The sequence below is a fragment of the Roseobacter fucihabitans genome (assembly GCF_014337925.2).
GTDB lineage: Bacteria > Pseudomonadota > Alphaproteobacteria > Rhodobacterales > Rhodobacteraceae > Roseobacter > Roseobacter fucihabitans.
The window spans coordinates 4,159,325-4,215,908 of the sequence record NZ_CP143423.1; the positions used below are offsets into that span (position 1 = coordinate 4,159,325).

Here is a 56,584-nt window from a genome sequence, read left to right on the forward strand (position 1 = left end):
GAAAACGACACAGAGGTCGGCGCCGCCTACCTGACCTGGCAGATGCAGAACGGCATGAGCCTTGGTCAGGCGCTGGAAAGCAGCCTTGACGATCTGGACGGGTTTTTCACCTTTGTGGTCGGCACCAAAGACGGCTTCGGCGTCGTACGTGACCCGATTGCCTGCAAACCTGCCGTGATGGCCGAAACCGATCAATACGTCGCGTTTGGTTCGGAATACCGCGCGCTTGTGGACCTGCCGGGTATTGAAAACGCCCGCGTCTGGGAACCAGAACCGGCAACGGTCTATTTCTGGAGCCACAACGACACCCCAACAACCCACGAAAAGGCCGCCTGAGATGCAGATAATCGACCTTGAATCCATTGGCCTGCGCGAGATGAACAAGACGCTTCATGCGCAAGCCGAAACCACCAATCAAACCGCTTGGGAAATCGTGAACCCCAAAGGCGCACACGCCATTGCCTGCGGGCTGGACGCGCCCATTGAGGTTACCGTCAAGGGCTCCACCGGGTATTATTGCGCGGGCATGAACCAACAGGCGACCGTGAATATTCATGGCTCCGCCGGTCCCGGCACAGCAGAAAACATGATGTCGGGCAAAGTCGTGATCGAAGGCGATGCCTCGCAATATGCGGGTGCAACCGGGCACGGTGGGCTGCTTGTGATCAAGGGCAACGCCTCCTCGCGCTGTGGCATTTCGATGAAGGGCATTAACATCGTGGTGCAGGGCAACATCGGGCATATGTCCGCCTTCATGGCGCAATCGGGCAACCTTGTGGTCTGCGGTGACGCGGGCGATGCTCTGGGCGACAGCTGCTATGAAGCGCGGCTTTTCGTGCGCGGAGAGGTCAAATCTCTCGGCGCAGATTGCGAGAAGAAAGAGATGCGGCCCGAGCATATTGAGATCCTCAAGGACCTCTTGGAACAGGCCGGCATTGATGCGGCCCCCGAGGAGTTCACACGCTACGGCTCCGCCCGTAATCTCTATAATTTCGACGTTGATAACGCTGCGGCGTATTAAGGATATTCGGTATGAACAAGCAAGATCCCAAACGGATCCCAAACACGACACCGCGCCAATCCGCCACCTTTAGCCAGGATGTGAATTCCGACATCCGTCGCGCGGCCGCCACGGGCATCTATGACATCCGCGGGGGCGGTGCGAAACGCAAGGTTCCGTCTTTTGACGACCTGTTGTTCATGGGCGCGTCAATCTCGCGTTACCCGCTCGAAGGGTATCGCGAAAAATGCGAAACCTCCGTGACCATCGGTGGTTTGCATGCGGAAAACCCGATTGAACTGGACATCCCCATCACGATTGCGGGCATGTCTTTTGGCGCGCTCTCCGGTCCGGCAAAAGAGGCATTGGGGCGCGGTGCCTCAGCGGCGGGTACCTCAACCACCACCGGTGACGGCGGCATGACCCCCGAAGAACGTGGCCATTCCAACAAGCTGGTTTATCAATATCTGCCCTCGCGTTACGGCATGAACCCGAACGATCTGCGCAAAGCGGATGCGATTGAAATCGTTGTTGGTCAAGGCGCGAAACCCGGCGGCGGGGGTATGCTTTTGGGTCAGAAAATCAGCGACCGCGTGGCCGAAATGCGCAACCTGCCCAAGGGCATCGACCAACGCTCCGCTTGCCGTCACCCGGATTGGACCGGACCGGATGATCTTGAAATCAAGATCCTGGAGCTGCGCGAAATTACCGGCTGGAAAGTCCCGATCTATGTCAAGGTGGCGGGCGCGCGCCCCTATTATGACACCACGCTTGCCATTAAGGCGGGTGCTGATGCAGTGGTTCTGGACGGGATGCAGGGCGGCACGGCGGCCACGCAGGATGTGTTCATCGAACACGTCGGCCAGCCAACGCTCGCCATTATACGCCCCGCTGTTCAGGCCTTGCAGGATCTTGGCATGCACCGCAAGGTTCAGTTGATCCTGTCGGGTGGTATCCGCTCGGGCGCGGATGTGGCCAAGGCCATGGCGCTTGGTGCGGATGCGGTCGCGATTGGCACCGCGGCGCTCATCGCGCTGGGGGATAATGATCCAAAGTGGGAAGCAGAATACAACGCTTTGGGCACCACTGCCGGAGCCTACGATGACTGGCACGAGGGGCGCGATCCCGCCGGGATCACCACGCAGGACCCGGAGTTGATGAAGCGGTTTGACCCCATCGAGGGCGGACGTCGGCTCAGGAATTACCTCAAGGTGATGACGCTGGAGGCGCAGACCATCGCGCGGGCCTGTGGCAAGAACCACCTGCATAACCTGGAGCCAGAGGACCTTGTGGCCTTGACCATGGAGGCCGCCGCAATGGCCAAGGTTCCGTTGGCGGGCACCGATTGGTATCCTGGCAAACCAGGTACGGGTTTCTAATGCAACGGGCGCGGCCGGACGGTTCGCGCCCTTTTTACGACACATAAAAAGACGACAGGGGACGATAAATGGTCAAAGATCTCGCAAAATTCGCCGAAGAGAACGGCATCAAATATTTCATGATTTCATTCACCGATCTGTTCGGGGGGCAACGTGCCAAATTGGTGCCTGCGCGTGCCATCGCGGACATGCAAGAGGACGGCGCGGGCTTTGCCGGGTTTGCGACATGGCTCGACTTGACGCCAGCGCATCCCGATATGTTGGCCGTGCCGGACCCCGATGCTGTGATCATCCTGCCCTGGAACCGCGAGATTGCCTGGGTACCCGCCAATTGCGTGATGGAAGGCAAGGACGTCGCCCAAGCCCCACGCAATGTGTTGCGCCGCCTGATCGGTGAAGCCGCCGAGAAGGGGATGCACGTCAAGACCGGCGTGGAGGCGGAATTCTTCCTGCTCACCCCCGCGGGCGATCAGATTTCGGATGAATTTGATACGGCGGCCAAACCTTGTTACGACCAGCAGGCCTTTATGCGCCGGCTCGACGTGATCCGCGAGATCAGCGATCACATGCTGGAAATGGGTTGGAATCCCTATCAGAATGACCATGAAGACGCCAACGGCCAGTGGGAGATGAACTGGGATTTCGACGATGCGCTGAAAACCGCAGATAAGCACAGTTTCTTTAAGTTTATGACGAAATGTGTCGCCGAAAAACACGGGTTCCGCGCAACTTTCATGCCCAAACCCATCGAGGGGCTGACTGGCAACGGCTGTCACGTTCACATCTCGGTTTGGGATGCGCCCGGTGCGCAATCAAAGACCAACGTCTTTGCCGGTGAGGGTGAAGGGCAGACAGGTGAATTGGGCCTCTCGGAGCGTGGCAAGCACTTCCTCGGCGGGATCATGAAACATGCCAGCGCGCTGGCGGCAATCACGAACCCAACCGTTAACAGCTACAAGCGTATCAACGCACCGCGCACCACCTCCGGGGCCACTTGGGCGCCCAATACGGTCACCTGGACCGGCAATAACCGCACGCATATGGTGCGCGTGCCTGGTCCGGGACGGTTTGAATTGCGCCTGCCTGACGGTGCCGCGAACCCCTATCTGTTGCAGGCTGTGATCATTGCGGCGGGCCTGTCGGGCATAGGCTCCAAGGCCGACCCCGGTAAACGCCATGATATCGATATGTATGCCGAAGGCCACAAGGTTCGGGGCGCGCCAAAACTGCCTTTGAACATGCTGGACGCTTTGCGCGACTATGACAAGGACAAGGCCTTGAAAGAGGCAATGGGGGCAGAGTTTTCTGCCGCTTATCTGAAGATGAAGCATCAGGAATGGAACGACTTTTGTAACTATTTTTCATCCTGGGAAAAAGCGAACACATTGGACATCTGATGGCTGTGCGCGGCGGATGGCACGTGCCTCGCGCAGCCATCCGCCGCGCTAGGCGCGCGCCCCCAGAGCAGACCAATGGATTTCTCGTTCCCAAGCAAGGTGTCGCGTAAAAACCCCATGCTCATTGCTGCATGTGCAAAATTCGGCAACGCGGTGCTTGGCGCAAATACCGCCGTCGTCCATGTTGCGCGCGTCAGGATCAATAATTGATCGGCCGGGGACATCTGCGCCGCGGCTGATGCGTGGTGTCATTAGGCATCCCCAAACTTCCATAACCGCTCCGGAACGCAACCGTCCAATAGCTGATCTTTCGCTTGCCGTTTTCCATACTGTTTCCCGGATCATGCGTCACCCAACTCTAAGGCAAAACAGGCCTATGAAACAACGAAATATGCGATTCAGTGTTTACCAATAAGAATAATTGTTGACTTGCAGTAAGAAAATCGGATGAACTCGTTACAACCATGAAATTAGAAAAGGACATGTCACATCATGACCAAACGCATCGCCGTCATTGGCGCAGGCCCTTCAGGTCTCGCGCAACTTCGTGCCTTTCAATCCGCCGCAGCCCAAGGCGCGGAAATCCCCGAGATCGTATGTTTCGAGAAACAGGCCAATTGGGGCGGTTTGTGGAATTATACGTGGCGCACGGGCTTGGATGAATACGGCGAGCCGGTGCACGGATCGATGTATCGCTATCTGTGGTCGAACGGTCCCAAGGAGGGCCTGGAGTTTGCCGATTACAGTTTTGAAGAGCATTTCGGCAAGCAGATCGCCTCTTATCCGCCCCGCGCGGTGCTGTTCGATTACATCGAAGGGCGGGTGAAAAAGGCCGGTGTGCGCGACTGGATCCGGTTTGAAACGGCGGTGCGCTGGGTCGCGAAAGAAGGTGATAAGTTCAACGTCACGGTCTGTAACCTGCCCAAGGATCACACCTATACCGAGAGCTTTGATCATGTGATCGTCTGTTCAGGCCATTTCAGCACGCCAAATGTACCCCAATTTGACGGGTTCGAGAGTTTCAAGGGTCGGGTTTTGCATGCGCATGACTTCCGTGATGCGATGGAATTCAAAGACAAGGATATTCTCATCGTCGGCACCAGCTATTCCGCTGAGGACATCGGGTCACAATGCTGGAAATATGGTGCCAAATCGATCACCGTCAGCCACCGCACCGCCGCGATGGGTTTTGACTGGCCCGATAATTGGGCCGAGGTCCCCCTGCTCACCCATGTCGATGGCACCACGGCGCATTTCAAAGACGGCACGTCGCGCGATGTGGACGCGGTGATCCTCTGCACCGGGTACAAGCATCACTTCCCCTTCCTGCCCGACGGGTTGCGGCTGAAAACGGCAAACCGGCTCGCCACGGCGGATCTTTACAAGGGTGTTGCCTATGTCGAGGAACCTGCGCTTTTCTACATCGGGATGCAGGATCAGTGGTTCACCTTCAACATGTTCGACGCGCAGGCCTGGTGGGTGCGCGACGCGATCATGGGGCGCATCGAGATGCCCGACCCCGCCACGATGAAAGCCGATGTGGCCGACCGGGTCGCGCGCGAGGATGCGGGCGCGGATGATTACGACGCAATCTGGTATCAGGGCGATTACATCAAGGAGCTGGTGGCAGAAACGGATTACCCCTCCTTTGACGTCGAAGGGGCCTGCCAGGCGTTCAAGCAATGGAAGGGCCACAAAAAGGCCGGCATCATGACCTTCCGCGACAACGGCTATAGATCGGTCATCACGGGTACGATGGCACCCAAACACCACACGCCCTGGAAGGACGCGCTTGATGATAGCCTCGAGGTCTATCTACAGAATTAAGGGCGGCGCGTCCCCGTTTCTTCCCAATCGGGGACGTCGTTGACCAGGATCTGCGCAACGCGCTGAAACACCGCGCGCAGCTTGTCGATATGGGGGCCATTGTGGCCTTCGTCGTCAAGCGCGCGGTTCATACAAAACAGCCAGTTATCCGCGTCGTCCTGCCGGATCGGCACATGTTCATGCATCAGCTTCACGTCCATATGGCCGTATTTCTCTCTATAATACGGGCGGCCCCCCATGAAACCGGACAGAAAGTTGAATTGTTCCACCCGCGCGTGATCCACACCATGTCCGCGCCCATGCAAACGCCGCAGGTTGGATCCCTCGGGCAGGTTTTCGACCAGATCATAGAACTGTTCCACCAAGGTGCGTAGCCGTGCCTCGCCGCCCAGATCATCCAATGCCGCCATCCGTTCTACTCCCCGATCAGCTGTTCGCCTTCCACCACGGCAAAGGGCGTTGGCGGTGTGGTTTTGCTGACCCAAAACCACTCGCCCGCGTATTCCATCACGAACCACCCCTCCCATTCTGCATCATTTGGCCAACGGCTCTGAAACTCATCGCGATCCACGTCAACGCGCCATGACCCGCGCACCGAACGCGTGTTTTCCTGTGCAAAAATCGTCGTCCCTTCCGGGTCGAAATACTGGCGATAAGGTACGTTGTCCCAGCTGCCCACGGCCGTATTCCCGGACAACAACAAAGAGATTTCATTCGCACTCAGCTTGACGGACTGCGCCGCCGACGCACTCGCCATCAAGCAAAGGGCAAGCGCAAACCGGATCATGACCGGGGGCGCTCTTTCTTTGGGTCAAACGCCGCAAGCGTCGGGGCGATGACGGCGGGCAGGCGTTTTTGATGCCCATCCAGCTTGCCGATCTCAAGCGCGGTTCCGACCTCGCAGTGGGCCACATCCACCCGCGCCAGCGCAATATTCTTGCCCAACATCGCAGAACGCATCGAGGAGGTGATTTCACCGATTTGTGCACGCCCAACATGGACGCAATCGCCATGCGCCACATCCACATTACTGTCGATTTCCAGGCCAACTAGTTTGCGCGCGGGCGTTTCCTTGCGCCGGATCAAAGCATCCCGGCCCATGAAGTCATCCGTTTTTGATTTCAGCGGCACCGTGAATCCGATGCCCGCCTCAAACGGGTCGGTCTGATCGCTGAAATCATAGCCGGCAAAGACCAAGCCTGCCTCAATCCGAACCATATCAAGCGCCTCCAATCCCATCGGTTTCAGACCATACCCCTGTCCCACCTCCCAGATCGCCTCGAAAATCTCAGCGCAGTTCTTGGGGTGGCACATCACCTCATATCCCAATTCGCCCGTGTATCCCGTACGGCTTAAAACAAAGGCCGTCCCGGCTTCATTGCGCAAACGTGCAGGCGTAAAGCGGAACCAATCGAGTTGGTCAAATTCGGGATTATGCGGCGCGGTCCAGACCAGCTCGCGTAACAAATCCCGGCTGTTTGGCCCTTGTACCGCGACATTGTGCAATTGATCCGTAGACGAGCGGATCAGCACTTTCAGTCCCAGTTTTTCCGCCAGTTCACGCAACCATTCACCGCCGTATTCCGTGCCGCCAATCCAGCGGAAGTTATCCCGCGCCAGACGGAACACGGTCCCGTCGTCGATCATCCCGCCATGTTCATAACACATCGCGGTATAGACCACGCCGCCAACCGCCAGCGTTTTCATGTTGCGGGTAAAGGCATATTGGCACAGCGCCTCGGCGTCCGGTCCGGTGATCTCGAATTTGCGCAGCGGCGACAGATCCATGATCACCGCCTTTTGCCGACACGCCCAATATTCCTCGATCGGACCGGCGGCAGCAAAGCAATTGGCCAGCCAATAGCCGTTGTATTCGACAAAATTCCGCGTGTGCTTGGCAAAGCTGTCGTGGAAACCAGTTTTCTTGGTCATTTTCGGCTCCGAATCTGGCGTGGCGCGGGTCGCAATGGACCGTTGAAAAGTTTCTTTACCGCTATAGGTGCGAATGTGAATGTCGGTGGGATTCCAGCCATTGGCCGCCGTGGTATCATCGGGACAGGCCGAACTGACACAGACGATATCCGTCAGCGCGCGCAAGAGCACGTAATCACCGGGACGCGACCAGGGTTCATCGGTATACATCACCCCATGATCGTCGATGGCCGTATTGAAAAAGAAGTTGATTGCCATCCAGCCCGGACGCCCCCCCACCCCGAAATTCGACAGCGCGGTGTTGAAGTTATCCGAACAATTGACATGCCCCGGATAGCCGATGTCATCATAATATTTCGCCGAACAGGCGAGCGCGAAAGCATCATGGCGCCCACAGGTGTCCTGCACGACCTCGACCAATGGCAACATTTCCTGATCGTAATATTTCGCATGCACGCCGGGCATCGGATAGGCATGGCCCATCAGGGTCCGCGTCGTTGTCACATCCAGCGCATGCTCTATGCCGCGGTCCAGCTTGCGGGCAGAAAAGCACTCGAAATCTGTGCATTGGCGCCCGTCCACATCGATGATCTGGATGTAGTCGCCTGCCTTGACGAAATAGGCTTCCGCCGTCTGGGAATGGATGCGCACATCGGCCAGAGGGTCCGCCAGAGGGTCGGGCAATTCAAAGCGGACATGGCTTTTCAATGTGGCCCGTTTGATGACCACGGTAAGCGGTGTCGCGGTGTTTTGGGTTTCCGCATCCATCGCCGCACCGGGGGCCGCAATGATAAGCGCGCCCTCTCGGGCCACGCCAAAATCAGCCTGCGTGCCCGCTGGGGTCGTCTTTTCAAAAAGGTGAACCGCCTGCGCCTGAGCGAGATCGATCTTGCGCGCGTCAAGACCCATCCGAAGCGCGCGCAGGGAATGATCGTCGCTGGCCAATAAGGATTGCAGCCCCGCCGCATGACCCTGCGCCGTCGCGCCGATCATTTCGGCATCAACACGCCCGCGCGCGTCGCATGCCAGAATCTCACAGGGCTGCCCCCCTTCATCGTTGGAAATCGTCATCCTGTCCCCGGCCAAGACAGGAATCAAAACCGCCCCCCGCCCCGGTATGACATACCGCTCCGTGCCGGGTTCCAGCGAGAAGACCCGCGGTTGGATGATCTTGCTGGGTTTTGGTGGACCTGGCCTGACTGTGGGGTAATGATCGAGCATTGCGCGTCTCCAATGCCGGTTGCAGTTGCATGAGCGGAATAATTATTTAATGATAAGAATACATACACAGACCCTCACCGCAAACAAAATCGGACACAAATGACAAATCAAGCTATCTGTTGTAACATGGGAGCTTCAAGTGGGCCTGTGCGAGCCATCTTTGTCCATGAGGGGGCAGATAGGGCAGCGAATCGCGCTGGTGAAGCCGTCACATGAACACTTTGATGCTGGGATTGGTTGCGGCACTGTGCTGGGGGTTTCACGATATATGCGTGCGCTTTCTCAGCCAGAAAACACCCCTCAGCGCCTGTATCTTCACGGTGCTTGCGACCGGTTTGCTGTTTCATGTTACGCTGATGGCCTTGGGAGCAGGTTTCAGCCCAATCCCCCTGCAGGCGGTATGGCTGTCCATCGGCGCAGGCGTGTTTTTCGCTATCGCTACCTTTGGACTCTACTATGCGTTTCAACGCGGTCCGGTCAGGCTGGTGGCCCCCCTGATCGCCAGCTATCCGATCTTGTCGGTCGCTCTGGCATCCGTGCAGGGCGCAAATACAACACCGTTGCAGTGGATCGCCGTCATCGCAATCGTCACCGGGGTTGCCATCGTTGCGGCCCTCTCAGACAGCAGCTCCGATGAGGCCCCCCCCAAAGGTCTTACCATCCTCTATGCTTTGATCGCAGCTGTCGGTTTCGCCGGCACCTTCGCATTGGGTCAACATGCAGCCGACATTAGCAATGAAATGCCATCCACCCTCATTGCGCGCATTGTCACGGTCGCGCTTGTCTGCGTGATCTTCGTGAGCTTCAAAATGCCGTTCTGGCCAGGCAGGCGCGCTTTTCCGATATTGGTCCTGATGGGCGTTGCCGATGGAATCGCCCTGCTCTGTGTCCTGACCGCCGGCACGCTGCCCGATCCACAATACGCAGCCGTCACCTCCTCGATGTTCGGATTGCTGACAATCCTATTGGCCTGGGTCTGGCTCAAGGAGGCAATGTCCCTGCCGCAATGGGGCGGGTGCCTCGTTGCCTTCTGCGGGGTCGGATATCTCGCGCTGTAAATCCATTGAGGCTGCATCTTACAGGCTCAATTCAATGTGGCACCTGTTGCATGCGGGCACAGTGTCAAAACGCGATCAGCCAGCCGATCCGCCTCGCGCATGTCATGCGTCACAAAAAGGCTCGCCGGACGGTGCCGGGCAATCAACGCCTCTGTCAGGCGCAACATCGCATCACCAGTATCGGAATCCAGAGACGCATAGGGTTCATCCATGATCAGCAGCTCGGGCTGCCCCGCAAAGGCGCGCGCCAGAGACAGCCGACGCTGCTGGCCCAGTGACAATTGACCCGGAAAAAGCAACTCTTTTCCAGCAAGCCCCACCTCGGCCATTCTTTCGCGCGCATCCGTTGCGCTCAGACGGGGATGCACCAACAGCAGGTTTTGCAATGCCGAGCGCCAGGGCAAAAGCGTCGGTTCCTGAAACACGAATGCCATCGCATCAGGCCGGATCACCGTTCCTTCAAAATCGTGATCCACGCCTGAAAGGATGCGTAACAAAGTGGATTTACCGATACCCGATGGCCCCACAAGCGCCAGTGTTTCACCTTTCGCAATGGTGAATGAAATATCGCCGAGCACGAGGACATCGCCAAAACGCTTGGATTTGACATCCACCCGGATCACGGCGCACGCCACCGGTTCGCGCGCCGTTCCATCGGTTGCAGGATCAGCCATTCAAAAAGCAGCATCACGCAGATAAACGAAAACGCATAGACCAGCACCATGGCCACATCGAAAAGTTGGAAATAGAGGTGGATCTGAAACCCGACGCCCGAAGAGCGTCCCAGAAATTCGACCACCAGCACGATTTTCCAGATCACCGCCACACCGGAGCGGGCGGCGGCGGCGATGAATGGTGCCAGCTGGGGGAAAATCACGTGACGCATCCGGGTGAGCCAGGACATGCGGTAAACCTTGCTCATGGCATCCAGTTCCGGGTCCAGCGCGCGCGCGCCTTCGCGGATGAGCACGGCGACATTGGGAACCTTGTTGAGGGTCACGGCAGTGATCGCGGCAGCCTCGGTCAATCCGATCCAGAGGTAACAGAGCACGATCAACACCAGCGCTGGCAGGTTCAGGAACACCACCAGCCAGGGGTCGAGCCAGCGGTTCAGCGCCGCAGAGCGTCCCATGGCCAGTCCGAGCGCAACCCCGAGCGACATCGCCAGCGTGAAGGCCCAGATCACCCGCACCAAAGTCGCCCCGAGATGGGTGAACAATTCTCCCGACGCCAGTTCCTGTCGCCACGGCGGGATCAATTGCCATGGGGTGGGCAGTATCTGCGCGTCATCGCTCAGCAGTGCTGCGACCACCCAAAGCAACAAAAGCCCGCCCATTGACAGAACCGGCGTGAGCCGCGCGCTATGCATACCCCCGCCCTATTTCACATCCGCAAACAGACCATCCGGCAGGGATGTCGCCGACCCCACCAACTCCGGCCCGCCCAGATCATCCATCAGCAGTAACATTTTCTCCGCCGCCGCCTTATTTACAGGCCCACGCGCAGGGATACCCGCAATCCAGTCTGATTTAAGCTGTTGGAAATAAGCCTCTGTTCCCGCGTTCATGCGCGGACGGATGGCCTCCCATGCCGCATCTGACGTGAGCAGTAAGGCCTTGGCCGCCCGGCTGGCCTCAAAGAAAGATTGCGCCAGATCAGGGTGGTCGTTCAGAAATGCCTCCTTGAAGTAATACCCCAGCAAAGGCGTGTCCGTATCCAGACCCAGCGCCGCTCCCGCCTGTTCTACCGAGATCAGTTCCCGCATACCCTCGGCCTTGTTGCGCGCGAGAAAATGCCAGAAATTGATCGCGCCGACATAAGCCCCGCCATTGGCCGATTTGAAAATCAACGGCGGCGCGCCGTAAACCTGATCGGTGTCAGCCTTGAGGTCAAACCCATATTGTTGTTGCGCGTAGGCGCGCAGGATCAGCCATGATTTATCCAGCGGCCCCCCTGCAATCCCGATTTTACCGCCCTTGAGGTCTGCAAGAGTGGCTGCGGTGCTGTCATTTGGCACGACCACACCGCCGACGGCTTTGGAATATGGGATGAATACATAGCCCTTTCCGGCAGCGCGCTGACGCGCCACCCAAATCCAATCGGCCACCGCCATATCGGCCTCGCCACCTTCCACGGCAATGCGCGTCGCACCGTTATCGGCATAGGGCTGCACATCGAGGATAAAGCCGTTCTGGCGATCAAACCCATTATCAATGATCGTGGCCAACTCCCAATTGACCGTCCCGATCTTGAGGACGGCCGCCCGGATCACGGGCAAATCTTCGGCCCAGGCCATCCCGGTCCCGCCCAAAACCATCGCACAAATCAATTTGACAAGATGTTTCATCAGGGCCTCCCGGCGTATTCTCCTCATTCAGCGCGGCGGCTCACCTCATTGAACGCCTTGTCTAATTTGATGTCGAACTGGTTGCCACCTTTGCAGATCACATCATCCAGATCATAGCCGTCCTCTTCGACCTCAATGTCATCAGGGTCCATCTGGCACTCGATGGAGGCTAACATCGCCTCGATCTTTTCCACGGTTTCGGCGTCCAAGTGACCCGCCGCAAACGCCGGCGCCCCGATCAAAGTGGCCACCGCCAAGGTCAATAAATGTTTCATGCGTATCTGCCCCCTATTTACTGAATCGAAAGCGTGATGGATTGCGACTCGCCGGTCGATCCGGGAATGCGCAGCGTATGACTGCCCGGCTTGATCGCAACAAAGGATAATTCCGCCACGCCTGCCTTGTCGAACTCGATGCTGTCGATCGCCATGGGCCGGATTTCGATGCTGTTGATGACGATCTCGTTCATCCAGATCGCGCGAAAGAAACTAGACCCCTCCACCGCCAGTTCTGCCGATCCATCCGCCGTGATTTCCATTTTGTAATAGGCACCCGATTGCAATTGCACGTCTTGTCCCAACGGTTGCCCCGAAGCCAGCAAGACCTTGATCGTCTCGCCCCGATTGCATTTCGCCAACAACCCGGCGAACCCCAGATCGTCACAAAGCAGGGCCGCCATGACCGGCCCCCCCATCACCGCAAGCACCGCGGCACCTATCAAATTTCGCATATCGTTCCTCCCTCTTTTGCCTTAGTCGATCACCACAACCCCCCAGGGTTGCTGGCCGACCTGAATGGATTTGATCGCCTTTTCGCGGGCCACATCAATGACCGTAATGTCATTGGAATTCCCATTGGTGGTCAGCAGGAATTTCTCATCCGGTGTGAAATCAAGCTGCCAGACGCGCTGCCCCACGAGGATGTAATCCAGAACCTCAAGGCTTTGCGCATCCACCACCGCGACCCGGTTCGACGGCCCCAGCGCCACAAAGAGCCGCGTGCCATCCGCCGTTACCCGCGCGCCCACGGGTTGCAGCCATTCGGGTTGAATTCCCGCCACCTCAAAGGAGATTTTACCAACGACAGTGGGCGCGCCATCTTCCGCGATGTCCATCACCGTGACGGTCCCACCGATCTCGGAGGTCACAAAAAGGCGCTTCCCATCCGCCGTGTAATGCGCATAACGCGGGCGTTGATCGACGAGGATATTATGTTTGATCTTATAGTCTTCGGTCGAAATGAAATGCGCCATATTGGTCGTCTCGGAGGTATTGACCACCCATTTGGCATCCGGGCTCATGCCCATGCCCTCGGGTTCCACGCCCACCGGCACCTCGGCCAGAATGGTGCGGGTTTGCGTATCGGTCACCGTCACCAGATTGTCATCCTCATTGGCGATATAAAGCCGCTTGCCTGACGGCTCCAGAATGAACAATTCCGGGTCGGGGCCAGACGGCAGGCTGGGCAATTCTTCATAGGTTTCCGCATCAAAGACCCGCACCAGATTATCATCCGAGGCACAGACGTAAATCACGCTACCATCCGGGCTGGCCGTGATTCCGCGCGGGCGGTTACCCGCAAAAAATTCCGTCTCCACCTCCCAGGTTTCGGTATTCACCACGGTGATCGTATTGCCGCGTTCGTTGGAGATGAACGCCTTGCCGGCATCAACCGGCCCCGCCAACAAAGCAGCAATGGGGAGTGCGAGGAAAGCCGATTTCATCTGTAATCTCCGTTCATTCAAATTGCGTGCAACTGGATTCGGGACGATCAAGCCCCATGGTATCCAGCAGAGAGTTTTGGTGCAGGAACCCCTCCTGCGGGCTGACGCTGACGGTGATCATCCCGTCATAAAGCAGGATCGGCTGGCGCAATTGGCCGTTCCAGTCGCGAAACGTCACCTTTTGACCTTTGAAAGCCGCCAGTTCAAACGCATCCGAAACCGCATAGTCGCGCACACCGTCGGGTTCGGCGGTATTGGCGCGCGTCACCGCCTCGCCAATCACGCGCAGGGCCAGCCAGACGTTGTAATCCTCGGGCTTGGCATATCGCCCGGTCAAACCTTCGAAACGGGTCTGGTATTGCGTCGCACCGTAAGCTTCATGCGCACCGTGAAAGGTGGTCGGCACCAGGCCGCCCGACCCCATGACCGGGCGCGGCGTCCACAAATGATAACTCAGGAAGCGCGCGAAATAATCGGTGCCATCGGCGGCAATCACAACGTCATGATCCTCGGCCCCCTGCGTAAAGGTCGGCAATTGGCGCTGCACCAACACATGCCCGGAATCGGTACGGCGCGACCCGCCGGTGTCCTCGAACGCGCGATCCTCGACAATGCGCGCCCCGAACTTGCGCGCGGCCTTGCGGTAAGCCTCGGCCAGCGCCACATCCGCCGGGTTGGAGCCTGAGATCAGGAACCAATCCGTCCATTTCTTCCAAACCGCAAATTGCGCCACCGCATCGGCCATCATCGCATTGGACGGTGCCGTGTGCAGCAGGTTACCCCGGCATGACCCATCGCGCAGCTCAACATCCGGCGCGCGCGCATTGAAGACCAAGGCCCCCGCCGCCGCCGCTTGATCGCTCAGACGTAACAATTCCGCAGCGCGGGCTTGCACGACGATCAAGCGGATCCCATCCTCCAGGATTTGCGCCATCGTGGCTTCTGCCGCTTCCGGCGTGCTTGCCGCGGTCACAGTCTCATAGGTATGGCCCAGAAAACCGCCCGTCGTCCCATTGTCCTCATCCGCCAGCGCCGCCCCGGCGAACCCCAGATCGGCGGGAGGCAAATCATAGCGGCTGATCGGCAGGAGCGTCGGGTAATCCACGCGCAGGACGGCCGCCTTGACATCAATCGCCAAAGCAACACCCGCCGATAGACAAAAAGCCATCGCCAACAGCGATACGCGCAATTGAAACACCTGATCCTCCCTCGCCCACCACCCTGGATGGTCCCACCCTTTACGCCCCGCCAAAGCCATACAGTAAACCGATACTTTTGGCCGGGTTGTCGCAAGGAGCCTAGCAGCACCAAGATAAATCACGATTCTTATTTTTTAAGAACAGGCCTATGCGACTGATCATCCTTGCTTTTCTGGCTGCCAGCGGCGCGCATGCCCAAGAACGTGTGGCGTTTTTTGGCATGACCCTGCTGGACACCTCTCTTCAGACCGGTGCGACCGGTGCAGACCCCGCCGAGACCGCGCGGCTTGCAAAACTGGAGGATATGGTACGCGACCGCTTTAGGACCGAAAACTATGTTCTGGTCGATATTGAACCTGCGCGACGCGAAATCGACAGGGTGGCCAATGTGGCAAAATGCTATGGCTGTGACACCCGCATCGCAACGCAACTTGGCGCGGATTATGCGCTGGTCGGCGAGGTGCAAAAAGTGTCAAATCTGATCATCGCGATGAACCTGCAACTGCGGGATGCAGATACCGGCCAGATGATCCGGGGCGGCGTTGTCGATATTCGCGGCAATACCGATGAAAGCTGGGAACGGGGCATGCGTTACCTTCTGAAAAACCGGATTTTTGTGGCAGAAAAACCATGAGCACAGCAGTCCCCGCACCGGTTGCGCACGCTGAGAACAAAAAACGTCGCCAGATGCATTTTTGTGATATGGTTACACAAATACCTGCGAACCACGACATGATAAGACCGCGCAGTGCAGGAGATCGAAGATGAAACACCTCTCTATAATCGCGTCATTGCTGATGGCGACCGCCCTGCCTCTGGGGGCCAGCACCGAAAGCTGGGACGCGGTCAAAGCACAGCTTTACGGCGAGCGCACTATGCTGAGCGGCGATGGGATTATCGCGATTGATGCGCCCTACCGCACGCCCGATGATACGCGCACGGATCTGGCCGCACAAATTCAGGCACCGCCCGGAGCAGAGATCGTCAAGGTCACGGTTGTGCTGGATGAAAACCCCATGCCCGTCTCGGCGGTCTTCGATCTGGATCGGCCCCAGCCCGGTTTCTATTTCGATCTGACCATGCGGGTGAACGGGCCAACACCCTTGCATGTGATCGCGGAAACCTCTGATGGTCGGTTGTTTGTATCTGAAACCTTCGTGAAGACCTCCGGGACGGGGGCTTGTTCCGCACCTCCGGGGACCAACCCGGAACTGGCACTGGCCAGTCTGGGCCGTATGGACATTGACGTGGTGGGCGCGGTGCCGGGCATTGATGCGGGCAAATTGACCAACCTCGCCTCAAGGCTCAGCCGGATGGACGTGGATATTTCACACCCCTCCCATTCGGGTATGCAGATGGATCAGATTTCTCTGCTGTTCGTCCCGATGCGCTATGTTGAAAGCGTCGAGATTGATCTGGATGGGGCCGGGTTCGTGGATGTCACGGGCTCAATTTCACTCTCGGAAAACCCGCGTCTGGGTCTCGCCGTGCCGCAAAGCACGCGATCGGTTGATGTCACTATGACCGATACCGACGGCACCGTCAGCCACGCGCGCAAGGACCTGCCGGGCTTTTGAGCCGCTATTGCGTTTGGGGTTGACCCTCCATCGGCGTGATCCGTTCCAGCGGATAATCCCATAGCGTCCAGCCATCGGTGCCTTCGGGCATCCAATAAACGTTTGAATATCCCCATTCGATGGCGCGTTTGGCGGCATTCCAGCTCATCCAGCAATCCTCCAGGCAAAAAATCACCACCGGATGCGCCGGATCACCCTGCGTGACCTTTTCCAAACCCGCGCGGAAATACTCCGCTGTCACATCCGCAATTGCACCATAGCCGACATTGGGCAGCCAGATCGCACCGGGGATCGAGTTGCGCGGTTTATCTCGCCAGATCGTACCCTCAGGCAGGTTCGCGGGTTTGGGCGGTTGGGGCAGCACGTCGATGAAGGCGGCATCGCCCGTGCGCCAGAGGTCATAGGCACCTTCGGGGCCGAGCAACGTGGCACCCACCAGGCTTTCGGGGACGGCATCGCGGTAATGATCCATTCGGTAATCGCCAGGTTCGGGAACCGTTTGCGCGCCTCCCGCCAGCGGCAGCGCCAAAAACGCAGCCACCAACAGGAACCGTATCAATTTGAAATCTCCATCACTTCCGTCCCGAGGTCCGTGACCAACGGCACCCCGGCATCGACCAGAAGCGCGTTGATCTCATCCTGATTGCGCCGGATGAGCGAGTTGAGTTCGCGCTGCCAGACCTTCTCTCCCTGCCGTACCCCCATGGTGATGCGGAAGAACAGCCGGGGCGGCAGTTCCTCCTTGATCAAAGGGATCACCTTGAGACCCGGATACCCGGTCTTGACCAGCGGCCCACCAAGCGGCCCCCACAGGATGGCCGCATCAATATCGCCCGCTGCAAGATCGCTCAGCATATCCCCCGCAGGGCTTTCGTGACGCCGATCCACCACCAGGTTGTAGGCCTTGGCCTTGCCGATCAGCCCGTTACGCGCCAGATGCGCCGACGGCGGCGTACCCGCGATGATGCCGATACGACGGCCCTTGAGCGCGGGATCGGAGAGCGATTGAACACCCGCAAGATCCCCGTCCGCGGCCACGATCAGCGTATAAACGGAGGTAAAATAATGGTTGGTATTGAGCACCAGCTCATGCCCCTGCGCATAGCCTATGATCACGTCACAAAGCTTTGCATTCAGCGTATTGCGCACAAAACCCGTGGCCATCGGATACCAGGCATATTGCACCGGCAAGTCCAGCTTGGCACCCACAAGCTCAGCCAGACGGTTTTCGAAACCAGTCTCTTCCCGGTCCGACATTGGAAAATTCGCGGGGTCCGCACAGACACGAAAGGCGTTGTTGGACACAAGATCGGAGGTCTGTGCACCGAGCGACCCCGCGAGGGAGAACCCCATGACCAGGGGTATCAGCAGGTTTCGAATTCTATCAGCCCATGCAGGCATTTTCATCCTCTCGGATAACATCAGATTTCGCCTCTTTATTCGCAGGGCGTCCACGTGGCACAGAATCAGTGCCGCGCGCTTTCAGGTAAACATAGATGTCATCCAGAAAGCACATCACATTCCGGTTTTCACCAAAATGGGGCATCACCGAATTGCCGTTTTGACGGCCATTCACGACCACATCGACAAAGCCGTCATATCCAAGATCGACAGCGGCATTCTTGACCGCGGGCGCATAGGTCGACCCCTCACCATCCGGGCCGTGACAGACATGGCATTCCGCGTGATAGCGGCGAAAGCCGGAAAAGGTCATCCAATCCACGGTGCCGTCTTCGGTGATATTGAACGTCGGGACGTCATCGGCATTATAATACCGGCCATCCTCGCTGTAAGCGACCTCATAGACGCTCGGGTCTGGCTTGTCTTCCGCGCTGGCGCTCATCGGCAGGCTGGCAGCCAGACACATCGCGACGATCCATTGTATGGTTTTCATGTTTCTCACCCATTATATCTGGGGCCGCATAGTGCTGTCGCCCGTTTGTTTGTTGGAGTGGCGCGACCTCTCACAAGGCCGCGCCTCTCATCGTATCAAGCTCTGCGCGATATCAATTCGGCAGGGCGAAGACGGTCAATTGACCCCCAAGTGCTGTATAATCGCTCAAGGCCGCATAGCCACCCACAGCGCCCAGACCATCGTTGGGATTGGTCAGACCAGCCGCAAGACCAATACCGGCCCAACCGCCCACACCGGACAGAATGCCGACATATTGCTTGCCGTCGGAGACATAGGTCATCACGTTGCCGATGATGCCCGATGGTGTCTTGAAGCGGTAAAGCTCCTCACCGGTTTCCGCGCTGACCGCTTTCAGATGGCCTTCAAGTGTGCCGTAGAAAACAACGTCACCCGCTGTTGCCAAAGCACCGGACCAGACCGAGAACTTCTCGGGGATGGACCATTTGATCTCGCCCGAAATATTGTCCCAGGCGATGAAGTTACCCATGCCGCCGTGGCTTTCCGGGGCTGGATACATCGACAGGGTCGCACCTACATAAGGCTGACCAGCCGTGTAGGACACGCGGAAAGGCTCATAATCCATGCAGACGTGGTTTGTCGGCACATAGAACATATCCGTTTTCGGCGAATAGGCAGCTGGCTGTTGGTCTTTGGTGCCTAAAGCCGCAGGACAGATACCGGTGGAGTTCACATCTTCCCCGTTCTGCGCTGTGGAATATTGGGCCACAACTGCCGGACGCCCATAGGTTGGGCTTTCGGGGTCCATGTCCACGCCGGAGGTCCAGTTCACTACCGGGTCGAACTTCTCAGCAACCAGAAGCTCACCTGTCACACGGTCCATTGTATAGGCCAGACCATTGCGATCAAAGCGCGTCAGCAACTTGCGCTCTTCACCGTCCATCATCTGCTCGGACAGGATGTTTTCGTTCACACCATCATAATCCCACTCGTCATGCGGGGTCATCTGATAGAACCATTTCGCCACGCCTGTGTCGATGTCGCGCGCCATGACCGTCATGGTCCAGCGGTTGTCACCTGGACGCTGCGCCGGGTTCCATGTGGAAGGGTTCCCGGTTCCATAATAGAACAGGTTCTCTTCCATATCGGCCGAAAACCAGCCCCATGTCGTCCCGCCACCGATCATCCATTGATCGCCTTCCCAGCTGTCCAGGCTGGAATTCGCGCCAATCGGTGTGCCCAAGTGCGTGGTCTTTTCAGGATCGACCAGCATTTCTTCATCTGGGCCCAGCGAATAGGCCCGCCAGACTTGCTCACCGGTGTTCATGTCATAGGCCGTTGTATGGCCGCGGACACCGAACTCGCCACCCGAGATGCCGACGATGATTTTGTCTTTGACCGGCAAAACCGTTGCCGTGTTGGTCTCACCGATGGTTGGATCCCCGTTCTGGGCTTCCCAGACCACGGCACCTGTTTCAGCGTCAAGCGCCACCAGCTTAGTATCGGCCTGATGCAGGAAAATCTTGCCTTCCGCATAGGCGACACCGCGGTTGACCGTATCACAGCACATCACCGGAATAACGTCCGGATTCTGCTTGGGCTCGTATTTCCACAGGATCTTGCCTTCATTGGCCAGATCTAGCGCATAAACGATGTTAGGGAACGGCGTATGGACATACATCGTGTCGCCGATCACCAGTGGCGAGCCCTCATGGCCGCGCAGAACACCCGTCGAGAATGTCCATGCGACCTGAAGATCGCCCACGTTTTCAGCGTTGATCTGATCGAGTTCGGAATACCGCTGGTTCTTATAGTCGCCGGTCTGGATCGCCCATTGGTTGGCGTTATCCATTTGTTGAATGAGATCGTCGTTTGCATAGGCCATGCTGGCAGCGCAAAGAGCGATCCCGGACGTCAAAAGCTTGAGCTTTCTCATCAAAGTACCTCCCTGGTATGCGGCAGGATTGCCGCGGTAATGACACAGCGCCCGGTACTGGGCCTGGTATCAGGTCTTTTCTGAGCGACCTCTCTCCTCACGGCCGCTCAGAAAATTCGTGCTCCTACGAGCCTTCCGCTGGGAAGGTCGCAAGATATGCGATCACATTCGTGCGATCGTCTTCCTTGCGCAGCCCGGCAAAGGACATCTTGGTGCCCTTCGCATAGCTGCGCGGTTTTTCAAGGAATGCGGCCAGCGTCTCGGGGCTCCACGTCTTGCCCTCCGCGCCCAGAGCCAGCAACGTATCGGAGTATTTGAAGTCGGCTCCCGAGGCGACCGCGCGATCGATGACGCCATTTAATGCCGGACCAACCTTGTTCTCGGCCCCCTCTCCCACGGCATGACAGGCTTTGCATTTGCGGAAAACTTTCTCGCCAGCTGCCGCGTCACCGCTGATGTGGCCATCCGCCGCCGCCATCATGGGCAATGCTGTCAAACAGAGAGCTTTCGTTAAAGTCCTGATCATTTGCACCCTTTCGATCTGTGATCTTGCATTCTCATATCAATTCAACCGAGCCGCGTGCCATCTGACGTGATCACGCGCAAAACTATTCACAAAGAAATACGAATGATCATACCCCTCCTGCATGCGCACCTGTCCGGGCTGGCGACGCCGTGCCATCACATCCGCCAGCGCTTCGGGCTTCAGCAGATCGAGGAATTGATCCCCCGACCCCTGATCCACGAGCAGATCACCCTTCCAGCCGTGCTCCTCCAGCAGGAGCGTGGCATCATGTTCTGCCCAACTGCTTTCATCGTCCCCTAAATATGCACTTAACTGCTTGCGCCCCCAATCCGATTTGGTCGGATTGGCGATCGGCGCGAAGGCCGACAGGGAATCAAACAGGGTCGCATTGCGCACTGCGATTGTAATCGCACCATGCCCGCCCATCGAATGGCCGGTAATCCCGTGTTTGTCCTGCACCGGCAGGTTGTCCATCACGATCGAGCGCAATTCGCTGACGATGTAATCATACATCCGGTAATGGGTTTTCCAAGGGTTGCGTGTGGCGTTGAGGTAAAACCCCGCACCCTGCCCCAGATCATACGCCTCGTCATCCTTGACCCCTGCGCCGCGCGGCGATGTATCGGGAAAGATCACGGCCAACCCGTGCTCGGAGGCATGTTCCTGAAACCCACCCTTGGTCATGGCGTTTTCATGCGTGCAGGTCAGCCCGCTCAGATACCACAGCACCGGCACCGGCCCGCGCTCGGCCTGGGGTGGTAAATAGGCCGCAAATGTCATTTCACAACCACAGGTGTTGGACGGGTGTTTGAAGACCTTCTGGCGCCCTCCAAAACTACGATTGTCCGACACCAGCTCCATCCCTAAAACTCCACCACGGCCCGGATGCTCTCGCCCTTATGCATCAGATCAAACCCGTGGTTGATCTCATCGAGCGTCAGCTTATGCGTGATCATCGGGTCGATCTCGATCTTGCCGTCCATGTACCAATCGACAATCTTGGGCACATCCGTGCGCCCCGATGCCCCGCCAAACGCCGTGCCGCGCCAGCTGCGCCCGGTCACCAGCTGGAAGGGACGCGTCGAAATCTCCGCCCCCGCCGGGGCCACGCCGATGATGATGCTCTCGCCCCAGCCCTTATGCGCGGCCTCCAAAGCCGTGCGCATCACACCCACATTGCCGGTTGCGTCGAACGTATAATCACAGCCCCCGCCCGAGAGTTCGACCAGATGCGCGACCAGATCGCCCTCCACCTTGGACGGGTTCACGAAATCGGTCATGCCGAAATGCGTCGCCATCTCGATCTTGGCATCGTTGAGATCCACGCCGATGATCTGATCCGCGCCCGCCAGCCGCAGACCCTGGATCACGTTCAACCCGATGCCGCCCAGCCCGAAAACAGCCGCCGTTGACCCAATCTCAACCTTTGCCGTGTTAATCACCGCCCCGATGCCCGTGGTCACGCCGCAGCCGATGTAGCAAATCTTGTCAAAAGGCGCGTCCTTGCGCACTTTGGCCAGCGCGATTTCGGGCACAACCGTGTGATTGGCGAAGGTCGAGCAGCCCATGTAATGGTGGATCGGCGTGCCATCCAGCATCGAAAACCGCGTGGAGCCATCGGGCAACAGCCCCTGACCCTGCGTGCTGCGGATCGACTGGCAGAGGTTGGTTTTGGGGTTCAGGCAATAGTCACACTCGCGACATTCCGGCGTATAAAGCGGGATCACGTGATCGCCCACCTCCAGGCTGGTGACGCCTTCGCCGATCTCGATCACCACGCCCGCGCCCTCATGGCCCAGAATGGCCGGGAAAATCCCCTCAGGATCATCGCCCGAACGCGTGAATTCATCCGTATGGCACAGACCCGTGGCCTTGATCTCCACCAGAACCTCGCCCGCACGCGGACCTTCAAGGTTCACCTCCATGATCTCCAATGGCTGGCCAGCAGAAACAGCAACAGCAGCACGGGTCTTCATCATTCTTTATTTCTCCCATGGTCACAAATTTGCGAGGTGACCCTTTTCTTAGAATATAAGAACGCGCCACCGGCCTCAGAACAACTAAGACAATGGTGGGTATTGGGTCCCATGGACAGCTGCGGGATGCTTGCCCATAGTCAACGGCAAAACGGAGGCACCCCATATGATGCTCAGAACCATCGCCGTATCCCTGTCCCTGACGGTGGCCGCGCAGCCCGGCTGGGGGGCTGATTTCTCCGATCCGACCTGGCCCTGCGTGCAACGCAAGGTAGAAAACCTGTCCCTGGGGTTGATGTGGCCCTATCCCGTTGATCCGCAGGCACAGCCCGCCAGTGACGCAGAACGCGCCGACATTGCGCAATTGGCGGGATATCTGTCCCTGCGCCGGGTGGAGATTGAAACGCTCAAACCCCGTGTGGCGCAGTTCGCGCAAACCTACCAAGGCGATGTGGAGGCCCTGGGGCTGGTCTTTGCCAGCGTCTTTGACACGCTTTCCACGCGGCGCGGGCGAATCATCGACGGCATCGGCGATTTCTCTCTCAGCCAGATCGCGCTCGCCGATCAGATCGACAAGGCGCGCGGCGAGATGGACGCAGGCCTCGCCGCCACCGAACCCGATTACGACCGGATCGACAAGTTGGAGGAACAACTGGACTGGGATCAGGTGATCTACACCGACCGGCAACGCAATATCACCTACCTTTGTGAAACGCCCACGCTGCTGGAACGCCGCCTCTTTGGCATCGCGCAGATGTTGCAACAGGTGGCGCAGGAACCCGGCTAGCGCGCTATTCCCACTCCAATTCGGTAAAGGCGACGGTGGCATTGCGCGGGTTATAGGCCTCGAACAATTCCCAATGTGGTGCCTCGCTCTGCGCGATCTCCTCCACCGCGTCCCCCAACCGCTGACCTTGCGCAATCGCGGCGCGCGTATCGCTCTCCAACACTTCCAGATAACGCGCCATCGACGCGCCCCCGAGCGGCCAATCCAGCGACGGGCCGCCATGTCCCGGCACCACGCGCGCGATGTCCATCTGTTGCAAATCCCCCAACACAGCGCGCCAGCCCCGCAAGCGCCCATCCAGCGCCGGGGTATGGCGTTCAAACACCAGATCGCCCGCAAACAGCGTCCCTGTCTGCGCATCCAGCACGGTCAGATCAGACCCGGTATGCGCCGCAGGCCAGGCGCGTAACGTCAATTTGCGCCCCCCCAAATCGATCGCTGCACTCTGCTCAACCGCGATATCCACCGCCACCACGCGCGTGCCGAGCATCGCGCCCTCCCCGACCAGACGCGCGAGGCTCTCCAGATAATTCGCCTGCCGGTCCGAAAGCGCGCGTGACAGATTGGCATGGCCGATCACCTCTGCACCCGCCTCCACAAACGGACCACCGCCCAAAGCGTGATCCAGGTGCATATGGGTGATGATCACATGGGTCACGGGTTTATCCGTACGCTGACGTATGGCGCGCCATAACGCTTCACCCATCCAGCGCGCGGTGCCGGTATCCACCACCGCAACGCTTGTCTTTCCGATGACAAACCCCAGGTTCGTAACATCACCCCGGTTCTGCGCATCCGGCTCCGCAATCGCGCCCCTATGCACAAAAACACCCGGTGCGACCTCGGTGACATCCAAAGCCTCCCCCACCGCATGACAGGACGGCGGGCCTTGTGCGACGAGCCCATTGAAGACCGATAAATCAGGCGCGCGCGCGGAAAGAGACGCGGCACAGGCAGCAAGCGTTTCGCCCTCATATCCCGGCAGCAGATGATCCCGGCACGGCCCCTCCGACAGGTCGATGCATAAGGCGACAATGGCTTCGAACATATCCGCTCCTTTTTGTCGGGACTGTTTCACACGGCAATGTGAGACCCAATCCGCCTTTGGTATATGTGTTCTTTTGGATCAATTTGTGCAATAAGATGCAAATCCGATGCCGAAGGAGACCGACATGACGTTCAAGCTTGTTCACGCAGCCGCCCTTGCGATGCTGATATGTGGTCCCGCAGGGGCAACGGAGACGCTCAAGAATCCGCTCGCCGAAAGCGAAACATGGAACGATCTGCGCGGTGATGTGGTCGGTGACGCCGATATCGCCTCAGCGCAAGGAGTGCTGAGCATCGACGCGCCCTACCGCGCGCATGACGCCGCCACGGTCCCGATTGTGCTGAAGCAAACGGACCCTTCCACGGTGATCACAGCAGCCACCGTTGTGGTGGATGAAAACCCCGCCCCGGTCGCGGCGGTCTTTGCCTTTGGCCCGGCCATGGGCCAGCTTGATTTCGAGCTGCGCGTACGGGTGAACCAATATTCCAACGTGCGCGTCATCGCCGAAACGCCCGACGGGCTGCATATGACCGGGCGCTTCGTCAAGGCGTCGGGGGGCTGTTCGGCACCTGCCTCCAAGGACCCGGAGCTGGCACTGGCCGATATGGGCAAGATGAAGCTGCGCATGTTCGAGAGCACCGCGCAGATGTCCACCCCGCGGGCCGAGGCGCAGATCATGATCCGTCACCCCAACTATTCCGGGCTACAGCGTGATCAGATCACGCAGCTTTTCATCCCCGCGCATTTTATCGACCATATTGAGGTCTGGCAGGGTGCTGAGTTGCTTTTTACCATGGACGGCGGCATTTCGATCTCTGAAAATCCAGTGTTTCGTTTTGGTTATAACGACAATGGCGCGACGGCGCTGACCATCAAGGCGACGGATACCGACGGCAATACCTTCGAAAGCACCCTGCCCAAAGCCGTCAGCGGCTAGGCTCAGAAACAGACAATTTCGGCCTCTGCCTGGGCGCGGCGCAGATCCGCGACGATGTTCTCTGCCATCGCCGAGCTTTGGAAGAACGCCATGCGTTCACCGCCGACCCGGCGCATGGACAGCACCGTTTCCGCCTCCAGATAGTTCTCATAGGGCAGAATCGAGGCGATTTCATCAATCGAGCAGGCACAGCGGTCCAGCATTTCGCGGGTCTGCCCATTGGTGACCATACAGGCGAAAACGTAATCCGCGCGCGCCGCAGTGGGGTAATCGTTCAACTGCTGGGCCACGGATTGCGCCGACAGGCTCGCGGGCAAAGCCATGATCAAAACCGCAATAAACGCCCCTCTCATGGCGTTTCATCCAACCGATCAAAGGCCAGTTCGGATCGGTAAACCGCGCCCCCCGAAGCTTCGGCAACCAGCTTCACATACCAGCCCGGAACCTGCTCGGACATGGTCACGCGCAGTTCAAGATCGCCAAACCCCTGCATCCGGGCCTGGTTGGGATCATCCAGAAACGGGGTCATGACGATGGTCTGTGTTGTGACGGTCTTGCCGGCAACTTCGGCCTCGCCCATTTGCATATCCGAACTTTGAACCAGCGATTCCTTGACGCGGTTGCGGATGTAATACGGGCTGCCCCCCGCGGCCGCGGCCATGTCGCGCACCACGGATTCATAGAAAAACATGATCATCGGATTGCCCACGCTGGCCGGAAATTGCCCCAGCGAGCGATGTTTCCCGTCCTGGCGAAACTCCAACAGGGCCAGCGGCGCGTCACCCTCTTTAAAGCTCAGCGCAATATCTCCGGTGTCGCGCTCTGCCATTTCCGGTTTCAGCGCATTGCTGACGTCGCGGTGATAGACCAGCTCCGCATCGCGGTCTATCTGATCCAGCGTGCCGTTGCGAAACAGCAGATCATAGGTTTCTGCGCCCTCCAGCGAACTCGCCCCCGCACTCCCTGCAAAAAGCGCAATCATCAATCCGATAACAGGTAGTCTGATCATAACTATATCCTCCCGGATCAACTGTGGGGCTGGGGTGGCGCAGTGTCACCGCCGACTTTTGTCTGTACTGCCGCGTGGGCCATCATCCGCCCACCCGGATTTTCCAATCGATCAACGGGCGCAGCCGGGTCAGATCGGCAGGTTTGGTCAGTATCGACATGTCATTGTCCACACCCAGACGGCGCACCATCTCACTGCGATCCGCCGTGATCAGAATGGCGGGAACCTGCGTCCCCGTCGCCGTGCGCACGGCCTGCGTGGCCTCAACACCCGTTTCACCGCCATCCAATTGGTAATCGGCCAGAATGATGTCCGGCGCCATCCCCATATCGGCAATATGCTGCATCGCTTCGCGCGTGGAGCGGGCGGGCAAAACACTGGCCCCCCAAAGCTCGAGCCGTTGCGTCGCCCCATAAAGAACATCCACATCATTTTCGATCACCAGAATGATATACTCCAGCGATCCCGTAAAACGATCCTCCACCGGACCCTGCGGCGCGGGGCTCGCCGTGGTGGCATCAACAACATCCATCTCGATGCTGAACACCGACCCGTGCCCCGGTTTTGAACGCACCTGCAAACGATGATCCAACAACCGACACGCCCGGTCCACCACCGACAACCCAAGGCCGACCCCTGACCCAATCGGCACGTTATCCGCGCGGGTGAATTCATCAAAAATCCGCGACTGGTCCTTGGCCGCGATGCCGATGCCGGTGTCCCAGACCTCCAGCACCACGCGCGCGCCCTTTCGACGGCACCCCAGCAACACGCGACCGCCCGTATCGGTATATTGGATCGCATTGACCACCAGATTCTGGATCGAGCGCCAAAGATACACCGGGTCCGAGCGCACGATCAGCGAACAGGGCACCACATCCAGCGCCACGAATTTCTGTGCCGCCAAAAGGGCTTGATCCGCGCGCACCCCTTCCATCAAAGGCTTCAGGCTCACATCCGTCGCCGTCACCGCATCCGGGTCCGCACTTTCCAGACGCGAGATGTCCAAGAGCGAGTGCAACAGATATTCCGCCGAGGCAAACGCCCCCTCCAGCCGCTTCACGATGGGGCGGAACCGGGTTTCGCGCGTGGTTTCCTCCAGCGATGAAATCAGCAGCTTGGCCGCGTTGATCGGTTGCAACAGATCATGGCTCGCCGCTGCCAGAAACCGCGTCTTGGATGACACGGCGGCCTCAGCGCGCTCCTTGGCGACGCGCAATTCCTCCTCCACGCGGGCCTTTTCGTCATATTGCTCGGTCAGGCTGGCATTGGCGCGGGTCAACTCCGCCGTACGCTCCATCACCCGATTTTCCAGCAATTCGGTGGAACGTGTCTCCAGCGTGACGTCCTTGAGTTCCACCAGAAACCCACCATCGGGCAGGGCGTTGGCCTGCACATCCAGCACCCGGTCCACGCCATGCGACACCCGCGTGGTCAGGGAGCCGTTCTTGCGCAACTCATCGCGCCAGCCGTCCACGCGCAGCCACGCATCATCCGCAATCAGAGCGCGCACGCGCATGAACTCGAGCAGTTCCTTGAGCGAAGTGCCCGGCTGCACCACGGTCAGCGGCACGCCGAGGATTTCGCGGAACCGGCCGTTCTGCATCATGACCTCGCCGCTGGCCGAAAAGGTGCAGACCCCCGCCGTCATGTTCTGAAACACCGCTTGCAAATAATCGGCCTGCCGGTCAATCAGATGCTCTTTTTCGCGCCGGTTATTGCGCACAAGGGCGGTGATTTCCGTCAACAACAGCACGGTGTTTTCGGGCGATGTCTGCTGCGCACTCATCTGATACCAGCGATCGCGCGACACTTCGGCCACCAGCGACACCACCGATCCCGCGGTCCCGCCGTTTTCCAGCGCCCATTGCACATTAGGCAACTGCCGGTCGGTGGAGACCAGATGCGTGCTGTTCTGCATCAGGCTGAAATACTCCGCAAGCTGCAGACCCGGTTTGATCTGCTCTGAAATATCGGGCAGCAACCCTTTGAACAACCCGTTGCAGATGTTCAGGCTGCCGTCCGAAAACAGCGCCAACCCCTCTTCCATCGAGGCCAGAGCCTCCGCCAATGTCCGCCGCGTCCGCTCGCGTTCCAACCGCGCGCTTTCCAGCTCCAAAGTCTGCGCGGCCACCTTCTGTTGCAGGTCAATCGCGGATTGAAATGCGCGGTAGGCTGATGGCCCCACGTCCTTCTGACGGCTGGCGCGACGGATCAGCGCATCAATGATCTTGGCCTGTTTGGCAACCTGAACGGCGGGCGGGTCGTCGGGATCAATCATGTTCAACACATGTTCCTTTGATCCGGTTCGAAAAACGCCACACCCACCAGCGTCTGGTTCATATGCACGCCGCAATGCTGCTCGCCGTAGGTGTTAAACCCAAAGACCCGCGCCGTTTCCAGCACATCCGAGACCGCGCGCCCCAGCTGTTTCTGCTCGATCTCCAGCTTGCGCAGCACGCAATCGAACCCGAGGATGAAATCGGGACTGCGCCCCTTGTCATCGCGAATATCCAGCCCGTTTTCCAGCGTGCGGATGATCTCCTGCCCCTGCCCCAGCGTCATGATCAACCCGTCATCAATTGCGGCCATGAACGACAGCGCCCCGGTTTCATCCGCATCCGAAATCGCGCGCACATAATGGTTGTTCTTATATTCGATCAGCATGGGATTTTCGGCAAAAACCAACGGGGAGAGTTGATCGACCCGGCACCCCACGAGGCGGGCGTATTCCTGCGCGGCGGGCGCGCCGTTGATCTCGAATACCTTGCGTTCTTCGGGGTCGGCATCGGTGATGATGAACTTGCTGCCGGTGGGCAGGAAGTGATCGAACCCGATGCCCTGAAACGGCAAATCCGTTTCCAGCAGCAACAAAACAGCGGCATTTTGATAAGCCTGCCCCTTGTGCAGCACATAGGTGGTTTCAAACCGCAGCCCATCCCCTGCAGAGCCGCCAAAGATCGGCAAATCCGCCAGCACGGTTTCCAGCGTCGAGATCAGGATGTCTTCTTGCTTTGAGAGCCCATCCGCAAAAATCAGCCCCAACCTGTGCCAGCCGGCGGTATGTTGGAATTTCTGCGCATGGCTTTGCGCTTTGGTGGCGATCATCGGTGCCGAGAGCGGCTTGAGCGGGTCGAGCAAAACAGAAGCGCAGCGAAAATGCGCCTTGGGAAAGGCCATCAGCAGCAACGCGTCAGTCTCATAGCCCTGCATCGTGATCTGCCCCGCCGTGGAACAGCCGAATACCGGCAGACCACCCAAAAGCTCATCCAGCGTCTGCGCCACAAGCGCCCCGTCCCAACCACCCGGCACGAAGGCCAGCACAAAACAGGTATCCTCCAGATCAATATCGCGCGCCGCGTTGCGCGCGGCACTGGCTTCCCCCACGGCGCGGGATGCGCTGACGGCCACGCAGGTTGGATTGGAGCGCATATCGCGCATCTTCAATGCTCCAGAAAGGCCCGCGCTTCGGGTTCCGGTCCGCGCACCGCGCCCTCGACCATGACGACCGCCTGGGTGCGGTTGCGCACGCCAAGACGCCTGAGCAATGCGGTGATATGCGCCTTGACCGTGGCCTCTGCGAGCGAGAGCTCATAGGCGATCTGCTTGTTTGGTTTGCCACAACAGATCAGGCGCATGATACGTTGTTGCTGCGGTGTGAGATCCGCCAGCTTGGGATGATCCATCGCCGCGGCCAGCGTATCATTTTCGCATGCATTGGGCTTTTGGAAATCCTTCGGCACATAGGTTCGCCCGGCAATGATCTCGGCCAGCACGCAGCGCAGCGCGCCCGCAGAGGTGTCCTTGGGCAGGAACCCCGACGCCCCTTCGCGCAACAAAGATTGCACCAGATCGAAAGAGGCCAGCGACGAAATCACCAGAATACGCGCTTCCGGCAGATGCTGTCGCAGACTGACGAACCCGGAAATGCCCGTCACATCGGGCAGCTTCAGATCGAACATCACAAGTTCGGGTTCAAATCCGGATGTCGCCGCGTCCAGCGCCTCGCCAAGATTGCACGCCTTGCGGATATCGCAATCGGAAAACACCAGATCCAGAGCGGATTCCAGCGCGTCACTATAGAGCGGATGATCGTCGACAATCAAAATGCGCGATATCGCATCCTGATCGATTGGCCCACGTACGTGTTCCATCACAAAGTCCTCCCAGCCTCTAATGGTACGCGTAAAAATCGAATTATCAACACCTTCTGAACCTGTGCGACAATCAAACAGGACATCACCGACCGGACCCCGAGGCCCGCAAACCCATGCCGACGGGGTCGGGTATCGAGGTTTTGAGGCTTTGCGTCAGGACGCCTTGAGGAATTTTCGGGTGAATTCCCGCAAGGCCGGGAGGCTCTGTTTTCGCCCAAAAACGGCCTCGTCGAAGTGACGCAAAAGCTGGCGGCGCGGCTGTGACGCGCCCTCCCGGTTCAGGATCAACTGAGCCGTGCGGCGTAGCCCGGCAAGATCGCCGACACGCGCCGCGCGCTTCATCTGCCGTGCCAGCGGATCCAGCAGCGTGAACCGATGCGCCGCCTGCACACCCGTCATCCGCCAGCCGCGCAAGCCCAAAACCACGCCCGTCACACAGACCAGCCCGCCCAATACCAAAAACGGCCAGCCCGGCAATTGCGCCTCGACCAGCACCACAGGCATCGCCTCCGCGACCGGCCCTTCCGGCACCACCGTGCCATAAGCCACGCGTTGCGCCGAAATGGTCACGTTCCGGTCCACCCGGTTGACGGTGTCGAAATAGTCCAAACTCAGGGGCTCCACGATGGCTGAGGTGTCATTGCCCGGTCGGATCGTCCAGCGCCAAAAGGCAAAAGACACCGGCCCGCGCGGCGACAGTTCCACAAACCGCTTGTCGGGATGGGCAAAAATCATCGCCGAAGGCGACGTCAAGACCGGCATCGGCGGGATCATCTCGGGTGTCACACCAAGCGCCTCAATGCGCACCACCCGCAACACGCCTTCACCCGGAACAAGCTGGTCAGGCGCATTCGACCATTGATCGGAAATCTTGAGCGAGGTGACCGGGAACCACCAATCGCGCCCTTCCGGTGCCGGATCGACCGTGATCACCAGCGGCTCAGAGAACACGCGATGCTCAAACCACTCATCCCGCTCATCCGTCAGGGTCAGCACATGGGCAAACGCCCCGATCTCGATCTCCCCCGCTTCATTGGGAAACACCGCCATGCGCCGGGTAAACGTCTTGACCTGCGCACCGTCCAGACGCTCATCCCGCCACAGATCATCGCCCAATTGCGTCCAGTTGAACCCTTCCAGGGGGGGCTGCTCCAGCGTTTCGCGCGTGATGTGACGGCGATAAATACCCTTGATCGTGATCAACACCATTTCGCGCGCCAACGGGGTGTGGGCGGTCGGCTCCACCACCACCTCCAAGGATAATTCCGACGGCAAAACGCTGCGCGATTGCGCCGCCAAAAGGCCCGGCCACAGCATCAGAAAAGCGCATAACACCCCCCTCATCTCGGGTCCTCCGGCTCGGGCGGGGACAGGCCCAGCTTCCTGCGCCGCTTGTGCTCCTGCGCGATCCGCGCGGCCATATATTCGCCCGGCACATCCGCCAGCTGTTCCAGCCAGCGCTCATCGGCGCGCATGAATTTATCGTCAAAAATCCGCCGCACGCCCAAGGTTCCCCTACTCTCAAGCTGCGCCAGACCCAGCATGGTATTGGCGTTGGTCACGTCACTTCCGGTCCCCGCGGCGCGCGCATTACCACGGGCCACGAAGCTTTCTTCGCTCGGTCCCTCTTTGCGCTTGGGAAACAGCGCAAGCGCATCCGGATCAATGCCAAGCCCCGCGTAATAAGCTGAAACCACGTCGAAATTCGCCATGGCATCGGGATGCCCCCGCGCATGGGCAAGGTCAAACGCCTCAAGTGCTGCGGCATAATTCCCGCCGTGGGTTTCGGCATTGCCCAGATTGTAAAACGACCCCGCCCGCGTGAATTCCGCCGCCGCCGCCTCGTAGCGTTCTGCCCGAAAAAGCGCGATCCCGCGCCATTCTGCGTCCTTCATCAAGGGGACCGCGAGACCGGGCAGACCGGCGGCCAGCAAGGCGCGCCCGAACGGTGCCGTGCCGCCCAGCAAAAGCGCCAGAACCAGCGCCAATACCGAGAGGGACGCCAGCACCCTCATGTTGCGGGCCTGCGGAACAACAACAGCAGCGGCAAGAGCGCCAGCAGCAGCAAATAGCGCCCGATGTCCTTCCAGAACAGCAGCGGAAAATCCTGCGCCTCGAGCCGGGTGCGCGCGTCCTGTGACAGCCATTCCGACAGGGCCTCGGTCTGATCCAGCGTGAAAACCCGGCCCTGCCCCGCCGCGGCATGGGTCGCGAAAGCCGCATCCGGCGCGTTCAGTGAGATGAGCGACAGGCGGGCACCCTGCGCCGCAATCCGCGCCGCGCTCTGTAAGGAAGCCGGGCCGAAACCCGCCCCATCACTCAACAGGATCACATCGCCCGCAATCACATCGGCCTGTACCAGCATCTCCGCCGCCCGCTCCAAGGCGCGTTCGGGGCGGGATCCCGGATCGGGCACTGTTTCGGCATCAATCAACGACAGAGTCTGGCCCAGTTGCACATGATCCAGCGTCATATCCGAGGCCACATAGGCGTCCCCGCCATAAACCAGCAGCCCGCCCGGACGCGTGCCGAGCGCGGCCAGCGCGAAACGCCCCGTGGCCAGCATTTGCGGCCAGCGGGTGTCTTCGGTTACACTGGCCGAGGCGTCGATCACAAAGAGCACACCGTCGAGATTGCGAAACGACAGCGTATCGCGCCGCTCCACCGCCGGCCCTGACAGCGCGAGTATGATCACAAAAAGCGCGCCCAGCAGAGCCACAAGCGGCGCGCGGGAGGTGGTTTTATCCACCCGGCCCAGCGCCTGCATCGCGCGCATCAGGGCCGGATCGGTCGCCTTTTGCCAATCGCCAAGACCCCCGCCGCGCGTATAAAGCCAGACCCCGAAACCGGCCAAAAGCGGTAAGGCAAGCAGCCAGAGCGGGCGCAGCAAGGTGAGGTCAAACCCGCTCATCCGCGCTCTCTCCATCCGAGCCACAGGCCTAGCAATCCCGCCAGCGTCGCGGGCCAGACCCAATAATCGCGGAACACTTCCGCCGCGAGGCCCTGGCTTTCGATCGCCTCCAACCGGTCGAGCGCGTCGGTGACCGCGACCAGATCATCCGTCGTTTTGACGCGGAAACTTTCCCCACCTGAAATCTGCGAAATCGCGCGCAGGGTGGCCGCATCGACCACGCCGCGTTCGCCTTCTGCCGCGCTATCGAGGTCCTTGGGACCCAGCGCAATCGTATGAACCCTCACGCCCAAATCGGCGGCCATTTCGGCCACCCCGCGCGGGTTTGTGGCCCCGGCATTATTCACGCCGTCCGATAACAGGATCACGACGCGCGTGGTTGCGGCGCTGTTTTGCAGGCGTTTGAGGGCAAGGCCCAGCCCGTCGGATATATTCGTCGCGCGGCCCGAGATTCCGATCTCTGCGCCCTCAATCGCGCGCGCGATGGCCTCGACGTCAAAGGAAAACGGGGCAGCGTAATAGGCTTCTGATCCGAACACAACCAGCGCCACACGGTCACCCCCGCGCCTGCGTGCAAAGGCGGCGCCGACGGTGGTGACGGCCTCGAGCCGGGTGATCTGGCGTCCATCAAGGTCGAAATCATCGCGCACCATTGAGCCCGACAAATCCAGCACAATCGCAAGGTCGCGTCCCGTGACCTTGAGCGCGGAGACCGGGGCCAGATCGCGCGGCCCAGAAGCGGCCAGCAGCACAAGCGCCCAGATCGACCAGAGCAGGACCTGGCGCATTTGCATTTTGCCCCCGCCCGCGCTGTGACGCCCTGCCGCGAGCAACGCGCCGCCAATGCGTTCCGGGACCCGGATCGCACCGCCTGCCATCGCCTGCGGCCCCAGGAGACGCATGCCCAGCAAAGGCAGCGGCAACAGCAGGAGCAGCCAGGGGTCCGCAAGCTCAAACAAACCGCTTCACCTCCCCCTCCAGCGTCGCCAGATCGACGCCGCCGCCGGGGTGATAGATCTCGCCACGCAGCTCCGCGTATCGTATCGGGTCCTGTGCCCGCAACAGGTACAACAGCGCAACCCGGCGCTCGGGCGCGGGCAGCTCGGCGCATTCCGCGATCCGGGTTTTGAGCGACGCCACCGGTGCAGACACACGGCGCTGGCTGAGCAAGCGTAAGCCCGCCGCGATCAGCACCGCCAACAACCCGGCCACCCCGAACGTCACCGCCAGATCCGCGATCATCCCCCCGGCGGCCTCGCTGGGCAGGCGCATGTCGCGCAGGCTGGCCAGCATGGCCTCCTCGCTCATTGCCCTATCGCTCATGCCGCGCGCTCCGCCGGGAAACCCGCCACGATGCGGCGCGCCATATGCTCGACCTCCTCGCCCGCATCCAACAGCAGCGCCACACGCCCCGCGATCCGGGTTTCGGGAGGCGGCGTCTTACCACCAAGGCTGACCCGCATGCGCCGCCCATCCGCCAGCCGGATCGGGTAACGCCCCGATGGCATGCGTAACATCTGCGCATCTGTGATCATCACCAGCCGTGGCACCCGTCGCCGCGCCAGCGCATCGAGGCGATCCGCAAATCCCGGCCCCGGCGCATCAAACCCCGATCCAATGATAAACTCGCCCCCCGCAGGCACCAACCGATCCGCCCTGAGCAGCGCGCTTTCCAAGGCTGGGTCAACGTCCTGCCCCGCAGCCATCGCGCGCAATCCGGCGCGATGCGCCTGCACCATACCACCGATCACATCGAGCATGCCGCGTGTGCGCCCGCGCGGTGGCACGATCACCGGCCCCCCCGCCGAAACGGTCAACAACCCCACACGCCCGCCGCTTTCCACCACGTTCCAGCCGATCAGCGCCAAGGCCTCGGCCACCGCGACGGATCGAAACGCACGCCGCATTCCCCAAAACATGCAGGGACGAAAATCTGCGATCAACAAGGTCACCCGGTCGCGCTCTTCCTGAAACTGGCGCACATGCAGCCGCCCGGTGCGCGCCGTCGTCCCGCGATCCAGATGGCGAATGTCATCGCCCGCCACATATTCACGCATATCGGCGACCTCCAGGCCATGCCCCTTGCGACGCGTCGCAAAGCCGCCGGGCAAGGCCGCCAACACCGGGGGCATCTGCGCGCCAAGCGCCACGGCCCGCAAGGCAATCAACCCCTCCGAGGACAAGCAAACCCCCGGAGCTTCCAGTGCGCCACCGCTCACAAGGGCGGCGTGGCGTTCAACACATCCGCCACCACATCGCGCGCGCACCGCCCTTCTGCCACAGCGCGCCAGCTCAACACCATGCGGTGCGCCAAAGCGTCCCCGGCGATCTCCGCCACATCCTCGGGTATCGCGTAATCGCGCCCGTGCAAATAGGCCCGCGCCCGCGACGCCGCCGCCAATGCCAGCGATCCGCGCGGCGAAACCGCATGTTCGATATCGACCGACAATGGCCCCTCCCGCGTCGCCAAAACCAGCCGCACGATGTAATCGCGCAACTCCGGTGCCAGATGCACCGCCCGTACAGCCGCGCGCGCCTCTGCCAAATCCTGCAAGCTCATCGCCTGCCTTGGCGCGGCACCCCCTGGCACCTCCGCCTCCACCAGATCCAGAATGCGCCGCTCCGTCGCCAGATCCGGCAAGCCCAAAACGACATGCAATAAAAACCGATCCATCTGCGCCTCGGGCAATGGAAAGGTCCCGTCATGTTCAATAGGGTTCTGCGTGGCCACCACCAGAAACGGATCAGGCAGCGGATGCGTGTCATTGCCCGCCGTCACCTGCCGTTCGGCCATCGCCTCCAGCAGCGCGGATTGCACCTTGGGCGGGGCGCGGTTAATCTCATCCACCAGCACCAGATTATGAAATACCGGGCCGGGCACGAATTCAAACGATCCATCCTGCGGGTTGTAAACCGGCGTTCCGGTCACATCGGACGGCATCAAATCGGGCGTACACTGGATGCGGGCGAATGTGCTCTCCACGGCATCCGACAACCACTTGACCGCGCGCGTCTTGGCCAGCCCCGGCGGCCCTTCGACCAGCAAATGACCCCCGCTCAACAGCGCGATCAGCAACCGTTCGATCAATACGTCATGGCCAACAAGCCCATTGGCCAGATAGTTCGAAAGCGCCGATGCGCCCGCGCCTGCGGGGCCTGCTCCACTGTCCATATTTCCTCCCGGCGCGCAAATGCGCGTAGTGCACGCTAACGCCATAAGGCCCCTGCGCGAACCCAACCAAAAGTATTAAAGCGTTTCGGTATGGCCGATCACGACGTCGCACAGGACATGGGCGCGGCAAGGCTCCCCCCGCCGATACCGCGCTCAGGTCGGGGCGGGCAGACATCCCGGCTCAACAATGGGCGCGAAGCGTGCATCCGCCATGGTCCGCGTCGCCTGCGCCAACAGCGCATCATATTCGGCCTCGATGTAGTCGATAAACCCCGGCTCGATGGTTTGATCCGCCGGGGATTGCGCGACGGCATGCATCATAAAAAGATCAAAAGCACAGAGCCCGCCCGGATTGGAGCGCAGGATTCCGCGCATGAAATCACGCGACTCCCATGGCAAACGATACAGGCTGAAGGGGGTTTCCTGCAATTTCGACTGGAATGCCGACCCCCGGTCAAACAGCAAAATATCCATCCCGAAGGTGAAAGACTGGAACAATTCCTCCACCAGAATCGATTTGTAAAACGCCTGCTCCAAAGGGCCAAGCCGGGCCTGCCGGGGTTGTTTCACCATGATATGCGTGCTCTGGCCGCGCCGCCCGAAAAACGTTTGCGCCATGGCGGGCGAGGTCACGGCGTATTGCCGCTTGATGGGCAATCCCAATTCATAGGTCCGGTTCATCCAGCCCAAATCCGCTGATAATGCCCGGTTGGGGGGATGCCCGGAATAAAGCCGCAAAATCACCGTGCGCCCGGTGCCGCAACGCGCCGCATCCCGCCCCGCATAGCGCATGGTCAGCGGCTTGTCGAAAACATGCCCGGCCAGGGCGCGAAACGTATTGAGCGTTTCCAGCGTGGTGGCATGCGGCTTTTCGCCCACAACGCACAGGCTCGCCCCCGCCAGATCACGCCCGTTGATATGCACCGGAATGGACATATCGCGCCCGACCATCGTGGTGCGCAGCTGATAATGCCACCCCTGCCGTGCCAGATCGACATAGGCGCTGCGATCCGCCAGTGCGGGCGTTGCCGGGGCCATGCTCAGAAACGCAAATGCCAGGGTTAAAATCAATCGATGCATGCCACCGTGCCTCCAATGTGTCCAAAGGTAGGGCGACATGGTGTTTTCGTCCATGATTTTGGCAGGCTCGGCGTTGGAAACCCGTTCACCTGATGGCATTGGACGGGGCGTGTAGGGCGGTTCGGTTCGGTCCGGAAAAGCGGTTTTATCTGCTTTGGTTTGAACCTGCGTCAGTGGTTGGTCCGTCTTCCTGCGCGCGGTGGAATTAACTGAACGGCACGCTGCCTTGCCCCCCTAAAGCCCCGACCAATGCGCCTCCCCCAGCAAGCACGCCTTGTCGCCCGCCCGTTTTCTATGCAAGCTGAGCCGCAGGCATGGGCCGGTCGAAAAAGACCATACGGCAACGGGATGAGGGGATGCACGCATGACGAAGGGGTTGACCGTGCGCGGTCTCAGCTTTGAATACGGTGCGAAAAAGGCGCTTGATAACGTCTCGCTGGAGGTCCCTGCGGGTCGGTTTTGCGCGCTGCTCGGGCCGAATGGCGCGGGAAAATCGACGCTGGTCTCCTTGCTGACACGTCTGCTGGTCGCGCCCAAGGGTGAGATCGAAATCGCCGGGCAGGATCTGCGCGCCGCCCCGCGCCGCGCCCTGGCGCAGTTGGGTGTGGTGTTTCAACAACCCACGCTGGATCTGAGCCTGTCCGTGCGTCAGAACCTGATGTATTTCGCCGCCCTGCACGGGATTGCGCGCAGTGAAATACCGGGGCGCATTGATGCCGCTCTTGACCGGCTCGACATGCGCGCGCGCGCCGATGAAAAGGCCGCAGCACTCAATGGCGGGCACCGGCGGCGCATGGAACTGGCGCGCGCTTTGTTGCATGAGCCATCGGTTTTATTACTCGATGAACCCACCGTCGGCCTTGATGCCGCCGCACGCGCCGCCATCACCGCGCATGTACATGACCTCGCGGACCGCGGCCTTTGCGTGCTCTGGACCACCCATCTGACGGATGAGGTGCGCGACGATGACGCGCTTTTGGTGCTGCACCGGGGGCGGATCATCCAATCGGGCGTGACCGGGGCAATCCGGGGCAATCAAACGTTATCGGACTGGTTTCTGGCGCAAACGGGGGCCCCGGCATGAGTGGCTATTGGGGCGTTACCCGCGCCATCATGGGCCGCGAGTTCCTGCGTTTCGTGCATCAACGCGAACGGTTTATCGCCGCCCTCGTGCGCCCGCTGGTATGGCTGTTGATCTTTGCCGCCGGGTTCCGCGCGGCCCTCGGCTTGTCGATCATCCCGCCCTATCAAACCTACATCACCTATGAGACCTATATCGTGCCCGGTCTCTGCGCCATGGTGCTGCTTTTCAACGGCATGCAAAGCTCGCTCAGCCTGGTTTATGACCGCGAAATGGGCTCGATGCGGCTGCTGCTGACAAGCCCCTTTCCGCGCTGGTGGCTGCTGTTTTGTCGCCTCTTTGGCGCCACCGCGATCTCGATTCTCCAGGTCTATGCCTTCCTCGGGATCGCCGCCGCTTTCGGGATCACCATGCCGCCCTTGGGCTACATCATGGTGCTGCCGGGCTTGATCCTCGGCGGGTTGATGCTGGGCGCGCTCGGCCTTGTGCTCTCCAGCTTCATCTCGCAACTGGAAAATTTCGCAGGGGTGATGAACTTCGTGATCTTCCCGATGTTCTTTCTGTCCTCCGCGCTCTATCCCTTGTGGAAAATGGGCGAAAGCTCACCGCTTTTGCGCGACATCTGCGCGCTCAACCCGTTCACCCATGTGGTGGAACTGATCCGCTTCCTGTTTTATTTGCAATTCAACCTCTCCGCGTTCCTCTGGGTCGTGGCCAGCACCATCGCCCTCAGCCTGCTCGCGGTTTGGGGCTATGACCCGGCGCGCGGACTGATGAAACGCAAAGGGTGAACCATGGGATCAGGCATCACGCTCGGCAAAAGACACCGTCTGGCACCGCCAGGACTTGATCTCCTGATTGGGATGGCTTGCGGTCCATTTCGCCAATTCGGGCTGCGCGCCCATCAGGCATTGCATCGGGCTTACATCGGTAAAGATCAGACTGCGTTCCTGGCACTGATCCGGCGCTGTCGCGAGGCACGCGACAAACAAAAGTTCAATCATCTTTCAGGCTTTCCTGTTTTATACTGCTCGTTTTCACGCATAAATCCTACACACAGACCGGTGAATTTTACCTTAATTGACTGGATCACGCGTCAAATCCGTACCCGTCACCAAAAAATCACACCACCTTGCAACGCCGCCGCATGACCCGCACGTTCTCGCTCAAACTGCGCCTTGGCCTCGGGGCCGCGCTGCTCGGTGCCGGCACCTTGATCATCGCGATCGTCCTTTATCTCGGCCTCAATGAGGTGGCGGAACGCCTCGACACCACCCTCGCCTCGGAAAACCGCATGGCGCGCTATGCGAGCCTCTCGACGCAGGCCTCAACCTTCCTGGTGGTGGCCACGGAAACCTTGCAAACCCGCCAAAATGCCCCCTCGCGCATGGATCGCATCAGCCCGGTTGCGACCCAAATGCGCGCCAGCTTTGAACAATTGCACGGTGATGTGGAAACCGCCCTGCGCGCGGCGAATGCCCTCGGGCTTACGGATGAATCCCGCTTTGGCGCGCAATCGCTGGGTCTTGCGCGGATGGAGGCCACACTCGCCGCCACGCTGGACGGTCTCAATACCGACGCGGATGATCCTACCGACCTCAAACCCTATCTCGACAGCTTTGCCTCAAATTTCGACCAACTGCTGTCGCAGTCCGTGAACACCGAAGTGCGGTTCCGCAACAACATCCTGTCGGGCATCACCACCCTGCGCCAGCGGCTGATCGGGGTGGCGCTTTTGATCACGGCGCTGACGCTGGGGGCGGTGGCAGCGTTTTATTTCGGCCTGATCCGCCCGCAATTCCAACGGCTCGATGATTTGCGCGCCGCCGCCGATCAAATCGGGCGGGCGGATTTCTCGGTCGCCCTGACCGACCAGCGCCGCGATGAAATCGGGCAACTGGCCGTGGAAACCAACCGCATGGCCGCGGCGCTGTCGGCGCGCCAACATCACATCGAAACCGAATGGGCGCGCTTGAATGAAACCATCAACCAGCGCACCCAGGAATTGCAAACCGCTAATGCCGCCCTGGCCGAAACGGATGACAAACGCCGCCGTTTCTTTGCCGACATCAGCCATGAATTGCGCACGCCCCTGACCGTGATCCTGCTGGAGGCGCAAATCGGCAAACAGGGCAGCCCCGACCCCGCACAGGCTTTTGCCACCATCGAGACCCGCGCCGCCCGGCTCAACCGGCGCATTGACGATCTGTTGCGGCTGGCGCGTTCGGACACGGGCGAATTGGCGCTGGATCCCTGCGGCGTCACCCTGCCCGAATTGCTCGCGGATGTGGCCGCGGAAATCCAGGCGGAAATCGACAATGCGGGCATGGTGCTCGACATTGCGGACATGCCCGACATCACGCTGCAATGCGATCCCAATTGGGTGCGCCAAGTGATCGTGAGCCTGATCCGCAACGCCATCCGCCATGCCCGCGCGGGCCAGAACCTGCGCCTGCTGCCGCTGGTGGATGACACCACCGCCGGCGTCTCGCTCAGCGATAACGGCCCCGGCATCCCGCCACCGGATCAGGCGCGTCTTTTCCGGCGTTTCGCCCAAGGCCCATCCGCCACCGCGCATCAGGGCTTTGGCGTCGGGCTGGCGCTGGCGCGTTGGGTGATCGAGGCGCAGGGCGGTGACATCACCCTGACCAGCCCCCTGCCCCGCGCCCAGGCGATTGGCGATGCGCCGGGGACCAAAGTATCCCTTCGCCTGCCGCGCACAAAGCCGTAACCTGCGATTATGAGCACGCTTCTCCTCATTGACGATGACCCTGAAATCACCTCCGCGCTGGCGCGTGGGCTGGCCTTGCACGGCTATGAGACCGAGACCGAAAACCGCGCCGACCGGGCGTTGGCACGGTTACAAAGCGGTGCGCATGCCGGGGCCATCGTCGATGTGATGCTCGGCGCGGATAGCGGGATTGATCTGGTGCGCGCCGCCCGCACCAGCGGGGTCACGCTGCCCATCCTCATGCTCTCGGCGCTCTCGGAGGTCGAACACCGCGCTGCCGGGCTTGCCGCCGGGGCGGATGATTATGTGGTGAAGCCTTTCAATTTCGACGAATTGGTCGCCCGCCTTAAGGTACAGGAGCATCGCGTCAGCACCCTGCGCCCCGCCCCCGCGCGCCTGTCGCGCCACACCCGGACCCTGCAAAACGGCACCGCAGAGACCCATTTGACGGAGCGCGAATACGATCTTCTGGTGCTTTTGATGCAGCATGCAGAGGCCCCCCTGCCCCGTGCTGCGATATATGAGGCGCTTTGGGCGGGGGATGGATCGGGTCACGAAAATGTGGTTGATGTCTATATCGGGTATCTGCGCAAAAAGCTCGCGGCGTCCGATTTTGGCTTCGAAATCAAAACCTTGCGTAACAAGGGCTTTTGCCTCACCGGATTGCTGCCCGAAGAAGAAACTGCGTGATACAGACCAAAGTCTAGGCGTTTCTTATAAATTAAGAGTCGCCCCAAAGGCGCACATCTGCCACGCTGACCTCCAGTGGAACCAATTTTCAGGAGGAAATACCCATGGCTTGGAGCAAACCCATCATCCGCGAAATCGAATGCGGCATGGAAATCAACATGTACGGACCAGACAGCGACGAAGAGCGCGAAGTTCTGTTCTGAAATTCTGCGCGCGGGTGGTATAAATGACTTTCCGCGCGCATATCCTTGGGGCGGCCGCTGGTGGCGGATTGCCGCAATGGAATTGTGGATGCGAAAATTGTGACCTGGCCCGCGCCGGTGACATCCCATCCCAAACCCAATCTTCTCTGGCTGTTACAGGGGACGGCAAGACATGGGCCGTTCTGAACGCCTCCCCCGACATTCGTCAACAATTTGCCGCGACACCCGCGTTGCACCCCACCGATTTGCGCAAACTGTCCTTGGCGTCGGTTCTGGTGACGAACGGGGATATTGACCACATCGCAGGCCTGCTGGTGCTGCGCGAAATGCAGCCCTTTACGCTCTTTGCCACACCCGGCATTCACGATGTGCTCGCTCAAAACCCTATTTTCGACGCGCTCAACAGCGCCGTTGTCACCCGCCAGACCATCGCGCTGGAGGAACCCTTCACGCTGGCGCCGCAGCTGACCGCAACGCTGTTCCCGGTGCCCGGCAAAGTACCGCTCTATCTGGAGGGCGAAGAGGTGCAAACCGATCTGATCGGTGATCAAACCGTCGGTGTGAAACTGGAAACAAGCGATAAAACAGCGTTTTACATCCCCGGCTGTGCCGCCATGACCGATGATCTGCGCGCCCGTCTAACCGGAGCGGATCTGCTGTTCTTTGACGGCACCCTGTGGCAAGATGATGAGATGATCCGCGCGCGTTTGGGCCAGAAAACCGGGGCGCGCATGGGGCATATGTCGATGAGCGGTCCAGCAGGGTCCATCGCCGCGTTCGCGGACATGGGCATCACGCAAAAACTGTTTGTGCATATGAATAACACCAACCCCGTCCTGCGCCCCGCTTCGGATGAAAAGGCCCAAGCCGAAGCCGCCGGGTGGATCGTTGGACAAGATGGCATGGAGATCACGTAAATGACCCAGACCCGCGAAGATTTTGAGACCCGCCTGCGTCAGATCGGAGCCGAACGGTATCACGATTTGCACCCGTTTCATGACTTGTTGCACGGTGGCAATTGCACACCCGATCAGGTCCGCGCCTGGGTGATCAACCGTTATTATTACCAACATAGCATCCCGATGAAGGACGCCGCCTTCATGTCGCGCGTCACCGATCCCGCCCTACGCCGGGCATGGCGTTCCCGTATCGAGGATCACGACGGTACGGACGATAATGAGGGGGGCATCAAGCGTTGGCTGCGTCTGGCGCGGGCCGTGGGGCTTGACCCCGACTATGTCGCCTCCTGCGAAGGCGTATTGCCGGCCACGAAATTCGCCGTTGATGCCTATGTGCGATACGTGCGCGAAAAAACCCTGCTGGAAGCCGTCAGCGCCTCCCTCACCGAACTCTTCGCCCCGAAAATCCATGCCAACCGAATCCAGGGCCTGCTTAAAAACTACGCTTTCGCCGATGACAGTTCGCTCTCCTACTTCAAAAACCGCCTCAAAGAGGCCCCCAAGGACGTCGCATTCGGCCTCGCCTGGGTCCTGGACCACGCCGACACGCGCGAAAAACAGGACGCCGCCGCCGCCGCCCTAACATTCAAAACCGATGTGCTCTGGTCCCAACTCGACGCGCTCCATTCCGCCTATGTCACGCCTGCGCGCATCCCGCCCGGCGCATGGGTTCCCGGCGACGGCCTCGCGCTCCAAAAGGCGTCATAGCCATGCAAGCCACCGACACCCCCGCCCTGCCCCGCGGTGTCCGCCTGCACCATGACCGCGTGCGCGACACGTGGGTCCTGCTGGCGCCTGAACGCGCGGTGACGCTCGATATGGTCGGCCATGCCATCCTCACCGAAATCGACGGCACGCGCACATTCGAGGACATCACGACAACCCTCGCGACACGCTACAACGCCCCCGTCGAACAAATCGTAAATGACAGCGCGGGCTTCCTTGACGCCCTACGCAATCGCCGCTTTCTGGACGTGACCCCGTGAGCACGCCCCCCCCCATCGCGATGCTGGCCGAACTCACGCACCGCTGCCCGCTGTCGTGCCCCTATTGCTCCAACCCCGTCGAAATGGCGCGCCAGGACCAGGAGTTGGACACCGCCACATGGGCGCGCGTCTTTCGCGAGGCCGCTGATCTGGGCGTGCTGCAACTGCATCTTTCGGGCGGCGAACCGGCCTCCCGGCGTGACCTCGTCGATCTGGTCATCGCCGCGCGCGACGCCGGGCTTTACACCAACCTCATCACCTCCGGCATTGGCCTGACGCAAAAACGCCTTGCCGAACTCGACGCTGCGGGCCTTGATCACGTGCAACTCTCGCTGCAAGGCACCAACCCCGAAATGGCCGATGAAATCGGTGGCTACAAGGGGGGCTTCAAACGCAAAATGCAGGTGGCCGAATGGATCGGCGACATCGGCTTCCCCCTCACGCTCAACGCCGTGCTGCACCGGCGCAACCTGCACCAACTGCCACGCGCGCTGGAAATGGCCCAGGAAATGGGTGCCCGCCGGATCGAGGTCGCCACCGTGCAATTCCACGGTTGGGCGCTGAAAAACCGCGACGCGCTGATGCCCACCCGCGATCAGGCCGTCGAGGCCACAAAGATCGTCACGCAAGCCCGCAAAGCCCTCAAAGGCCGCCTGGTCATCGACTATGTCCCGGCGGATTACCACGAAGACTATCCCAAACGCTGCATGGGCGGCTGGGGCACCTCTGGGCTCAACGTGATCCCCGATGGCCAGGTCCTGCCCTGCCACGCCGCGCAATCCATCCCGCATCTGACTTTCGACCGGGTACAGGACGCATCACTCCACGACATCTGGTACAAGGGCGCGGCCTTCAACGCTTACCGCGGCACCGACTGGATGGCGGATCCGTGCAAGACCTGCGAGCGCAAAACCATCGATTTCGGGGGCTGTCGTTGTCAGGCGATGGCGATTGTTGGGGATGCCTCCGCGACTGATCCGGTCTGCATCAAATCCCCGCACCACGGCGCGCTACAGGCACAGGCCGACACGCATGCCGCACAGGAGGATGCCCCCCTCACCTACCGCGTCGCCCCGCCCAAACAAAGCGAACCGGCGGAATAAGCCGGGCTGCACCCGGTATCCGGGTTTGTCATCGCCCTAAAAGCGGCAACGACCCAAAAATCACGGTGAGCATGCCCTTGTCGATAGTGATGCCCGCCGATGATCTCGCAGAACCCCACAGAGAGGCTCTATAAGGCGGCTTAGAGCCACTTACCGGCTTGCTGGCAGCCCCACCACCAAGCGAGCCCACAGCCCCACGATGAGGCGCGCCACAGCCAACCTGCAAAAGAGATCGACAGCCCAGAAGCGGATGAGAATCCGGCCGATGTGAGTTACGCGACTCCTACCACTCACCCGTCAGGTTAACCCATTGATTATATTATAATTTTTTAGATCCAAAACATATTATTCCTTCTCAAACAGATAGCGCAGATGTTCCATCGCCCGCTCCACCAGCGCGCTATCCACCCCCTTGCCTCGAAGTCGGATGACATAGCCCTGCCCGTCATTGCCATATTGCAGCGTCACCCCGCTTGACAGATGCAGCGTGTCTTGCGCGGCCCATCCGATCTCCGCCGCCTTCTTCTTAGGCCGCCCGCCGCGGTTTTCAGTGGTAGCATTGATCTCGAAACGTTCCACCACCGGCAGCAAGCAGGCCCATTCCGATTCCGCACTGCCCGGCTGCACCTTGGCCAGCGCGTCGCGCAATTGCGTTTCCGCCCCGTTGCGCAGCGCCGTAGACAGGCGCAGGCCGTCGCGCTCTTTGAGGTTTTCGGGGAATTCCAGCATGTCGCCCAACTCCTCAAAGATCAGCGAGAAGGATCTGATCTTGGAGCGCTTGGCCTTGCTCGCCACGCTGAACAGGCCCGAAACCGCCTCCTCCGTACTGACAAATGCGCCCTGCTGCGCGGCCACCACCGCGATACGTCCGCGCTCGTAATGCGACAGGCTGGCGCGGACTTCGTTCTCCTCCACCATCGCCGCAAAACTACCCCCAAGCGCGTCCGGGTCGCGCACCAGCGCCTTGATGGTTTTGTATTTCTCATCGCCCGTGAGCCCATGGAGTTCACGCACCGCCCAAAGACGACGATAGCCGGAGATCAGCCCGAACGGCTGATCGGCATCCGTCTGACGGAAAACCTCAATGGGCAGGCGCAGGCCATGTGCTGCGATCGAGGCCTTGAGCTCAGACATCTCTCCAGGGTCGATCACGGTCCTGTCGCGCACCATCGCATCCGCCAGAATGTCATCCAGCGCGATATTTTCGATCAACCGCCCCTGCCCATTAGCCGCTTCATATGCCGCCGCCGCCGTCTGCGCACTGGCCTGTTGAGTCCGGGTATCTGCGTCCACGACCGGTTGGCTTTGCGCCGCCTCAGCAAACACCTGTGAAATTGGCGTTAACGCTGGGTTTGATGCGTTAAGGGTTTCGCGGCGAAACTCCTCTTCGATGCGGGTCAAATCATCCGCACTGGGGGCTGAAATCTTTCTACGCTTTGCCATTTTTGCCTCCTGCTCATCGCGCCACCAGGCACCCACGATCAATTCCTTGACCTCCGCCCAGGTCCGGTCAAAGGTCTCCCGTCCCCGCACATAGGTGTCCCGGTTGAAGTCCCGATAGTCGGCTTCATAAATCCCGTTGACCTGCTCACCAGCCTGCCCGACCATGGCCGTGACGTCCTGCCGAAAGATCGTCATCAGATCGCCAAAATATGCCTGGATCACGTTAGCAAGATCCGTTTGCTGGGCCGCATCGAAACGGGTAACGACAGTACGCACGGCATCCCATACAAACTTAACATCCTCCAGCCCGAGCTTGCGCCGCTGACTGTTCTCGCCCTCCTCGATACTGGCAAAAGTCGAGTAAAGCATATCGAAAAATCGACCCGTCGAATCGAACTCCAAAAAGGACGCACCCAACGGCACAATTAGAATGTCGGCCGCTGCCAGAGCATTAATCGTGAGGTAGCCAAGGGCAGGGGGTGTATCGAAAAAAATGATGTCGTAGTCATCCAAAATCCTATCATCCGCGAAACCACTCGTGAGAGCATCCCACAGGGGCCACGTCTTGCTCTGCATACGCCAAACAGGGACCTGAAACTCAGCCCAATAGAGGTTCAACTGCGCCCCGATAAGGTCGATATTCGGCCAGTGCGTCCCTTGAATGAGGTTTCGCGGCGAAACCTCAAGTGCCTCTGCCAATGTCTCATCAAGCGCTATCTCGGGATCGCCCCGTGCCGTTCGAACCTTGTTTTCTGCAGTAAGATGCTTTGCAAAATCACGCGCAAGGATCGGAAAAGATGTCTCCCATTCATCCTCAACCTGCCCCCCATAATGCGCGTCAAGGATCCCTGGCTGTCCAGATCTATCACCAAAACACGGTATCCATCCAAGGCCGCCGACATCGCGAGATGCGCGCAGGTTGACGTCTTACCGACACCGCCTTTAAAATTCGCCACAGCCACGACCTTTGCATCAAGATCTTGCGGGCGGTAGAGGCTGTATTCGCGATGGGCCGCCCCCTCTGTTGCGAAATGCTTCCGCAAAGCGATGATCTCATCGAGTGAAAACCACTTTGAATTGCCTTCCCCCACGCCCTGCGGCAACTTGGGTTGTGCTTTCAACACACGGCGAAAATGAGCGGGCGCAACGGGAATAAGATATCGCCAGATCTCCCAGGTCGAGAACTTGCGAAGCCGTTTCTTGCCATCAGGCGCATGGCCCCCCCTTGGCCAGTTCTTCTCTGCCTCTCGCAGCAAAAGCCGCGGCTTTTGCGAATCGCGCGGTGTGAATGGGCTCGCCCAAACGTTCGGCAGCCTTAGCCGGGTCAATACCCATATAAGGGGGAAGGGGTGGTTTATCGTTGGATGTCATAGAGTCTTGCCGATGTAAGTGTTTTTATGATGCATCGAATGAACTACCACACACGAAGGGTGGGAATGGAATCATTATGAGCCTGAATTATGGTAAACAACACCGGGTCTGTATAGTATTTTTCTATTCTTTAAGAGCTTTAACCCTGAAAAGAGACGGTATATCAAATAATTACCCGATCTCGGGTACATTCGTACGGGATGAAGGGCACCAGTTTACAGGGCCTCTAGCACCCAAATCCGGGTCAAAGGGTACCAATTCGCGGTAAATAGACCCTAAAGCGCCCATTAGGGACACCTTTCTTCATTCCAAATATCCGATTGTCCCGTAAATGGGTGCCTTTATGCTCACCACTCCTGCTTTCTTACAGACGCGCTACAAGACCTACAGATACCTATTTTTTGATTTAGTGCGGGTACCCTTAGAGCTAAGGTACCATCAAGAGCCCCTAGAGGTTCACCGCGAGAGGCTCAGAGCAATGGATGACATCCCCCGAGAAAAACTGACAGGGTCCCTGCGTCGGGGGGCCGTCAAAAAACATGTTGCGGCGATTCATGTCTCGGGCAAACTGACCTTGCTGCAACGCAAGCTCAGCAACGTGCTGCTGTTGAATGCGTATGACACGCTGACGCAGGCACGCTCGTTTCAGATGGGTGCGCGCACGCTCTGCCTCATGGTCGGCTATAACTCTAAAGACTTTGAAACCCTGAAACAGTCGCTGCGCGGGTTGGCGGAAACCGTCGCGGAATGGGATATGCTGGATTCCAGGGGCCAGCAGGAATGGGGCGTTTCCAGCCTGCTCAGCTATGCAAAACTCAAGGCGGGTGCCTGCGAATATGCCTATTCCCCGGCCTTGGCGGAAAAGCCTGCCGACCCGAAGGTCTTTGCGTTGATCAACCTCAATATCCAGCGCCGTTTTACCTCCGGTCACGCGCTTGCGCTTTATGAAAACTGCTATCGATTTCACCGCACGGGCAACACCGGGTGGTGGCCGCTGGAAACTTTTCGCCGGCTGATGGGGGTGGATGACAGCAGCTATTATGAAACCTACAAACACCTGAACGCCAAAATCATCAAACCCGCGGTGGCGGAGGTGAACCGCACCAGCAACATCGTGATCACGCCGGAGACGCGTAAGCGGGGCAGGGCGATCACGGATATTCATTTTGCGATCAAGCCGAACCCGCAACTGGCGATTCTCGATCTGGAAGATGGGGCGGGGCAGCGGCGCGCACCGGTCTATGACGGGCTGCGCGCGATGGGGGTCAGCGATCGGCTGGCGTGCCAATGGATGACGGAACATGGCGAAGATCTGATCGCGGGCAAGCTGGATTACGTCGCCTTGCAAGCGGATGTGAAAAGCCCTGCGCGCTATATTGCGGCGGCGTTGCGTGATGATTTCGGTGGGGTTGCCGAGGCGCGTGCGGCACCTGTGCCGGTGAGCGCGCGGGCGGCACGTCTGGGACGGGTGCAGGCCTTGGCCGCTGCGCGCACGCCCACGCAACGTGACGCCGACAAGCGCTTCTTTCTCAACAGCATCACGGCGGCGCATACGCGGCTTAATTTTGAGCGCCAAGGCTGGATGTCGACACTGAACGCCAAGGAGATTGTCGCCTTCTGAGAGGAGATTTACCCCGGCGCCTTTGAGGGGTTGTAGCGGGGTCTTCGGGTCGATCCAGGGCTTCCCAGGATCGGACACGGGTCGAACCCCCAAGGCGGGGCGGTTTTGGAAAAAAATGCCACCCAAAGCGTCGCGTCGTTTAAGCTTACCATGATCAACAGGCGTGGCCTTCGGATCGCCGCATGATTTTGCAAAAGGACAATCACTTGTTGGCGATCTTGACCTCAGCGCAAGACGGTTGGGTGTTTTCGCCGGTTCCACGCGCCCGAAGGCGCAGGTTTCAGGGCAGCCGTGGAGCGGTGTTCGGTTTGGTATCGGGGTTTTGAATGATTCTACCGACCAATATTCTGCGTAAATCTACCTATTGACGTGATTTAGTGAGGTCGCCTGACACCGGCTGTACGGGCGCGGCCGCCTTCGAAGGAGGTCATCGGATGGGTCCGATTTTCGTCCCTGTTCCGGCGTCGCAGCGCCTGCCAGAACCAGCGACCATTCGTCCATCATATTGTTAGTAAGTGATAATGATAACAATAAATTATCGACATCCATTTGTGAGAGAGTTTCGGCGGATTTCGAGCCGATTTAGGGCGCAATTATAAGCCCCCTCAAAATCGCCTCGACCAAGATCCATCGGCTGAAACACGCGGATTCTTAACAATTGGTTAACGACATTGTTGACTGGTTCAACACAAATGGATCACACTGTCGTCATTAGTTACGTTTTTTTATTTAATAAGGAGTATTATCATGGCGACGCCAACAGAGTGGCTGAACGAATTTCAAGTGAACACCGGTTCCGCAGCAACCAGTTCCCAGTCAGATCCCAAAATCATCGGCTTGAACAACGGCTATTTCGTTGTGGCATGGACCGAAGCAACAGCCGGCACAATCGGTACGACGGCCGGGACCGATATCATTGCCAAGATATTTGACGCAGAAGGAAATGTCGTCCGCAATTCCTTCCAGCTGAATCAGGTTTACACCCCAGACGACGAAAGAGATTTCGATCTGGTTGCGACGCATGACGGCTTTGCGATGGCCTATCTGGATGATGATATTGCGAACGTGAACCAGACTGACATCCGGTACGAGCGTTATGATTTTGACGGGGATCTGGTGGATTCCCGCAGCATCGCGACAGAAAACGTTGCGGCGGATTTCCTGCGCAACCCGCAGATTGCCGCCAACCTGATCGCGGGCAACGACGATATTTTTATCGCCTATGATGACGACGTGGGTACCGACACCGACATCAGCGCACGGATTATCGATCAGGCAGGCACGATTGGTGCGGAGTTCGGCGCGGCACAGAACAGCAATGACTTCGATCGGTTGGGCGATGTGGTTGTATTGAGCAACGGCAATTTCGTCACCGTCTATGAAGAGGATGACAGTGGTACGACCAGCCTGGAATTCACGATCCGGGATCAGACCGGCACCGCGATTGGCGGTGCCCGTGCACTTGCAGCTGAGGGCAGCGATCTGAATGCAGCATCGCTGGAAGGCGGTGGGTTCGTGGCTGTCTATGTTTTGAACAGTGATATTGTTGCCAGAACCTTCAACAATACGGGTACACAGCAAAGCGTGACCAACGTCGCCACCGGCATCAACATTCAGAACGAACCTGTTGTCACCGCACTGCAAGACGGCGATTTTGTCGTCGCCTGGGACGATGACACCACCGGCAATCTGTTTGCGCGACGCTTCAATGCGGATGGCACAACGGATGGTTTCACCTTTACGGTCGAAAACGTTGGCACCACCAATATCGACATCAGCACCACAGGTGACGGGCGTATTTTGTTCGCCTGGCAGGAGCAGGGTGGCGAGATCATGGCCTCGGTCTGGGATCCGCGCCCATCGGTCATCGACCCCGATGATTATGACGGCGCGCGCGTGCATGTGCTTGATTCCGACGTAATCACCACCGGTTTGGGCGGGTCGACCGTTCTGGCGGGTTCCGGGTCCAAGACCGTGTTTGGTCAGGGCGGTAACGACATCATCAATGCCTCGAGCGGCGGAGGTGAATATTTCGGCGGTGGCGGCAATGACACGATCTTTGCAAGCAACACGGCCAACGAAACGCTCGATGGTGGCACAGGGATCGACACGCTGAACACCACACTCTTCAACGGGACCTACTCGGTGAACATGGTGACGGGTGTGACCAACTTCGCGCCGGAATCCTTCATCAATTTCGAAAACATCACGATGGGGAACGGCAATAACACCGTGGTGGGCACCTCGGGTGCCAACATCATCATCACGGGTACGGGTGACGACACGATCAGTGCGGGAGCCGGCAACGATACGATCAATACCGGCGCGGGCAATGATACGGTCAACGCAAGCTCGGGTAATGACACGATTTTCCTCGGCAGCGGTAATGATACTGCCACGTCCTCGGGCACTGACACGATATTTGGCCAGGGGGGCAATGACCTCATTTTCGCCGGTCTCGGTTTGCCTGAAACACTTGACGGTGGGACTGGCATTGACACGCTGAACACGACTTTGTTCAACGGGAGCTATGTTGTTGATCTTGCGACGGGTTTGACCAATTTTGCGGGTGAGCTCTTTACCAACTTCGAGAACATCACCGCGGGCAACGGCAATGACCAGCTCTTCGGGTTCGAGGTCGATAACATCATGATCGGCGGCGGCGGTAACGACCGCATCCTTGCATTCCGCGGCAATGACACGATCGAGGGCGGTCTGGGTGATGACACGCTGAACGGCGGCGAGGGCAACGACAATATCTCCGGCGGTGACGGGGCGGATCTGGTCTTTGGCCAGGACGGCAACGACGTCATCTCGGGGGGTGACGGCAACGATCAGCTCTTTGGCGAGGCCGGTAACGACAATATTTCCGGCGGTCTGGGCGATGATACCATCGGTGCGGCCGACGGCAGCGACACCATCAACGCGGGGGGCGGCAATGACACGGCCTTTGGCGGCGAGGGCAATGATACCGTGCGCGGTGGGACGGGCAACGACCGGCTCTTTGGCAGCGGCGGGTCGGATTTCATCGACGGCGAGGACGGCAATGATGAGCTCTTCGGCGAGACCGGCAGCGACACGCTTCTGGGCGGTGCGGGCGATGACGACATGAACGGCGGCGGCGGCAACGACTTCATGAACGGCGAGTCCGGCAACGACCGGATGTTCGGCGGCTCGAATGAGGATACGATGTTCGGCGGCACCGGCAATGACCTGTTGAATGGCCAGACCCAGGACGACGACCTCTTTGGTCAATCGGGCAACGACCAGCTGTTCGGCGGTGACGGGTTCGATTTGCTGGACGGCGGCTCGGGCAATGACGTGTTGTTTGGCGGCAACCAGGGCGATACGCTGGTTGGGGGCCTGGGCGTGGATACGCTGAATGGCGGCAGCGGGTTTGACACCTTCGACTTCAATTCGGTGGCTGAATCGGCTTTCGGATCGGCGGATACCATCGCCGGGTTCGACGGTGCTGGCGGCTTTGGCGGCGATATCATCGACGTCTCGAGCATCGATGCCAACACGGGGATTGCGGGCAATCAGGCCTTCACCTTCCTGGGGGCTGTCTCAAGCGCTGTGGGCCTCGGTTTTGGTGCCGGTGCGCTTTGGGTGCAGGAGTTTGGCGGTCAGACGCGGCTTTATGCCAACGTCAACAACGACGCCATCATCGATCTTGAGGTGCGCATCAATGACGGTGCAGGCACCACGGCCTTTGATTACACGGCCAGCGACTTTTTTGCCTGAGGCGTCCGGAAAATTCTGTCCCGCGCGGTTGCGAACGCGCCGCGCGGGCTCTCACAAAACAAACCCGCCCCGATTACATCGGGGCGGGTTTTTTCATCGCGGTTTCGCAAAAACCTGCAAGCGCGTTACCCGGCCTGCACGCAAAGGTTCCAACGGGGGGGGGTCGTCATCGCGGCGCGCCTGCCGGGCTTTGTAACCCAAGAGGTAACGCCAAGAACAGCGGCTGAAATCCGCGCGATTTGTCTCATCTTTCGCTCTTTATAAGAGAGTTCGGTTTATCCGCCGGGCGTGGTGTCAGGTCGCGTTAGCGCAATTTTTGCCTGCGCGCGATTTGGGAGAACGGTGCAATCGGTTCATGCCGCATGCCGCGCCCGCTGAACGGCTCGGAACCAGTTCAGGATGGCATCTTGATCCATCGGCAGTTCACAACCAGCACCGGCACTGAAGGCTGACCATGCCTGAACATAGGTCGGTCGCACAGGTACATCCAGCGCGATGGCCTGCACCATCAGATCGCGAAACCCGCGCCCTTCGCTTTCCCCGCGCCCGAACCGGTTGAGGATCAGCAGGTCGGCACCCTGTCGGAGTTCCTGCTCGATAAAGGCAGAGCATTCAGCAAGCGCACCAGGATGCAAACGGCAACCGCGTGATCCCGTGCCTAGAGGTTGCGAAATACGGAAGGTGCGGCCCGAGCCGAACGTGCTCAGATCCATATCGGCACAATGACATTCACCACCCATAGCACCGCGGGTTTGCATCGCCCCGCGCAGTTTCAGGCCGCGCGCAGTCAGCACCTTGGCAATACCATCCAGAAAGGTGTCGATATCGTCTTGATCAAAACGGATGGCTGCAAGGGGAGAGAGGCTCATTCTATGTCTCATGTGTGGCAAAAGGGGCGCCAAAGAAGGGATGCGCCGGGTTTGATTTGGTCGATTTCGGCGGGAACAATCGCCAGCCCGTCGGCATGGCTCAGCGGTAAAAGCGTAGCTGATACGCTCTGGCCCAGGCGCTGTAGTACCGGCAGGCCGGTGTCATCATGACCGGCAAGGTGAACGGGAAAGACCTCGGCCCGACCCGCCTTGCGGGTCCAGCTGAAACCCGCGACCGGGGCAACGGGGGCCAGGTCAACGCCCAGCATGCGCGTGATTTGTGGCAATACAAACATATGGAACCCCACATGCACAGCAAAGGGATTGCCCGGAAGGCCGGTAAAAGCGGCCGCGCCCAGCGTGCCAAACATCACCGGCTTTCCAGGTTTCAACGCAACGCGCCACCCCTCGACGGTGCCACCAGCGGCGACAAGTGCATCGCGGATATGATCCTTACCGCCCAGCGAAATCGCACCGGAAGACAAGATCAGATCATAGCGCGTGCCAAGCGCGTTCAGCGCTGCGGCAGTGGCACGAGTATCATCGGGCAGGATACCCAGATCGGTGACCTCTGCGCCCGCTTGGCGTGCCAATGCCAGCAGCATGGGGCGGTTGGCGTCGGGGATTTGGTGCGGCGCACGAGGGTCCGCGCAGAGCTCATCTCCAGTGGAAAACACCGCAACGCGGGGGCGGCGGATAACGTCAACCTGTGTCACGCCATTGGCGGCCACGAGGCCGATATGATGGGCTGCAATATGCGTACCCGCAGCGATCAACAGCCGACCGGCGGCCTGGTCACTGCCCGTACGGCGAATGTTATCGCCTTGGCAAGGAATACGCTCAAAATGTATTTTTTGGATTTTATCGACGCAGGCCTCAATCATGACGACCGCGTCAGCGCCCGCAGGTATCGGTGCGCCTGTGAAAATGCGCAGCGCAGTGCCGACCGGCAAGGCACGCGGGCCATCGCCTGCCGCGACGGTGCCTGCAATTGGCAAACAGCCACCCCCCTCAAGGTCGGCGCAGCGCAGCGCAAAACTATCCAGCGCCGCATTGTCGAAAAAGGGCATCGCTTCGGGCGCGTATATAGGGAGCGCAGTGGTTTAGCCAAGCGCGTCATTCAATGAGACGGGGCGCGTTTTCCGGATCGGCGTGACCGATGCCAAAGCGCGGTTCCGGGCCTGCTCGAGGCTCATCATATCGGCGGTGGGCAAATGGCTGTCACAGCCACACCCCCCTGAAACAGGCGCAATAAACATCTGCCGCCTCCTTGAAAACAGGGGAAGTCTGATCAGGAGGCCGGATGTTCCGGCCCCCTGTACCTCAGGTATTTACGCCTATCTTAGAGCGTCAGAGGCGTTCTTCATGAGATAGTCCATAACCAAGGCAGCCTCATCTTCCTCAAGACCAGCACGCGGGAACATCGAAGGCGCGATGCCTTTCCATTGCTGCTGCGTAAAGTGGGTCACTTCGCGCGGCGCGTGGCAGACAGTACAGCGCTCAAAGAAAATCTTTTCGCCCGGTTCCATATCGGCATAAAGACTTTCGGTCAGCTCATAGAGACGACCGAACCCCAGCTTGTCCTCATCGATTTCCGCAAACGCGTAGTCTTCCAGGATCGGTGGCTTGTCATAGGCCATGTTCGGACCTTCAGGGTCCTCGCATTTGCGCATCGAGCAGAGTGTGGTGTTGGCAGTGGTCGCCTGTGCCA

Annotated in this window: 58 protein-coding genes and 1 pseudogene (2 of these 59 cut by a window edge); 21 read left to right on the forward strand and 38 right to left on the reverse strand. The window is 59.5% G+C overall.

What is annotated here, in order from left to right; all coding sequences use genetic code 11:
- The 5 genes from ROLI_RS20380 to ROLI_RS20400 all read left to right on the forward strand — a co-directional run.
- Positions 1–336, forward strand: the 3' portion of a protein-coding gene (locus ROLI_RS20380; RefSeq protein ID WP_187430810.1) for a glutamine amidotransferase family protein. 594 nt of this gene lie to the left of the window's left edge; 336 of the gene's 930 nt are visible here — the last part of the coding sequence; its start codon lies beyond the left edge, outside the window; the stop codon is at positions 334–336.
- 1 nt (position 337) lies between these two features.
- On the forward strand, positions 338–1,021 hold the full coding sequence (locus tag ROLI_RS20385) for a GXGXG domain-containing protein (protein WP_187430811.1): 684 nt from the start codon (positions 338–340) through the stop codon (positions 1,019–1,021).
- Positions 1,022–1,032: 11 nt separating this feature from the next.
- On the forward strand, positions 1,033–2,379 hold the full coding sequence (locus ROLI_RS20390; RefSeq protein ID WP_187430812.1) for an FMN-binding glutamate synthase family protein: 1,347 nt from the start codon (positions 1,033–1,035) through the stop codon (positions 2,377–2,379).
- Between the two features lie 68 nt (positions 2,380–2,447).
- On the forward strand, positions 2,448–3,776 hold the full coding sequence (gene glnT / locus ROLI_RS20395; RefSeq protein ID WP_187430813.1) for a type III glutamate--ammonia ligase: 1,329 nt from the start codon (positions 2,448–2,450) through the stop codon (positions 3,774–3,776).
- 492 nt (positions 3,777–4,268) lie between these two features.
- Complete coding sequence (locus ROLI_RS20400; RefSeq protein ID WP_187430814.1) at positions 4,269–5,603, forward strand: NAD(P)-binding domain-containing protein; 1,335 nt, start codon at positions 4,269–4,271, stop codon at positions 5,601–5,603.
- On the opposite strand, the gene ROLI_RS20405 is transcribed toward ROLI_RS20400, so the two are convergent.
- Genes ROLI_RS20405 through ROLI_RS20415 form a run of 3 tightly spaced genes read right to left on the reverse strand, consistent with a single transcriptional unit; the run spans position 5,600 to position 8,756 of the window.
- Positions 5,600–6,013 (reverse strand): group II truncated hemoglobin, encoded by a 414-nt coding sequence (locus ROLI_RS20405; protein ID WP_187430815.1) that lies wholly within the window; start codon positions 6,011–6,013, stop codon positions 5,600–5,602. The two genes, ROLI_RS20400 and ROLI_RS20405, sit on opposite strands and share 4 nt — an antisense overlap.
- 5 nt (positions 6,014–6,018) lie before the next feature.
- Positions 6,019–6,390 carry a hypothetical protein gene (locus ROLI_RS20410; protein ID WP_187430816.1) on the reverse strand — a complete coding sequence of 124 codons (372 nt, stop codon included), beginning with the start codon at positions 6,388–6,390 and terminating at the stop codon, positions 6,019–6,021.
- The gene (locus ROLI_RS20415; protein ID WP_187430817.1) at positions 6,387–8,756 is read right to left on the reverse strand and encodes a DUF1989 domain-containing protein; all 2,370 of its coding nucleotides are present in this window, start codon (positions 8,754–8,756) and stop codon (positions 6,387–6,389) included. The genes ROLI_RS20410 and ROLI_RS20415 overlap by 4 nt, the downstream gene beginning before the upstream one ends.
- Positions 8,757–8,968: 212 nt before the next feature.
- Between ROLI_RS20415 and ROLI_RS20420 the strand changes: the two genes are divergently transcribed.
- Positions 8,969–9,814 carry a DMT family transporter gene (locus tag ROLI_RS20420; protein WP_187430818.1) on the forward strand — a complete coding sequence of 282 codons (846 nt, stop codon included), beginning with the start codon at positions 8,969–8,971 and terminating at the stop codon, positions 9,812–9,814.
- 26 nt (positions 9,815–9,840) lie between these two features.
- On the opposite strand, the gene ROLI_RS20425 is transcribed toward ROLI_RS20420, so the two are convergent.
- Genes ROLI_RS20425 through ROLI_RS20455 form a run of 7 tightly spaced genes read right to left on the reverse strand, consistent with a single transcriptional unit; the run spans position 9,841 to position 15,052 of the window.
- Positions 9,841–10,488 (reverse strand): ABC transporter ATP-binding protein, encoded by a 648-nt coding sequence (locus tag ROLI_RS20425; RefSeq protein WP_222869581.1) that lies wholly within the window; start codon positions 10,486–10,488, stop codon positions 9,841–9,843.
- Positions 10,434–11,183: an ABC transporter permease gene (locus ROLI_RS20430; RefSeq protein ID WP_187430819.1), complete on the reverse strand. Its 750-nt coding sequence runs from the start codon at positions 11,181–11,183 to the stop codon at positions 10,434–10,436. The genes ROLI_RS20425 and ROLI_RS20430 overlap by 55 nt, the downstream gene beginning before the upstream one ends.
- 9 nt (positions 11,184–11,192) lie before the next feature.
- A complete protein-coding gene (locus ROLI_RS20435) occupies positions 11,193–12,161 on the reverse strand; it encodes an ABC transporter substrate-binding protein (RefSeq protein WP_187430820.1) in 969 nt (322 codons plus the stop codon).
- Between the two features lie 23 nt (positions 12,162–12,184).
- Positions 12,185–12,436: a PepSY domain-containing protein gene (locus tag ROLI_RS20440; RefSeq protein WP_187430821.1), complete on the reverse strand. Its 252-nt coding sequence runs from the start codon at positions 12,434–12,436 to the stop codon at positions 12,185–12,187.
- Between the two features lie 17 nt (positions 12,437–12,453).
- Positions 12,454–12,891 (reverse strand): hypothetical protein, encoded by a 438-nt coding sequence (locus ROLI_RS20445; RefSeq protein WP_187430822.1) that lies wholly within the window; start codon positions 12,889–12,891, stop codon positions 12,454–12,456.
- Positions 12,892–12,912: 21 nt separating this feature from the next.
- Entirely contained in the window at positions 12,913–13,884 is a 972-nt protein-coding gene (locus ROLI_RS20450; protein WP_187430823.1) for a YVTN family beta-propeller repeat protein, read from the reverse strand.
- Between the two features lie 13 nt (positions 13,885–13,897).
- Positions 13,898–15,052, reverse strand: coding sequence for an ABC transporter substrate-binding protein (locus ROLI_RS20455; RefSeq protein ID WP_187430837.1), 1,155 nt, complete (start codon positions 15,050–15,052; stop codon positions 13,898–13,900).
- Positions 15,053–15,231: 179 nt separating this feature from the next.
- Between ROLI_RS20455 and ROLI_RS20460 the strand changes: the two genes are divergently transcribed.
- Both ROLI_RS20460 and ROLI_RS20465 read left to right on the forward strand, forming a co-directional pair.
- The gene (locus ROLI_RS20460) at positions 15,232–15,717 is read left to right on the forward strand and encodes a DUF3280 domain-containing protein (protein WP_187430824.1); all 486 of its coding nucleotides are present in this window, start codon (positions 15,232–15,234) and stop codon (positions 15,715–15,717) included.
- Positions 15,718–15,847: 130 nt separating this feature from the next.
- A complete protein-coding gene (locus tag ROLI_RS20465; RefSeq protein WP_187430825.1) occupies positions 15,848–16,660 on the forward strand; it encodes a quinoprotein dehydrogenase-associated SoxYZ-like carrier in 813 nt (270 codons plus the stop codon).
- 4 nt (positions 16,661–16,664) lie between these two features.
- Here the strand turns inward: ROLI_RS20465 and ROLI_RS20470 are convergent, their stop codons facing one another.
- The 7 genes from ROLI_RS20470 to ROLI_RS20500 form a co-directional block, all read right to left on the reverse strand.
- Positions 16,665–17,219, reverse strand: coding sequence for a PQQ-dependent catabolism-associated CXXCW motif protein (locus ROLI_RS20470; protein ID WP_187430826.1), 555 nt, complete (start codon positions 17,217–17,219; stop codon positions 16,665–16,667).
- A complete protein-coding gene (locus tag ROLI_RS20475) occupies positions 17,216–18,061 on the reverse strand; it encodes a substrate-binding domain-containing protein (protein ID WP_187430827.1) in 846 nt (281 codons plus the stop codon). The genes ROLI_RS20470 and ROLI_RS20475 overlap by 4 nt, the downstream gene beginning before the upstream one ends.
- Positions 18,045–18,554: a c-type cytochrome, methanol metabolism-related gene (locus ROLI_RS20480; protein ID WP_187430828.1), complete on the reverse strand. Its 510-nt coding sequence runs from the start codon at positions 18,552–18,554 to the stop codon at positions 18,045–18,047. The genes ROLI_RS20475 and ROLI_RS20480 overlap by 17 nt, the downstream gene beginning before the upstream one ends.
- A 112-nt stretch (positions 18,555–18,666) precedes the next feature.
- Complete coding sequence (locus ROLI_RS20485) at positions 18,667–20,469, reverse strand: methanol/ethanol family PQQ-dependent dehydrogenase (protein ID WP_187430829.1); 1,803 nt, start codon at positions 20,467–20,469, stop codon at positions 18,667–18,669.
- A gap of 124 nt (positions 20,470–20,593) precedes the next feature.
- Positions 20,594–20,995, reverse strand: coding sequence for a cytochrome c family protein (locus ROLI_RS20490; RefSeq protein ID WP_187430830.1), 402 nt, complete (start codon positions 20,993–20,995; stop codon positions 20,594–20,596).
- 36 nt (positions 20,996–21,031) lie between these two features.
- A complete protein-coding gene (fghA, locus tag ROLI_RS20495) occupies positions 21,032–21,856 on the reverse strand; it encodes an S-formylglutathione hydrolase (protein ID WP_187430831.1) in 825 nt (274 codons plus the stop codon).
- A 2-nt stretch (positions 21,857–21,858) separates the two neighbouring features.
- Entirely contained in the window at positions 21,859–22,971 is a 1,113-nt protein-coding gene (locus tag ROLI_RS20500; RefSeq protein WP_187429572.1) for an S-(hydroxymethyl)glutathione dehydrogenase/class III alcohol dehydrogenase, read from the reverse strand.
- 166 nt (positions 22,972–23,137) lie between these two features.
- Here ROLI_RS20500 and ROLI_RS20505 point away from each other — a divergent pair, with 166 nt between their 5' ends.
- On the forward strand, positions 23,138–23,758 hold the full coding sequence (locus tag ROLI_RS20505; protein WP_316247424.1) for a hypothetical protein: 621 nt from the start codon (positions 23,138–23,140) through the stop codon (positions 23,756–23,758).
- Positions 23,759–23,762: 4 nt separating this feature from the next.
- Here ROLI_RS20505 and ROLI_RS20510 read toward each other — a convergent pair whose 3' ends face one another.
- Entirely contained in the window at positions 23,763–24,806 is a 1,044-nt protein-coding gene (locus ROLI_RS20510) for a quinoprotein relay system zinc metallohydrolase 2 (RefSeq protein WP_187429491.1), read from the reverse strand.
- Positions 24,807–24,930: 124 nt separating this feature from the next.
- Here ROLI_RS20510 and ROLI_RS20515 point away from each other — a divergent pair, with 124 nt between their 5' ends.
- Positions 24,931–25,743 (forward strand): quinoprotein dehydrogenase-associated SoxYZ-like carrier, encoded by an 813-nt coding sequence (locus ROLI_RS20515; protein ID WP_187429492.1) that lies wholly within the window; start codon positions 24,931–24,933, stop codon positions 25,741–25,743.
- Positions 25,744–25,745: 2 nt separating this feature from the next.
- On the opposite strand, the gene ROLI_RS20520 is transcribed toward ROLI_RS20515, so the two are convergent.
- From ROLI_RS20520 to ROLI_RS20580, 13 genes are all read right to left on the reverse strand, one after another.
- Positions 25,746–26,096: a hypothetical protein gene (locus tag ROLI_RS20520; RefSeq protein WP_187429493.1), complete on the reverse strand. Its 351-nt coding sequence runs from the start codon at positions 26,094–26,096 to the stop codon at positions 25,746–25,748.
- The gene (locus tag ROLI_RS20525) at positions 26,093–26,752 is read right to left on the reverse strand and encodes a hypothetical protein (RefSeq protein ID WP_187429494.1); all 660 of its coding nucleotides are present in this window, start codon (positions 26,750–26,752) and stop codon (positions 26,093–26,095) included. The genes ROLI_RS20520 and ROLI_RS20525 overlap by 4 nt, the downstream gene beginning before the upstream one ends.
- Before the next feature lie 82 nt (positions 26,753–26,834).
- A complete protein-coding gene (locus ROLI_RS20530; protein ID WP_187429574.1) occupies positions 26,835–29,033 on the reverse strand; it encodes a PAS-domain containing protein in 2,199 nt (732 codons plus the stop codon).
- A gap of 2 nt (positions 29,034–29,035) precedes the next feature.
- Complete coding sequence (locus ROLI_RS20535) at positions 29,036–30,193, reverse strand: FIST N-terminal domain-containing protein (protein WP_187429495.1); 1,158 nt, start codon at positions 30,191–30,193, stop codon at positions 29,036–29,038.
- Positions 30,194–30,195: 2 nt separating this feature from the next.
- A complete protein-coding gene (locus ROLI_RS20540) occupies positions 30,196–30,906 on the reverse strand; it encodes a response regulator transcription factor (protein WP_187429496.1) in 711 nt (236 codons plus the stop codon).
- Between the two features lie 156 nt (positions 30,907–31,062).
- A complete protein-coding gene (locus tag ROLI_RS20545) occupies positions 31,063–32,253 on the reverse strand; it encodes a BatD family protein (RefSeq protein ID WP_187429497.1) in 1,191 nt (396 codons plus the stop codon).
- A complete protein-coding gene (locus tag ROLI_RS20550; RefSeq protein WP_187429498.1) occupies positions 32,250–32,924 on the reverse strand; it encodes a hypothetical protein in 675 nt (224 codons plus the stop codon). The genes ROLI_RS20545 and ROLI_RS20550 overlap by 4 nt, the downstream gene beginning before the upstream one ends.
- Entirely contained in the window at positions 32,921–33,820 is a 900-nt protein-coding gene (locus ROLI_RS20555; RefSeq protein WP_187429499.1) for a VWA domain-containing protein, read from the reverse strand. The genes ROLI_RS20550 and ROLI_RS20555 overlap by 4 nt, the downstream gene beginning before the upstream one ends.
- A complete protein-coding gene (locus ROLI_RS20560; protein ID WP_187429500.1) occupies positions 33,817–34,779 on the reverse strand; it encodes a VWA domain-containing protein in 963 nt (320 codons plus the stop codon). Before ROLI_RS20560 ends, ROLI_RS20555 begins: the two co-directional genes overlap by 4 nt.
- Positions 34,772–35,143, reverse strand: coding sequence for a hypothetical protein (locus tag ROLI_RS20565; protein ID WP_187429501.1), 372 nt, complete (start codon positions 35,141–35,143; stop codon positions 34,772–34,774). The genes ROLI_RS20560 and ROLI_RS20565 overlap by 8 nt, the downstream gene beginning before the upstream one ends.
- Positions 35,140–36,087 (reverse strand): DUF58 domain-containing protein, encoded by a 948-nt coding sequence (locus ROLI_RS20570; RefSeq protein WP_338469207.1) that lies wholly within the window; start codon positions 36,085–36,087, stop codon positions 35,140–35,142. The genes ROLI_RS20565 and ROLI_RS20570 overlap by 4 nt, the downstream gene beginning before the upstream one ends.
- A complete protein-coding gene (locus tag ROLI_RS20575) occupies positions 36,036–36,992 on the reverse strand; it encodes a MoxR family ATPase (protein ID WP_187429502.1) in 957 nt (318 codons plus the stop codon). Before ROLI_RS20575 ends, ROLI_RS20570 begins: the two co-directional genes overlap by 52 nt.
- 153 nt (positions 36,993–37,145) lie before the next feature.
- Positions 37,146–38,072, reverse strand: a complete 927-nt coding sequence (locus ROLI_RS20580; RefSeq protein ID WP_262386449.1) for a hypothetical protein — start codon at positions 38,070–38,072, stop codon at positions 37,146–37,148.
- A 364-nt stretch (positions 38,073–38,436) separates the two neighbouring features.
- Between ROLI_RS20580 and ROLI_RS20585 the strand changes: the two genes are divergently transcribed.
- Together ROLI_RS20585 and ROLI_RS20590 are read left to right on the forward strand one after the other, a co-directional pair.
- On the forward strand, positions 38,437–39,156 hold the full coding sequence (locus tag ROLI_RS20585) for an ABC transporter ATP-binding protein (RefSeq protein ID WP_187429503.1): 720 nt from the start codon (positions 38,437–38,439) through the stop codon (positions 39,154–39,156).
- Positions 39,153–39,944, forward strand: coding sequence for an ABC transporter permease (locus ROLI_RS20590; RefSeq protein ID WP_187429504.1), 792 nt, complete (start codon positions 39,153–39,155; stop codon positions 39,942–39,944). Before ROLI_RS20585 ends, ROLI_RS20590 begins: the two co-directional genes overlap by 4 nt.
- Positions 39,945–39,953: 9 nt before the next feature.
- Here ROLI_RS20590 and ROLI_RS20595 read toward each other — a convergent pair whose 3' ends face one another.
- On the reverse strand, positions 39,954–40,157 hold the full coding sequence (locus tag ROLI_RS20595; protein WP_187429505.1) for a hypothetical protein: 204 nt from the start codon (positions 40,155–40,157) through the stop codon (positions 39,954–39,956).
- A gap of 143 nt (positions 40,158–40,300) precedes the next feature.
- Here ROLI_RS20595 and ROLI_RS20600 point away from each other — a divergent pair, with 143 nt between their 5' ends.
- The 7 genes from ROLI_RS20600 (at position 40,301) to pqqE (ending at position 45,825) form a co-directional block, all read left to right on the forward strand.
- The gene (locus ROLI_RS20600; RefSeq protein WP_187429506.1) at positions 40,301–41,884 is read left to right on the forward strand and encodes a HAMP domain-containing sensor histidine kinase; all 1,584 of its coding nucleotides are present in this window, start codon (positions 40,301–40,303) and stop codon (positions 41,882–41,884) included.
- Positions 41,885–41,893: 9 nt separating this feature from the next.
- Positions 41,894–42,574, forward strand: coding sequence for a response regulator transcription factor (locus ROLI_RS20605; RefSeq protein WP_187429507.1), 681 nt, complete (start codon positions 41,894–41,896; stop codon positions 42,572–42,574).
- A gap of 104 nt (positions 42,575–42,678) precedes the next feature.
- Positions 42,679–42,777, forward strand: a complete 99-nt coding sequence (gene pqqA, locus ROLI_RS20610) for a pyrroloquinoline quinone precursor peptide PqqA (RefSeq protein ID WP_187429508.1) — start codon at positions 42,679–42,681, stop codon at positions 42,775–42,777.
- Between the two features lie 23 nt (positions 42,778–42,800).
- On the forward strand, positions 42,801–43,694 hold the full coding sequence (gene pqqB, locus ROLI_RS20615) for a pyrroloquinoline quinone biosynthesis protein PqqB (RefSeq protein WP_187429509.1): 894 nt from the start codon (positions 42,801–42,803) through the stop codon (positions 43,692–43,694).
- Positions 43,695–44,444 (forward strand): pyrroloquinoline-quinone synthase PqqC, encoded by a 750-nt coding sequence (pqqC, locus tag ROLI_RS20620; protein ID WP_187429510.1) that lies wholly within the window; start codon positions 43,695–43,697, stop codon positions 44,442–44,444. It abuts the gene before it with no gap.
- A 2-nt stretch (positions 44,445–44,446) separates the two neighbouring features.
- Positions 44,447–44,722 carry a pyrroloquinoline quinone biosynthesis peptide chaperone PqqD gene (pqqD, locus tag ROLI_RS20625; protein ID WP_187429511.1) on the forward strand — a complete coding sequence of 92 codons (276 nt, stop codon included), beginning with the start codon at positions 44,447–44,449 and terminating at the stop codon, positions 44,720–44,722.
- Positions 44,719–45,825 (forward strand): pyrroloquinoline quinone biosynthesis protein PqqE, encoded by a 1,107-nt coding sequence (pqqE, locus tag ROLI_RS20630; RefSeq protein WP_187429512.1) that lies wholly within the window; start codon positions 44,719–44,721, stop codon positions 45,823–45,825. Before pqqD ends, pqqE begins: the two co-directional genes overlap by 4 nt.
- Before the next feature lie 345 nt (positions 45,826–46,170).
- On the opposite strand, the gene ROLI_RS20635 is transcribed toward pqqE, so the two are convergent.
- Both ROLI_RS20635 and ROLI_RS20640 read right to left on the reverse strand, forming a co-directional pair.
- A complete protein-coding gene (locus ROLI_RS20635; protein ID WP_316247431.1) occupies positions 46,171–47,268 on the reverse strand; it encodes a ParB N-terminal domain-containing protein in 1,098 nt (365 codons plus the stop codon).
- Positions 47,269–48,639: pseudogene (locus ROLI_RS20640) on the reverse strand (AAA family ATPase); the annotation flags it as partial.
- Positions 48,640–49,117: 478 nt separating this feature from the next.
- On the opposite strand from ROLI_RS20640, the gene ROLI_RS20645 reads away from it, so the two are divergent.
- The gene (locus ROLI_RS20645) at positions 49,118–50,260 is read left to right on the forward strand and encodes a replication initiation protein (protein WP_187429513.1); all 1,143 of its coding nucleotides are present in this window, start codon (positions 49,118–49,120) and stop codon (positions 50,258–50,260) included.
- Positions 50,261–51,007: 747 nt separating this feature from the next.
- The gene (locus ROLI_RS20650; RefSeq protein WP_187429514.1) at positions 51,008–54,004 is read left to right on the forward strand and encodes a calcium-binding protein; all 2,997 of its coding nucleotides are present in this window, start codon (positions 51,008–51,010) and stop codon (positions 54,002–54,004) included.
- Between the two features lie 353 nt (positions 54,005–54,357).
- Here the strand turns inward: ROLI_RS20650 and ROLI_RS20655 are convergent, their stop codons facing one another.
- The 4 genes from ROLI_RS20655 to ROLI_RS20670 form a co-directional block, all read right to left on the reverse strand.
- Positions 54,358–54,873 (reverse strand): DUF2478 domain-containing protein, encoded by a 516-nt coding sequence (locus ROLI_RS20655; RefSeq protein ID WP_187431924.1) that lies wholly within the window; start codon positions 54,871–54,873, stop codon positions 54,358–54,360.
- Between the two features lie 8 nt (positions 54,874–54,881).
- The gene (gene glp / locus ROLI_RS20660; RefSeq protein ID WP_316247500.1) at positions 54,882–55,961 is read right to left on the reverse strand and encodes a gephyrin-like molybdotransferase Glp; all 1,080 of its coding nucleotides are present in this window, start codon (positions 55,959–55,961) and stop codon (positions 54,882–54,884) included.
- Positions 55,962–55,976: 15 nt separating this feature from the next.
- Complete coding sequence (locus tag ROLI_RS20665) at positions 55,977–56,132, reverse strand: hypothetical protein (protein ID WP_262386672.1); 156 nt, start codon at positions 56,130–56,132, stop codon at positions 55,977–55,979.
- A 78-nt stretch (positions 56,133–56,210) separates the two neighbouring features.
- On the reverse strand, positions 56,211–56,584 hold the end of the coding sequence (locus ROLI_RS20670; protein ID WP_187431923.1) for a molybdopterin-dependent oxidoreductase. Its footprint extends 2,299 nt past the window's final position; 374 of the gene's 2,673 nt are visible here — the last part of the coding sequence; the start codon falls outside the window, past its right edge — the gene reads right to left on this strand; it ends in the stop codon at positions 56,211–56,213.

Coding starts and splice junctions, on each gene's coding strand:
- ROLI_RS20595 (WP_187429505.1), bottom strand. CDS start 40,157: ATGATTGAACTTTTGTTTGTCGCGTGCCTCGCGACAGCGCCGGATCAG.
- ROLI_RS20445 (WP_187430822.1), bottom strand. CDS start 12,891: ATGCGAAATTTGATAGGTGCCGCGGTGCTTGCGGTGATGGGGGGGCCG.
- ROLI_RS20475 (WP_187430827.1), bottom strand. CDS start 18,061: ATGCCTGCATGGGCTGATAGAATTCGAAACCTGCTGATACCCCTGGTC.
- ROLI_RS20665 (WP_262386672.1), bottom strand. CDS start 56,132: ATGTTTATTGCGCCTGTTTCAGGGGGGTGTGGCTGTGACAGCCATTTG.
- ROLI_RS20410 (WP_187430816.1), bottom strand. CDS start 6,390: ATGATCCGGTTTGCGCTTGCCCTTTGCTTGATGGCGAGTGCGTCGGCG.
- ROLI_RS20440 (WP_187430821.1), bottom strand. CDS start 12,436: ATGAAACATTTATTGACCTTGGCGGTGGCCACTTTGATCGGGGCGCCG.
- pqqA (WP_187429508.1), top strand. CDS start 42,679: ATGGCTTGGAGCAAACCCATCATCCGCGAAATCGAATGCGGCATGGAA.
- ROLI_RS20405 (WP_187430815.1), bottom strand. CDS start 6,013: ATGGCGGCATTGGATGATCTGGGCGGCGAGGCACGGCTACGCACCTTG.
- ROLI_RS20505 (WP_316247424.1), top strand. CDS start 23,138: ATGATGCTCAGAACCATCGCCGTATCCCTGTCCCTGACGGTGGCCGCG.
- ROLI_RS20565 (WP_187429501.1), bottom strand. CDS start 35,143: ATGAGCGATAGGGCAATGAGCGAGGAGGCCATGCTGGCCAGCCTGCGC.
- ROLI_RS20655 (WP_187431924.1), bottom strand. CDS start 54,873: ATGAGCCTCTCTCCCCTTGCAGCCATCCGTTTTGATCAAGACGATATC.
- ROLI_RS20500 (WP_187429572.1), bottom strand. CDS start 22,971: ATGAAGACCCGTGCTGCTGTTGCTGTTTCTGCTGGCCAGCCATTGGAG.
- ROLI_RS20605 (WP_187429507.1), top strand. CDS start 41,894: ATGAGCACGCTTCTCCTCATTGACGATGACCCTGAAATCACCTCCGCG.
- ROLI_RS20575 (WP_187429502.1), bottom strand. CDS start 36,992: ATGGACAGTGGAGCAGGCCCCGCAGGCGCGGGCGCATCGGCGCTTTCG.
- pqqD (WP_187429511.1), top strand. CDS start 44,447: ATGCAAGCCACCGACACCCCCGCCCTGCCCCGCGGTGTCCGCCTGCAC.
- ROLI_RS20385 (WP_187430811.1), top strand. CDS start 338: ATGCAGATAATCGACCTTGAATCCATTGGCCTGCGCGAGATGAACAAG.
- ROLI_RS20530 (WP_187429574.1), bottom strand. CDS start 29,033: ATGATTGATCCCGACGACCCGCCCGCCGTTCAGGTTGCCAAACAGGCC.
- ROLI_RS20590 (WP_187429504.1), top strand. CDS start 39,153: ATGAGTGGCTATTGGGGCGTTACCCGCGCCATCATGGGCCGCGAGTTC.
- ROLI_RS20510 (WP_187429491.1), bottom strand. CDS start 24,806: ATGTTCGAAGCCATTGTCGCCTTATGCATCGACCTGTCGGAGGGGCCG.
- ROLI_RS20450 (WP_187430823.1), bottom strand. CDS start 13,884: ATGAAATCGGCTTTCCTCGCACTCCCCATTGCTGCTTTGTTGGCGGGG.
- ROLI_RS20490 (WP_187430830.1), bottom strand. CDS start 20,995: ATGATCAGGACTTTAACGAAAGCTCTCTGTTTGACAGCATTGCCCATG.
- ROLI_RS20555 (WP_187429499.1), bottom strand. CDS start 33,820: ATGAGCGGGTTTGACCTCACCTTGCTGCGCCCGCTCTGGCTGCTTGCC.
- ROLI_RS20520 (WP_187429493.1), bottom strand. CDS start 26,096: ATGAGAGGGGCGTTTATTGCGGTTTTGATCATGGCTTTGCCCGCGAGC.
- ROLI_RS20400 (WP_187430814.1), top strand. CDS start 4,269: ATGACCAAACGCATCGCCGTCATTGGCGCAGGCCCTTCAGGTCTCGCG.
- ROLI_RS20540 (WP_187429496.1), bottom strand. CDS start 30,906: ATGGAACACGTACGTGGGCCAATCGATCAGGATGCGATATCGCGCATT.
- fghA (WP_187430831.1), bottom strand. CDS start 21,856: ATGGAGCTGGTGTCGGACAATCGTAGTTTTGGAGGGCGCCAGAAGGTC.
- ROLI_RS20480 (WP_187430828.1), bottom strand. CDS start 18,554: ATGAAAACCATACAATGGATCGTCGCGATGTGTCTGGCTGCCAGCCTG.
- ROLI_RS20455 (WP_187430837.1), bottom strand. CDS start 15,052: ATGGCTTTTTGTCTATCGGCGGGTGTTGCTTTGGCGATTGATGTCAAG.
- ROLI_RS20535 (WP_187429495.1), bottom strand. CDS start 30,193: ATGCGCGATATGCGCTCCAATCCAACCTGCGTGGCCGTCAGCGCATCC.
- pqqB (WP_187429509.1), top strand. CDS start 42,801: ATGACTTTCCGCGCGCATATCCTTGGGGCGGCCGCTGGTGGCGGATTG.
- ROLI_RS20420 (WP_187430818.1), top strand. CDS start 8,969: ATGAACACTTTGATGCTGGGATTGGTTGCGGCACTGTGCTGGGGGTTT.
- ROLI_RS20415 (WP_187430817.1), bottom strand. CDS start 8,756: ATGCTCGATCATTACCCCACAGTCAGGCCAGGTCCACCAAAACCCAGC.
- ROLI_RS20485 (WP_187430829.1), bottom strand. CDS start 20,469: ATGAGAAAGCTCAAGCTTTTGACGTCCGGGATCGCTCTTTGCGCTGCC.
- ROLI_RS20390 (WP_187430812.1), top strand. CDS start 1,033: ATGAACAAGCAAGATCCCAAACGGATCCCAAACACGACACCGCGCCAA.
- ROLI_RS20465 (WP_187430825.1), top strand. CDS start 15,848: ATGAAACACCTCTCTATAATCGCGTCATTGCTGATGGCGACCGCCCTG.
- ROLI_RS20425 (WP_222869581.1), bottom strand. CDS start 10,488: ATGGCTGATCCTGCAACCGATGGAACGGCGCGCGAACCGGTGGCGTGC.
- pqqC (WP_187429510.1), top strand. CDS start 43,695: ATGACCCAGACCCGCGAAGATTTTGAGACCCGCCTGCGTCAGATCGGA.
- ROLI_RS20585 (WP_187429503.1), top strand. CDS start 38,437: ATGACGAAGGGGTTGACCGTGCGCGGTCTCAGCTTTGAATACGGTGCG.
- ROLI_RS20600 (WP_187429506.1), top strand. CDS start 40,301: ATGACCCGCACGTTCTCGCTCAAACTGCGCCTTGGCCTCGGGGCCGCG.
- ROLI_RS20435 (WP_187430820.1), bottom strand. CDS start 12,161: ATGAAACATCTTGTCAAATTGATTTGTGCGATGGTTTTGGGCGGGACC.
- ROLI_RS20650 (WP_187429514.1), top strand. CDS start 51,008: ATGGCGACGCCAACAGAGTGGCTGAACGAATTTCAAGTGAACACCGGT.
- ROLI_RS20515 (WP_187429492.1), top strand. CDS start 24,931: ATGACGTTCAAGCTTGTTCACGCAGCCGCCCTTGCGATGCTGATATGT.
- glnT (WP_187430813.1), top strand. CDS start 2,448: ATGGTCAAAGATCTCGCAAAATTCGCCGAAGAGAACGGCATCAAATAT.
- ROLI_RS20545 (WP_187429497.1), bottom strand. CDS start 32,253: ATGAGGGGGGTGTTATGCGCTTTTCTGATGCTGTGGCCGGGCCTTTTG.
- ROLI_RS20580 (WP_262386449.1), bottom strand. CDS start 38,072: ATGCATCGATTGATTTTAACCCTGGCATTTGCGTTTCTGAGCATGGCC.
- ROLI_RS20460 (WP_187430824.1), top strand. CDS start 15,232: ATGCGACTGATCATCCTTGCTTTTCTGGCTGCCAGCGGCGCGCATGCC.
- ROLI_RS20635 (WP_316247431.1), bottom strand. CDS start 47,268: ATGGCAAAGCGTAGAAAGATTTCAGCCCCCAGTGCGGATGATTTGACC.
- ROLI_RS20645 (WP_187429513.1), top strand. CDS start 49,118: ATGGATGACATCCCCCGAGAAAAACTGACAGGGTCCCTGCGTCGGGGG.
- ROLI_RS20430 (WP_187430819.1), bottom strand. CDS start 11,183: ATGCATAGCGCGCGGCTCACGCCGGTTCTGTCAATGGGCGGGCTTTTG.
- ROLI_RS20550 (WP_187429498.1), bottom strand. CDS start 32,924: ATGAGGGTGCTGGCGTCCCTCTCGGTATTGGCGCTGGTTCTGGCGCTT.
- ROLI_RS20525 (WP_187429494.1), bottom strand. CDS start 26,752: ATGATCAGACTACCTGTTATCGGATTGATGATTGCGCTTTTTGCAGGG.